The organism is Enterobacter sp. Ag1, from assembly GCA_000277545.1.
Classification (GTDB): Bacteria; Pseudomonadota; Gammaproteobacteria; order Enterobacterales; family Enterobacteriaceae; genus Cedecea.
In genome coordinates, this window is sequence record AKXM01000022.1 from 1 (window position 1) to 40439 (window position 40439).

Annotated in this window: 37 protein-coding genes, 3 tRNA genes and 2 rRNA genes; 26 read left to right on the plus strand and 16 right to left on the minus strand. The window is 55.3% G+C overall.

Annotated elements, in window-relative coordinates; all coding sequences use genetic code 11:
- The 4 genes from A936_RS09940 to dkgB all read left to right on the plus strand — a co-directional run.
- A 23S ribosomal RNA gene (locus tag A936_RS09940) occupies positions 1 to 267 on the plus strand; the annotation flags it as partial.
- A gap of 98 nt (positions 268 to 365) precedes the next feature.
- A 5S ribosomal RNA gene (rrf, locus tag A936_RS09945) occupies positions 366 to 481 on the plus strand.
- Positions 482 to 536: 55 nt separating this feature from the next.
- Positions 537 to 613: transfer RNA gene (locus A936_RS09950), tRNA-Asp, on the plus strand.
- Positions 614 to 788: 175 nt separating this feature from the next.
- Complete coding sequence (dkgB, locus tag A936_RS09955) at positions 789 to 1595, plus strand: 2,5-didehydrogluconate reductase DkgB (RefSeq protein ID WP_008457256.1); 807 nt, start codon at positions 789 to 791, stop codon at positions 1593 to 1595.
- A gap of 6 nt (positions 1596 to 1601) precedes the next feature.
- Here the strand turns inward: dkgB and yafC are convergent, their stop codons facing one another.
- Complete coding sequence (yafC, locus tag A936_RS09960; RefSeq protein ID WP_008457259.1) at positions 1602 to 2504, minus strand: DNA-binding transcriptional regulator YafC; 903 nt, start codon at positions 2502 to 2504, stop codon at positions 1602 to 1604.
- Between the two features lie 104 nt (positions 2505 to 2608).
- On the opposite strand from yafC, the gene A936_RS09965 reads away from it, so the two are divergent.
- From A936_RS09965 to A936_RS09975, 3 genes are all read left to right on the plus strand, one after another.
- Positions 2609 to 3784 (plus strand): MFS transporter, encoded by a 1176-nt coding sequence (locus A936_RS09965; RefSeq protein WP_008457261.1) that lies wholly within the window; start codon positions 2609 to 2611, stop codon positions 3782 to 3784.
- Positions 3785 to 3930: 146 nt separating this feature from the next.
- Positions 3931 to 4734 carry an endonuclease/exonuclease/phosphatase family protein gene (locus A936_RS09970; protein ID WP_008457262.1) on the plus strand — a complete coding sequence of 268 codons (804 nt, stop codon included), beginning with the start codon at positions 3931 to 3933 and terminating at the stop codon, positions 4732 to 4734.
- A gap of 71 nt (positions 4735 to 4805) precedes the next feature.
- Positions 4806 to 5573: a class I SAM-dependent methyltransferase gene (locus A936_RS09975; protein WP_008457263.1), complete on the plus strand. Its 768-nt coding sequence runs from the start codon at positions 4806 to 4808 to the stop codon at positions 5571 to 5573.
- 46 nt (positions 5574 to 5619) lie between these two features.
- Here the strand turns inward: A936_RS09975 and mltD are convergent, their stop codons facing one another.
- Positions 5620 to 6990 carry a murein transglycosylase D gene (gene mltD, locus A936_RS09980; RefSeq protein ID WP_034808691.1) on the minus strand — a complete coding sequence of 457 codons (1371 nt, stop codon included), beginning with the start codon at positions 6988 to 6990 and terminating at the stop codon, positions 5620 to 5622.
- 70 nt (positions 6991 to 7060) lie between these two features.
- Complete coding sequence (gene gloB / locus A936_RS09985) at positions 7061 to 7816, minus strand: hydroxyacylglutathione hydrolase (protein ID WP_008457266.1); 756 nt, start codon at positions 7814 to 7816, stop codon at positions 7061 to 7063.
- A 35-nt stretch (positions 7817 to 7851) separates the two neighbouring features.
- Here gloB and A936_RS09990 point away from each other — a divergent pair, with 35 nt between their 5' ends.
- Positions 7852 to 8616, plus strand: a complete 765-nt coding sequence (locus tag A936_RS09990) for a class I SAM-dependent methyltransferase (RefSeq protein WP_008457268.1) — start codon at positions 7852 to 7854, stop codon at positions 8614 to 8616.
- Here the strand turns inward: A936_RS09990 and rnhA are convergent.
- Positions 8570 to 9046 carry a ribonuclease HI gene (gene rnhA, locus A936_RS09995; RefSeq protein ID WP_008457270.1) on the minus strand — a complete coding sequence of 159 codons (477 nt, stop codon included), beginning with the start codon at positions 9044 to 9046 and terminating at the stop codon, positions 8570 to 8572. The two genes, A936_RS09990 and rnhA, sit on opposite strands and share 47 nt — an antisense overlap.
- A gap of 66 nt (positions 9047 to 9112) precedes the next feature.
- Between rnhA and dnaQ the strand changes: the two genes are divergently transcribed.
- Positions 9113 to 9844: a DNA polymerase III subunit epsilon gene (gene dnaQ, locus A936_RS10000; RefSeq protein WP_008457272.1), complete on the plus strand. Its 732-nt coding sequence runs from the start codon at positions 9113 to 9115 to the stop codon at positions 9842 to 9844.
- Between the two features lie 134 nt (positions 9845 to 9978).
- Positions 9979 to 10055 (plus strand) — tRNA-Asp (locus tag A936_RS10005).
- A gap of 112 nt (positions 10056 to 10167) precedes the next feature.
- Here the strand turns inward: A936_RS10005 and A936_RS10010 are convergent.
- Both A936_RS10010 and A936_RS10015 read right to left on the minus strand, forming a co-directional pair.
- Positions 10168 to 11091 (minus strand): DMT family transporter, encoded by a 924-nt coding sequence (locus A936_RS10010; RefSeq protein ID WP_008457273.1) that lies wholly within the window; start codon positions 11089 to 11091, stop codon positions 10168 to 10170.
- Positions 11092 to 11237: 146 nt separating this feature from the next.
- The gene (locus A936_RS10015; RefSeq protein WP_008457274.1) at positions 11238 to 12731 is read right to left on the minus strand and encodes an NCS1 family nucleobase:cation symporter-1; all 1494 of its coding nucleotides are present in this window, start codon (positions 12729 to 12731) and stop codon (positions 11238 to 11240) included.
- 143 nt (positions 12732 to 12874) lie between these two features.
- Between A936_RS10015 and A936_RS10020 the strand changes: the two genes are divergently transcribed.
- The 3 genes from A936_RS10020 to puuE are packed head-to-tail and all read left to right on the plus strand — an operon-like array spanning position 12875 to position 15303.
- Positions 12875 to 13588 carry a GntR family transcriptional regulator gene (locus A936_RS10020; protein WP_008457275.1) on the plus strand — a complete coding sequence of 238 codons (714 nt, stop codon included), beginning with the start codon at positions 12875 to 12877 and terminating at the stop codon, positions 13586 to 13588.
- A 2-nt stretch (positions 13589 to 13590) separates the two neighbouring features.
- A complete protein-coding gene (gene hpxA, locus A936_RS10025) occupies positions 13591 to 14328 on the plus strand; it encodes an allantoin racemase (protein ID WP_008457276.1) in 738 nt (245 codons plus the stop codon).
- Positions 14329 to 14346: 18 nt separating this feature from the next.
- Positions 14347 to 15303, plus strand: a complete 957-nt coding sequence (gene puuE / locus A936_RS10030; protein ID WP_008457283.1) for an allantoinase PuuE — start codon at positions 14347 to 14349, stop codon at positions 15301 to 15303.
- 607 nt (positions 15304 to 15910) lie between these two features.
- On the opposite strand, the gene hpxZ is transcribed toward puuE, so the two are convergent.
- Genes hpxZ through A936_RS10050 form a run of 4 tightly spaced genes read right to left on the minus strand, consistent with a single transcriptional unit; the run spans position 15911 to position 19451 of the window.
- Positions 15911 to 16294: an oxalurate catabolism protein HpxZ gene (gene hpxZ, locus A936_RS10035; protein WP_008457285.1), complete on the minus strand. Its 384-nt coding sequence runs from the start codon at positions 16292 to 16294 to the stop codon at positions 15911 to 15913.
- On the minus strand, positions 16295 to 17671 hold the full coding sequence (locus A936_RS10040; RefSeq protein ID WP_008457286.1) for an AtzE family amidohydrolase: 1377 nt from the start codon (positions 17669 to 17671) through the stop codon (positions 16295 to 16297).
- Positions 17668 to 17856: an oxalurate catabolism protein HpxX gene (gene hpxX, locus A936_RS10045; RefSeq protein WP_008457287.1), complete on the minus strand. Its 189-nt coding sequence runs from the start codon at positions 17854 to 17856 to the stop codon at positions 17668 to 17670. Before hpxX ends, A936_RS10040 begins: the two co-directional genes overlap by 4 nt.
- Before the next feature lie 11 nt (positions 17857 to 17867).
- Positions 17868 to 19451, minus strand: coding sequence for a gamma-glutamyltransferase family protein (locus A936_RS10050; protein WP_008457288.1), 1584 nt, complete (start codon positions 19449 to 19451; stop codon positions 17868 to 17870).
- 122 nt (positions 19452 to 19573) lie between these two features.
- On the opposite strand from A936_RS10050, the gene A936_RS10055 reads away from it, so the two are divergent.
- From A936_RS10055 to hpxK, 3 genes are all read left to right on the plus strand, one after another.
- Positions 19574 to 20413: a MurR/RpiR family transcriptional regulator gene (locus A936_RS10055; protein ID WP_008457289.1), complete on the plus strand. Its 840-nt coding sequence runs from the start codon at positions 19574 to 19576 to the stop codon at positions 20411 to 20413.
- 186 nt (positions 20414 to 20599) lie between these two features.
- Positions 20600 to 21841, plus strand: coding sequence for a pyridoxal-phosphate-dependent aminotransferase family protein (locus A936_RS10060; protein WP_008457299.1), 1242 nt, complete (start codon positions 20600 to 20602; stop codon positions 21839 to 21841).
- A complete protein-coding gene (gene hpxK, locus A936_RS10065; protein ID WP_008457301.1) occupies positions 21841 to 23100 on the plus strand; it encodes an allantoate amidohydrolase in 1260 nt (419 codons plus the stop codon). Before A936_RS10060 ends, hpxK begins: the two co-directional genes overlap by 1 nt.
- A gap of 42 nt (positions 23101 to 23142) precedes the next feature.
- Here hpxK and A936_RS10070 read toward each other — a convergent pair whose 3' ends face one another.
- On the minus strand, positions 23143 to 23910 hold the full coding sequence (locus A936_RS10070) for an amidohydrolase (RefSeq protein ID WP_008457303.1): 768 nt from the start codon (positions 23908 to 23910) through the stop codon (positions 23143 to 23145).
- A 96-nt stretch (positions 23911 to 24006) separates the two neighbouring features.
- Positions 24007 to 26451 (minus strand): acyl-CoA dehydrogenase FadE, encoded by a 2445-nt coding sequence (gene fadE / locus A936_RS10075; protein WP_008457305.1) that lies wholly within the window; start codon positions 26449 to 26451, stop codon positions 24007 to 24009.
- Positions 26452 to 26680: 229 nt separating this feature from the next.
- Between fadE and lpcA the strand changes: the two genes are divergently transcribed.
- Complete coding sequence (gene lpcA / locus A936_RS10080) at positions 26681 to 27262, plus strand: D-sedoheptulose 7-phosphate isomerase (protein ID WP_008457307.1); 582 nt, start codon at positions 26681 to 26683, stop codon at positions 27260 to 27262.
- Between the two features lie 55 nt (positions 27263 to 27317).
- On the plus strand, positions 27318 to 28085 hold the full coding sequence (locus tag A936_RS10085) for a class II glutamine amidotransferase (RefSeq protein WP_008457309.1): 768 nt from the start codon (positions 27318 to 27320) through the stop codon (positions 28083 to 28085).
- Here the strand turns inward: A936_RS10085 and dpaA are convergent.
- Positions 28056 to 28796, minus strand: a complete 741-nt coding sequence (dpaA, locus tag A936_RS10090) for a peptidoglycan meso-diaminopimelic acid protein amidase (protein WP_008457310.1) — start codon at positions 28794 to 28796, stop codon at positions 28056 to 28058. The genes A936_RS10085 and dpaA overlap by 30 nt on opposite strands.
- 292 nt (positions 28797 to 29088) lie before the next feature.
- Between dpaA and dinB the strand changes: the two genes are divergently transcribed.
- Positions 29089 to 30144 carry a DNA polymerase IV gene (gene dinB, locus A936_RS10095; RefSeq protein WP_008457347.1) on the plus strand — a complete coding sequence of 352 codons (1056 nt, stop codon included), beginning with the start codon at positions 29089 to 29091 and terminating at the stop codon, positions 30142 to 30144.
- A gap of 126 nt (positions 30145 to 30270) precedes the next feature.
- Here the strand turns inward: dinB and pepD are convergent, their stop codons facing one another.
- The gene (pepD, locus tag A936_RS10100) at positions 30271 to 31728 is read right to left on the minus strand and encodes a beta-Ala-His dipeptidase (RefSeq protein ID WP_008457348.1); all 1458 of its coding nucleotides are present in this window, start codon (positions 31726 to 31728) and stop codon (positions 30271 to 30273) included.
- Positions 31729 to 31983: 255 nt separating this feature from the next.
- Between pepD and gpt the strand changes: the two genes are divergently transcribed.
- The 3 genes from gpt (at position 31984) to crl (ending at position 34270) form a co-directional block, all read left to right on the plus strand.
- A complete protein-coding gene (gene gpt / locus A936_RS10105; protein WP_008457349.1) occupies positions 31984 to 32442 on the plus strand; it encodes a xanthine phosphoribosyltransferase in 459 nt (152 codons plus the stop codon).
- Positions 32443 to 32563: 121 nt separating this feature from the next.
- Positions 32564 to 33811 carry an esterase FrsA gene (gene frsA / locus A936_RS10110; protein WP_008457350.1) on the plus strand — a complete coding sequence of 416 codons (1248 nt, stop codon included), beginning with the start codon at positions 32564 to 32566 and terminating at the stop codon, positions 33809 to 33811.
- Positions 33812 to 33868: 57 nt separating this feature from the next.
- Positions 33869 to 34270 (plus strand): sigma factor-binding protein Crl, encoded by a 402-nt coding sequence (crl, locus tag A936_RS10115; protein ID WP_008457351.1) that lies wholly within the window; start codon positions 33869 to 33871, stop codon positions 34268 to 34270.
- A 55-nt stretch (positions 34271 to 34325) separates the two neighbouring features.
- Here crl and ompC read toward each other — a convergent pair whose 3' ends face one another.
- Complete coding sequence (gene ompC / locus A936_RS10120; RefSeq protein ID WP_008457352.1) at positions 34326 to 35435, minus strand: porin OmpC; 1110 nt, start codon at positions 35433 to 35435, stop codon at positions 34326 to 34328.
- A 298-nt stretch (positions 35436 to 35733) separates the two neighbouring features.
- Between ompC and proB the strand changes: the two genes are divergently transcribed.
- The 3 genes from proB (at position 35734) to A936_RS10135 (ending at position 38289) form a co-directional block, all read left to right on the plus strand.
- On the plus strand, positions 35734 to 36837 hold the full coding sequence (gene proB / locus A936_RS10125; protein ID WP_008457354.1) for a glutamate 5-kinase: 1104 nt from the start codon (positions 35734 to 35736) through the stop codon (positions 36835 to 36837).
- An 11-nt stretch (positions 36838 to 36848) separates the two neighbouring features.
- Entirely contained in the window at positions 36849 to 38102 is a 1254-nt protein-coding gene (gene proA, locus A936_RS10130; RefSeq protein WP_008457356.1) for a glutamate-5-semialdehyde dehydrogenase, read from the plus strand.
- Between the two features lie 111 nt (positions 38103 to 38213).
- Positions 38214 to 38289 (plus strand) — tRNA-Thr (locus tag A936_RS10135).
- Positions 38290 to 38703: 414 nt separating this feature from the next.
- Here the strand turns inward: A936_RS10135 and A936_RS22780 are convergent.
- Positions 38704 to 39051, minus strand: coding sequence for a winged helix-turn-helix transcriptional regulator (locus A936_RS22780; RefSeq protein ID WP_008457358.1), 348 nt, complete (start codon positions 39049 to 39051; stop codon positions 38704 to 38706).
- 115 nt (positions 39052 to 39166) lie between these two features.
- On the opposite strand from A936_RS22780, the gene A936_RS10140 reads away from it, so the two are divergent.
- Positions 39167 to 40114: an NADP-dependent oxidoreductase gene (locus A936_RS10140; protein WP_008457361.1), complete on the plus strand. Its 948-nt coding sequence runs from the start codon at positions 39167 to 39169 to the stop codon at positions 40112 to 40114.
- Positions 40115 to 40439: the final 325 nt, after the last annotated feature.

Below are 40439 nucleotides of genomic sequence, written 5' to 3' on the forward strand. Positions count from 1 at the left end.
GAGGGGGGCTGCTCCTAGTACGAGAGGACCGGAGTGGACGCATCACTGGTGTTCGGGTTGTCATGCCAATGGCATTGCCCGGTAGCTAAATGCGGAAAAGATAAGCGCTGAAAGCATCTAAGCGCGAAACTTGCCCCGAGATGAGTTCTCCCTGACCCTTTAAGGGTCCTGAAGGAACGTTGAAGACTACGACGTTGATAGGCTGGGTGTGTAAGCGTAGCGATACGTTGAGCTAACCAGTACTAATGATCCGTGAGGCTTAACCTTACAACACCGAAGGTGTTTTGAGAGACGAAAGATTTTCAGCTTAGTTCAGGATTAGATTGATGGTTATATGGAAATATAACGGTCAATAACAGAATTTGCCTGGCGGCCGTAGCGCGGTGGTCCCACCTGACCCCATGCCGAACTCAGAAGTGAAACGCCGTAGCGCCGATGGTAGTGTGGGGTCTCCCCATGCGAGAGTAGGGAACTGCCAGGCATCAAATTAAGCAGTAAACCGGGGCAATAAACCGGTGGTTGTAGAAAAATTCGGTGGAGCGGTAGTTCAGTCGGTTAGAATACCTGCCTGTCACGCAGGGGGTCGCGGGTTCGAGTCCCGTCCGTTCCGCCACTTATTTAAGCCCTGAGTCTTAGACTCAGGGCTTTTTTGTTTTTAAATTTCATCACACACGGCGGCATTGTTGCTGATTTAGCAAAAATCTTCTGCATTTATCTGCCTTTTTCATCAAAGTTCTCCCCTGCATACTCTGCCTCATACAAACGCACACCCTATAATGAGGTTAATAATGGCAATTCCTGCATTCGGTCTGGGCACTTTCCGCCTGAAAGACGACGTCGTCATCGCATCGGTTAAAACTGCGCTGGAACTGGGCTATCGCGCAGTAGACACTGCTCAAATCTATGATAATGAAGCGGCTGTTGGTCAGGCCCTGGAAGAAAGCGGTATTCCGCGTGATGAACTGTTTATCACCACCAAGATCTGGATCGAAAATCTGAGTAAGGACAAGCTGATCCCGAGCCTGAAGGATAGCCTGGCGAAACTGAATACTGATTATGTCGATCTGACCCTGATCCACTGGCCATCACCAAACGACGCCGTACCGGTTGCTGAATTTATGCAGGCGCTGTTGTCGGCGAAAGAAGCGGGTCTGACTCGCCAGATTGGGATTTCGAACTTTACGGTTGAGCTGATGCAGCAGGCCATTGACGCCATTGGCGCTGAAAACATTGCGACTAACCAGATCGAACTGTCGCCATACCTGCAAAACCGTACCGTTGTTGAGTGGGCAAAACAGCATAACATCCACATCACGTCTTACATGACGCTGGCGTATGGCAAGGCACTGGCAGACGAAACGATTGGCCGCATTGCACAGAAGCATCAGGCGACCCCTGCTCAGGTGATTCTGGCGTGGGCGATGGCTCTGGGTTACGCAGTCATTCCTTCATCTACCAAACGTGTGAATCTCGAAAGCAACCTGCAGGCGCTGAACTTGAAGCTGGATGCAGAAGACATGGCGGCTATTGCTGCTCTGGAATGCAATGACCGCCTGGTGAGCCCGGAAGGTCTGGCACCAAAGTGGGATAACTGATCCTGATTAAGGCCCTGCATGGGGCCGTTTTACTGCGTCACTCAGAAAATCAATAAATGCACGAATACGTGTACTGACCGCCCGGTCGCTATAGTACACCGCACTGAAAGGCATATTGACCGGCAAAATTTTATCGGCAAGCACCTCAACGAACTCTCCGCTCTCAATCTCTTTATCAATCATAAAATCCGACAGGCAGGCAATGCCGTTTCCCGTCAGGCAGAGCTGCTTAAGTGTCTCGCCACTATTCGAAGATAACCCAGGCTTAATCTCAAAAAGCTGCCCATCCGTTTGTGAAACAGGCCAGCGGTTAAGAGATGACGGCTCGGTAAAGCCCAGGCAGACATGATTCATCAAATCGTCGGCATTCTCTGGCGTACCGTGTACTGCCAGATACTCAGGCGAAGCAATAATCTTGCGATAACTGCTAAAGAGTGGACGGGCACGTAAGCTTGAGTCGGTTAAATTGCCCACGCGAATAGCCACATCGACTTTGCGTTCGATGAGGTTAATGAAGGTTTCTGAAGAGACTAGCGAGAGCGTCATTTCCGGGTAGCGTTCGCGGAACGGTTTTATCAGCGGCATCAGTAAATGCAACATTACCGGCGTTGCGGCATCAATGCGCAATAATCCCCGCGGCGTTTGCTTACTTTCCATCACTTCATTTTCGGCTGCGGCCATCGCCTGCAGAATTTGCTGCACGTTACGGAAGTAGCGTTCACCTTCCTCCGTCAGGCTCAACTGCCGGGTTGTGCGGTTGAGCAGGCTTACTCCCAGCTTCATCTCCAGCTTTTTAACCGTTCTGCTTACCGCAGAGTTAGCCTGTCCCAGCTGTTCTGCTGCGCGGCTAAAACTCCCGCTTTCTACTACGGCAACGAAAATCGCAAGTTCTTCCGATGTAGCCTTCATTGTTGCTCCACAAGCAAAATTCTATTGAGATTTTACATATTTTTGTTATTTAAGCATCCCGCCATACTGCGTGTCATCAAAAGACACCTGTTATGGAGTAAATTATGCCTCTGGCGCTTCTGGCACTGACAATCAGTGCTTTCGCAATCGGTACTACCGAATTTGTGATTGTCGGGCTTGTGCCGACCATCGCTGAACAACTCGCGATCTCCGTGCCGTCGGCAGGATTGCTGGTTTCTATCTATGCCCTGGGCGTAGCCATTGGCGCGCCTGTCCTGACCGCTTTAACGGGTAAATTGCCGCGTAAGCAGCTGCTGATCGGGCTTATGGCTCTCTTTACAGTGGGTAACGTTATTGCCTGGCTGTCGCCTAATTACGAGACCCTGGTTGTGGCACGTCTACTAACTGGCCTGGCGCACGGCGTATTTTTCTCTATTGGCTCGACGATTGCGACAAGCCTTGTGCCTAAAGAGAAAGCAGCTTCGGCGATTGCCATTATGTTTGGTGGCCTGACGGTAGCGCTGGTGACCGGCGTGCCATTAGGCACTTTCATCGGGCAGCATTTTGGCTGGCGTGAAACCTTCCTCGCGGTCTCGGCTATTGGCGTGATCGCGTTAATCAGCAGCATGATCCTTATCCCGAAAGATATTCCTAACCGTGCGATAGCGGGAATAAAAGAGCAATTACAGGTCCTGACGCATCCGCGTCTGGTACTTATATATCTGGTTACTGCTCTGGGCTATGGTGGCGTGTTCACCGCCTTCACCTTCCTTGCTCCAATGATGCAGGATCTGGCCGGCTTCTCACCTTCTGCGGTTAGCTGGATCCTGCTCGGTTATGGCGTATCGGTGGCTATCGGTAACATCTGGGGTGGGAAACTGGCGGATCGTCACGGTGCGGTGCCGGCCCTGAAGTTTATCTTTGCTGCTCTGGCTGCGTTACTTCTGGTCTTCCAGTTCACAGCGCATTCACATGTTGCTGCCTTGCTGACGATTTTGGTGATGGGTGTTTTTGCTTTCGGCAATGTGCCGGGATTACAAGTTTATGTTGTCCAAAAGGCTGAGCAATACACGCCCAACGCGGTAGATGTTGCCTCTGGGCTCAACATCGCGGCATTTAACGTAGGGATTGCCCTGGGCTCCATCATTGGCGGTCAGACTGTACAGAACTTCGGCCTGGCGCAAACGCCTTGGATTGGCGCCGTGATTGTTGTTGTGGCACTGCTGTTAATAGGCTTAAGTGGCCGACTCGATAAGCAATCACGGGTTGCCATCGGTTAAGTTTTATCTTTCCGGAGCGTGATTGTTTACGTTCCGGAAAGGCAATGGTTTGTAATGGTCGTTGAAAGTCTGCGCTAAAGTCCCTATAACTGAAAGATAGCCTGCGAGCTGCGGGCAAGTTGAGTTACTGAGGTCGTTAGCCAAACGTGCACAAGAATACCTATGCCATGAGATATGTAGCCGGACAGCCAGCAGAGCGCATTCTGCCTCCTGGCTCGTTCGCGACTATCGGCCAGGCATTACCCCCCGGTGAACCTTTACCCGGTCAGGACACAATTCGCGTTCTGGTGTGGAACATCTTTAAGCAGCAGCGGGCCGACTGGCTTTCAGTGCTGCAAACCTTCGGCAAAGACGCACATCTGATGTTGCTCCAGGAAGCGCAAACGACGCCTGAGCTGGTCAGGTTTGCGACTTCTAACTATCTGGCTGCCGACCAGGTTCCTGCCTTCGTTTTACCCCAGCATCCTTCTGGCGTGATGACGTTGTCTGCAGCCCATCCGGTATATTGCTGCCCGCTGCGTGAACGCGAGCCGATCCTGCGCTTGTCTAAATCAGCTTTGGTCACGGTTTATCCGCTGCCAGACGGACGCATGTTGATGGTGATTAATATCCACGCCGTCAATTTTAGCCTCGGTGTCGATGTCTACAGCAAGCAGTTGGGGCCTATTGGAGACCAGATAGGGCATCACAACGGGCCGGTGATCATGGCCGGTGATTTCAATGCCTGGAGCCGTCCACGCATGAACGCGCTCTTCCGCTTTGCCCGCGAGATGACGCTCAGAGAAGTCCGCTTTACTGACGATCATCGCCGCCGGGCGTTTGGTCGCCCTCTTGATTTTGTGTTCTATCGTGGCCTGAACGTCACCGAAGCTTCGGTGCTGGTGACTCGTGCATCAGACCATAATCCGCTACTAGTTGAATTCCGTCCCGGCAAGCCTGAGCTGAAATAAGGTTCGTCAGGTCTGCCGTTGGGCAGACCTGTGCGCTGCCCTTTTTCTCACTTAACCGCAAGGACATAACGATGACAACGCAATCCCATCACGACAAAGTTGGCCAGCAGTTTGGATCTCAGGCCAGCGCCTATTTGACCAGTACGGTTCATGCTTCCGGGCGCGATCTGGAGCGGCTTAGCGCAAGGCTGAATGACTTCCCTCATGCCACGCTCCTGGACATGGGATGCGGGGCAGGGCACGCCAGCTTTATTGCCGCGGCTAAAGTGAAATCGGTGGTGGCTTATGATCTGTCCGAGCAGATGCTGGCGGTCGTTGCTGAAGCGGCAACAACGCGCGGAATAGCGAATATCGCGACGCGTCAGGGATACGCGGAATCATTGCCGTTTGACGACGGTATTTTTGACGTGGTGATCAGTCGCTACTCAGCGCATCACTGGCACGATGTTGGTCAGGCGCTGCGCGAAGTAAAGCGCGTGCTTAAGCCCGGTGGTATTGCCATCTTTATGGATGTGACCTCGCCGGGCCATCCGGTTAAGGATATCTGGCTGCAAACGGTCGAGGCGCTGCGAGATACCTCGCATGTGCGTAATTATTCCAGCGGAGAGTGGCTTAGCCTGTTCAATGAGGCGGGCCTGGTTACGCACAGCGTGTTGTGTGACAGGTTGAATCTGGAATTTACCAGCTGGATCGCCAGAATGCGCACGCCGATAGTGTTATCGGACGCAATCCGCGCCTATCAAAAAAGCGCCTCGGACGAGGTGAAACAATACTTTGAATTGCAGCGGGACGGCTCATTCACCAGCGATATCATCATGCTGGAAGCGCGAAAGGCGTGAGGTAAAAAAGAAAAGGCACCGTAAGGTGCCTTTTTTGTTCTGGCTATCAGGTATCCGGCGAGCTGTTGCCGCTGACAAACAGCGTCAAACGGTCACCCGGTCTCAGGTCATCGGTACCGCTGTTCCAGCGCATCACATCTTTGATGTTCACGCCGTGACGTTTAGCAATACTCGACAACGAGTCGCCTTTGCGCACCTGATAAGTGATGCTGCTGTTATCAGCCAGCTGCGTGGCGCCACCTTTCACGCTGAGCGTCTGCCCAACTTTGAGGTGCGAACCGCGCAGGTTATTCCAACTCTGCAAATCCTTAGCATTCACACCGAGGCGTGAAGCAATGCTGGACAGAGTATCCCCTGAACGCACTTTATAGGATTTGTTGCCACCCGCGTTGAGACGGTTATCCGCCACCAACGTTGGCTGTAAAGCATCGATCTCCCCAGAAGCCAGAGAGGCTTTCAGCTGCTCGGCATGCTTTTTCGGCACCATCACATAGCGCTGATTTTTTCCAACGGTGGTGCTTTTCACGCCGGCGTTGAAGGTCTTCAGGTTGGTGAGCGACATGCCTGCCATTTCGGCGACCTGCGTTAACTCAACCGGACTGCTTACTTCAACACGCGCCAGCGCGCGGCTTTCATCCGTTGTCGGCAGACGTACGCCGTACTTCTGACTGTTTTTGAGTATGTCACTCAACGCCAGCATTTTCGGTACGTAGATCTTTGTTTCACGTGGCAAAGCCAGCGACCAGAAATCGGTAGGTTTACCCCGCGATTTGTTCGCTTTAATAGCATTCAGCACGCGGCCTTCACCGCTGTTGTACGCCGCCACGGTCAACAACCAGTCGCCGTCAAACATCTTGTTCAAACGCTGCATCATATCCAGTGCGGCAGTGGTGGAAGCCACTACATCACGGCGTGCATCGTACGCTTTGGTCTGCTTCAGACCGTAATTGCGCCCCGTACTTGGGATAATCTGCCAAATGCCTGCGGCATTTGCACCAGACGTCGCGTGGGGGTCAAAAGCGCTCTCCACTATGGGTAGTAGTACTAGTTCCATTGGCATGTTGCGTTTCTTAACTTGCCCGGCAATCCAGTACATATACGGCTCTGCCCGTAATGTTACATCGTGGAGATAGCTCTTATTACTCAGGTACTTCTGTTTCTGTTCGCGGATACGGATGTTTTCCGGTATCCCCATCTTTAGCTCGTTGCCGATGAAGTTCCACAGGTTTTGATCTTGCGCGAGGAAGGTTCCATCATCCATCCATCGCGCGGAGGTCGCTCGACCCGTGTACTTTCCTGCTTCACCTTGACCAGCTGCAGACAGACTCTGTGCGTGCTGTTGAATGTTGGCATCATGCTTTGACGCCTGGCACCCGACAAGCAAGACAGAGGCGAGTAGTATCGCTTTTGCCTTCATGTGTGTGTCAATGGTTGCTTAAAAGACGAGCGATGATACCGTCGCCTTTTCGACAACACAACCAGAATATTCAGAAGCTGTCCTTCTTTGTCCTTAACCAGGCGAATATCTCATGGGGTTGTTGCAAGTTTGTTTCTTTTTTTATTTCTTCTTTTAAAACAGTGTCTTCAGTGCGTAAAAAAATATTTATTTCACGTTCAGTTTGCAGGGAAGACGGCAATGTTGAATGATTTTTTGCGCGTAACTCCTTAACTTTTCGATAGTATCCCGTTAAATGCTCATCATGGGGTAGAATACTTAAGGCAAACTTTATGTTCGATTCCGTATACTCATGTGCGCAACAAATCAGTGTATCGGCGGGGAGTTCATTAAGCTTTTGAAATGAATTAAACATTTGATCTGCTGTGCCTTCAAAAAGCCTTCCACAGCCGCCTGAAAACATTGTGTCGCCGCAAAATAGATAAGGAAAAATAAAAAAGGAGATATGTCCTAAAGTGTGACCAGGTGTTGCTATCACGCGAAATTCACGCCCAAGCAGACTAAACTTATCCCCTTCGCCCACGATCTGAGTGGCGCCTTTCTGCCGGGTTTCCTCCGGGCCGTAGACCTTAATCTTCGGAAACTTGTCCTTTAATTGCTGAACGCCACCCACATGATCGGCATGATGATGGGTCAGCAGAATGGCCTCTGGCTGCCAGCCGTTTTCCTCTATTCCCCTCAATACCGGTGCGGCGTCGCCAGGGTCAACGATCACACATTTTCCCTGCTCGTTATTAAGCACCCAGATGTAGTTATCCTGGAAGGCACGAATACTGTTAAGATTCATAGTTCAACCTCTCTATGGCCATTAAGAAGGTAGTGATGAAACCGGCAAGGATACCTGAGATTATCACTTCCCCCCATCATTGGGCGCAGCTGCGGTGGGGAGAACACTATCGGAATGCGCTCGAAGAGCAGCTCCGCCCGTGGCTGGCGAAAATGTTCGGCTTTCACTTATTGAAAATTGGCAACCTGAGTGCGGAAGTGAACACTGAAGCTTGTGCGATTTCGCATCAGGTTAATGTGGCCCTGCAGGGTGAGCATCTACAGGTTAATGCCGATCCTCTGCACTTGCCTTTTGCGGCGAAGTCGGTGGATGCTTGCCTGTTGGCCCACACGTTACCCTGGTGCCCTGATCCCCACCGCCTGCTGCGGGAAGTGGATCGTGTCCTGATCGACGACGGTTGGATCGTGCTCAGCAGTTTTAATCCCATTAGCTTGCTGGGGCTGGGGAAAATGGTCCCGTTCCTGCGTAAGCGTGTGCCTTATAATAGCCGAATGTTTACCCCCATGAGGCAACAAGACTGGCTGTCGTTACTGAATTTTGAAGTGATGTACCGGCGCAGTTTTCAGGTCCTGCCCTGGCATAAGCAAGGTGGGCGTTTGCTGAGTACGCATCTGCCGGCGCTGGGCTGTATGCACGTTATCGTGGCGCGAAAACGCACGCTGCCGCTGACGCTGAACCCAATGAAAAGCCGCAAAGCGAAAAATCAGATTCGCTCGGCGGTAGGGGCCACGCGGCAGTACCGCGAAGCCGTTGCTAAGGTGCCGCCGCGTCCGGCTGATAACCCACATCCTCATGAGTAGGGCGGGAGGCTGCGTTGCGCGCCAGTTCGTCGCAGCGTTCGTTCTCCGGGTGGCCCGCATGCCCTTTGACCCATTCCCACTTAATCTGGTGATGGATCAGGGCGGCGTCCAGGCGCTTCCATAAATCGACGTTTTTCACCGGCTTTTTATCTGCCGTCTTCCAGCCGCGTTTTTTCCAGTTGTGGATCCACTGGGTAATGCCCTGGCGGACGTACTGGCTGTCGGTGCTGAGGACCACATCGCAGGGTTCGATCAGCGCCTCAAGCGCGACGATAGCGGCCATCATTTCCATGCGGTTATTGGTGGTGAGACGAAACCCTTCGCTGAAGATTTTCTCGTGCTGCTTGTACCGCAAAATTGCCCCGAAGCCGCCCGGTCCTGGATTCCCCAGGCAGGAGCCATCGGTGAAAACTTCTACCTGTTTACGCATCTCTGGTAGACTTCCTGTGATGAAAACGTCAAGTCTGACACAAACGAGCGCGATGAGCACAGCTATATGATTTCTACCCCCACCAGACAAATAGTCCTCGATACCGAAACCACCGGTATGAACCAGATCGGTGCTCATTACGAAGGGCATCGCATTATCGAGATCGGTGCGGTTGAAGTGATCAACCGTCGCCTGACGGGCAACAACTTCCACGTCTACCTCAAGCCCGACCGGCTGGTGGATCCGGAAGCCTTTGGCGTTCACGGTATTGCGGACGAGTTCCTGGCGGATAAGCCGACCTTCGATCAGGTTGCAGACTCGTTCCTCGACTATATTCGCGGCGCCGAGCTGGTCATTCATAACGCCTCGTTTGATATCGGCTTTATGGACTACGAGTTCAGCAAGCTGCGGCGCGACATTCCTAAAACGGATACCTTCTGTAAGGTAACCGACAGCCTGGCAATGGCCCGTAAGATGTTCCCGGGCAAGCGGAACAGCCTCGATGCGCTCTGCTCTCGCTATGAAATAGACAACAGCAAACGTACGCTGCACGGCGCATTGCTCGATGCCCAAATCCTGGCCGACGTTTATCTGATGATGACCGGCGGGCAAACGTCACTCAAATTTTCTATGGAAGGTGATGTGCAACAGCAGCAGGGCAGCGGCGGCATTCAGCGCGTGGTGCGTCGTGCAACAGGTATGCGGGTGATCCACGCCAGTGATGAAGAGCTGGTGGCCCATGAATCACGCCTTGATTTGGTGCAGAAGAAGGGCGGCAGCTGCCTCTGGCGCAGCTAAAAATAGCCAAAGCGAGTTAAAAATCACCACTCAGGTGATTTTTGCGGCAAACGGTTAATTTTATGATAAAAAGCGTTGACGGTTATCGGGGCAATCCGTAATATCCGCTTCGTTCCCGACGGGGAACAAAACGCGGAGCGGTAGTTCAGTCGGTTAGAATACCTGCCTGTCACGCAGGGGGTCGCGGGTTCGAGTCCCGTCCGTTCCGCCACAATTCAGAAGGCCTGAGTCAGCAATGACTCAGGCCTTCGTCGTTTCTGCCTTTCTTAAATATTCACCTAACCCCCGCGCCGCAATCGCGCGAGGGCTGGCTGAAACCACCTCTAGTGCCTGCTGGCCAACGCCACGCCTACCAAAATAGTCGCAATCCCGATGATATGGAAAAGATGCAGCGTTTCGCCGAGAAATACCAGCGACAGCACTACGCCAAAGACTGGGATCAGGTGAATGCTAAGCCCGGCACGTGCGGCGCCGACGGCCTCCACACAACGTCCGTACAGCAGATAGGAAACAAAAGAGGGGAATGCACCGAGGAACACGACCGCTGAAATCGTCATGGTATTCCAGTGTGGCACAGCCCCGGTGCTCATTTCATGCAGCCACAGCGGCAGCGTCACCACCAGCGCGATAGCCACCTGAACGCCCAGCAGCCCCATGCGGCTAATATCGGAAGGGATTTTTCGGATCCACAGCGTATACAGCGCAAAACAAGCCATGGCCGCCAGCAGCATCAGGTCACCCGATGAAAACGCCATTTGCAGCAGCCCGTGGATATCGCCTTTAAAGATAATAAACAGCACGCCGCAGCAGGAAATTGCCAGGCCGACCACCTGCTTAACGCTGAGCTTGTGCCCAAAGAATAGCGCACCAAACAGCATAATCAGCACCGGTATACAGGAGTTAAGCAACAGCGCGTTGGTGCTCGAAGTGTGGTGCAGGCCGATATAGACCAGCAGGCTAAAGCAGACGATCCCCGTCACCGACACGGCGACAATCCAGCCCAGATACTCCCGGTAGCGACGAAAGTCTCTTTTTATATAAGGCAGCGCAAACGGCAGAATCACTATGAGCGCCACCAGCCAGCGCATAAAGGTGAGCCCCACCGGGGGAATATCATTGCGAACGGCTTTGCCGACGATGTAATTGCACGCCCAAAGCAGCGGCGGAATGGTGAACAGGAGCAAAACATACCAGGCCGACGGCTTATGGGGGGCAGCCTCAGTGGCCGACTTCTTACTGCTGAGCAAGGGACTCTCCTTTGACACGGAATTTTGCTGGAAAGGGCGAAGGGAGAATATATCACTCGCGCTGGGCCAGCCGTCGTCTCAGAGAAGAAAAAGAGTATGTCTGGAAATGAAAAAGCCTGAACCCCTTCGGGCCCAGGCCTCAATGTTTACTCTTTGGAGGTGGCGACGCGGCCAGCAAAACCGGCAGCAACGCTGACTTTTTCGCTACGAGCCAGCCAGCGGTAGCAGCTCAGGCCGAGGAACACGCCGATAAACCAGCTGAAGTTGGCGACTTCATGCAGCGAAGGAATAAAGCTGATGGTCAGGCAAACGGCAACCGAAGGCACCAGGGCGATGATCGCTTTCGGGTTAAAGCCGTGGCTGTACCAGTAGCGGCCTTTCGGCGTGTCGTTAAACAGATCGTCGACGTGAATTTTACCGCCTTTCACCAGGTAGAAGTCTGCCAGCAGGATGCCGAACAGCGGCCCAATGAACGAGCCCAGCACATCCAGCGTGTAGTGGATAAGTTCCGGGGACTGGAACAGGTTCCACGGCGTCAGCAGCACAGAACCCACCGCGGCGATCATCCCACCCGCACGGAAGCTGATCTTCTGCGGAGAGCAGTTAGAGAAGTCGAACGCCGGAGAAACAAAGTTCGCCACGATATTGATCCCGATAGTCGCGGTGATCATCGTCAGCAGGCCAATCGCCATCGCGAGGCTGTTGCCGATATGGCTCACGGTTTCGATCGGGTCAGTGATCATTTTGCCGAACAGCGACTGAGTACCGGACACAATCACCACGGTGACAATAGAGAACAGCAGGAAGTTAAACGGCAGGCCCCAGCGGTTGCCGCGGCGGATCTCATTCATGCTTTTACCGTAGCGAGAGAAGTCGCCGAAGTTCAGCAGCGGGCCGGAGAAGTACGACACCACCAGCGCGGTGGCGGTGATCATCTGCCACACCTGCTCGCCGGAGCTAAGCTGTTTGCTGGCTAAGGTAAAGGAGATGCCATCGAAGCCGGTCTGATACAGGATCCAGCCTGCCAGCGCCATCATCACGATGTATACCGCAGGGCCCGCGATATCAATAAAGCGCTTAATCGCATTCATCCCGTGCCAGAACACCATCGCCTGCAGCACCCACATAATGCCGAAACAGATCCAGCCGAGCTGAGACAGGCCGAGGAAGCTCACGCCCGTCATTGGGGCAAGCGTTGGCCAGAACTTCAACAGCACCAGCATTAAGGCGTTAGCGGCCAGGTAAGTTTGTATCCCGTACCAGGCGAAGGCGATAAGCCCGCGGATCACCGCCGGAATATTCGCGCCGAAGACGCCGAAAGCCTGGCGGCAAATCACCGCGTAAGGCACGCCCGCCATCTGGCTGGGTTTGGCGACCAGGTTGGCACAAAACTGCACGATGCAAATCCCTGCCAGCAGGCAAATCAGTACCTGCCAGCTGGCAAGTCCGAGCGTAAAGAAGCTGGCTGCCACCACGTAGCCGCCCATGCTGTGTACATCTGACATCCAAAACGAAAAAATATTATACCAGGACCAAGTCTGGTGGCGGGTTGGGGCCAGGTCATCGTTGCACAGGCGCGGGCTGTAGCCGGCGTTGGCACTCTCTTTCATGGCTGGGGCGTTGTTCTCTATACCTGGCATGGGATCTGCTCCTATAAAAACAGAAGATGGATTACGTCTGCCATAGGTATTGCAGGAACCAGGCCAGGTTTACATTTCTTGTATTCAATTATCAATGATATTGTATACAAATAAAGGGTGCCTGGTGCTAACAGGAGAGGTGAATGAAACGTGATTTCGGGGTGACAGCCCCAGCAGAACTGCATGATAAAGAAGCCGTTATCTGGCAATCGCTGATGACGGCGATGGTCGAACACCAGCTGCCGCCGGGCAGCAAACTGCCGGAAGAAGCGCTGGCGGACGTTTTTGGCATTAGCCGAACCGGGATCCGTAAAGTCTTAACGCGCCTCGCAACGGTGCAAATGATCACCCTGCTGCCCGGGCGTGGTGCATTTGTGGCGATGCCGGACGTCGAAGAATCAAAAGCGATCTTCCAGACGCGCTCCGTCCTCGAATGCGCCAACCTGCCTCATGTCCTCGAGCATCTTCAGGCACCGCACCTGGCCGCGCTGCGTAAAATCATCCAGCAGGAAGAAAAAGCGCACCGCGACGGAGACGGGCCGGCGGCCATCCGCCTTTCAGCGGCGTTTCATATTCAGCTGCAGGCTATCTCCGGCAATGCCGTGCTGACGGAAATGGTCACCAGTTTGACGCACCGCTCCTCGCTGGTGATCGCTGCCTGGGGCGCGCCGTGGCAGCGGGGCTGCCGCTGTGACGATCATGAACACCTTATCGATCTGCTGCGCAAAAAAGACATTGAGCCGCTGACCCTGGCGATGAAGCACCACTTCGATCACATTGTTTCCAGCCTGCATTTTGAGCGCAGCGGTGAAACCACCCCAGACTTCGCCCGCCTCTTTGGCACCCGACAGGAATAACCATGCCACAGCCTATTATTCAAGTGATCAACCCCAACACCAGCCAGGCGATGACGCACACCATTGCAGAAGCCGCGCGTAGCGTTGCCGCCCCCGGTACACAAATCCTCGCGACATGCCCGGAGCAGGGCGTGGAGTCAATAGAAGGGCACTTTGACGAAGCCATTGCGGCCATCGGTGTGCTGGAACAAATTCAGCAGGGCAAAGCGCAGGGCGCGAGCGGGCACGTCATCGCCTGCTTTGGCGACCCTGGGCTGCTGGCGGCGCGTGAGATAGCCAGCGGGCCGGTGATTGGCATTGCCGAAGCGGCCATGCATATGGCCACGATGGTCGCCACCCGCTTCTCTATTGTCACCACGCTGCCACGCACGGTGATCATCGCCCGCCATTTGCTGCAGCAATACGGCTTCGAGCATCACTGCGCGGCGCTGCATGCCATCGATCTGCCCGTGCTGGCGCTGGAAGACGGCACCGGGCTGGCCCAGCGCATGGTGCGTGAGCGCTGCATTCAGGCCAAAAAAGAAGACAACAGTGGGGCGATCGTGCTGGGCTGTGGCGGCATGGCAAACCTGGCGAAAGAGCTGACCGAAGAGATCGGTATCCCGGTTATCGACGGCGTCACCGCGGCGGTGAAGCTGGTGGAGTCGCTGGTTGCGCTGGGGATCGGCACCAGCAAATTTGGCGATCTCGCTTATCCGAATAAAAAGCCGCTTTCCGGCTCTTTTGCTCGTCTGGGTTAAGGTTAAAAGAGGCCAACTATGACGGAAGAACAAAAGCGTAATCGCTACCCTTTTACCGAAAACTACCCGCGCGATCTCGCTGGTTATGCCGGCAATCCTCCCCATGCGCAGTGGCCGAACGGCGCGCGTATTGCGGTTCAGTTTGTCCTGAACTTTGAAGAAGGGGCGGAAAACAACGTGCTGCACGGCGACAGCGGCTCGGAACAATTTCTCTCTGACATCATCGGGGCGGCCAGCTTCCCGGACCGCCACATGTCGATGGACTCCCTGTACGAATACGGCTCCCGGGCAGGGTTCTGGCGTATCCACAATGAATTCCAGAAGCGCGGTCTGCCTCTGACGGTGTTTGGCGTCGCCATGGCGCTGGCCCGCAACCCGGAGATTGTGGCCGCGATCAAAGCCGCTGACTACGACGTGGTCAGCCACGGCTGGCGCTGGATCCATTATCAGAGTATGGACGCTGCCACCGAGCGCCAGCACCTGCATCAGGCGATGGAAATCCTGGAAGATCTGTTCGGCTCCCGCCCGCTAGGTTGGTACACCGGGCGCGACAGCCCTAATACCCGCAGGCTGGTGGTTGAGCACGGCGGTATCCTGTACGACAGCGATTACTACGGCGACGATCTGCCTTTCTGGAGCAAAGTGGCCTGCGAAGACGGCAGCACCAAACCTCACCTGATCGTGCCGTACACGCTGGATACCAATGATATGCGCTTCGCCACCGCGCAGGGGTTCAATACCGCCGAGCAGTTTTACACTTACCTGAAAGACAGTTTTGACGTGCTGTATGAAGAAGGGGACACGGTACCGAAGATGATGTCTATCGGCATGCATTGCCGCCTGTTAGGGCGACCGGGCCGCTTCCGGGCGCTGCAGCGTTTTCTGGATTACGTGCAGCAACATGAAGGGGTGTGGATTTGCAGAAGGCAGGACATTGCTGAGCATTGGGTGAAGACGCACCCGTTTGTTGAATGATGTTATTGGCCTTCCCATTCTTCTGTGGATGCCATTTTTATACAGATATGTCTTTGAGGCTCGTTTCTGAGATATTTGTTACTTTGTTGCTGTTCCGTTCACCCGTATCTCTGCTTCCGCTGCACGTTCAGAGCACGGTGAACGTGTCGGGGAGATAACGCCATCTCCCTGACAACCCTGGCGCCCGACAGCTCAACCCCGCCTGAGTTGGGTCATCACCGGGGGCGATGAGAGCCGGGGACAAATCTCCCCTCACCCCAGCCCTCTCCCCAAAGGGGCGAGGGAGAAAACAAAATCCACGGGAAACATTGTTTATTCCCTCTCCCTTCCAGGAAGAGGGTTAGGGTGAGGGTAAAAGAAGCCGAGACGTTGTGGCTGAGAGCGTCGGGAACGCATCTCAGGCGACCCAGGACTGGGAGATAAAACGGAGGTCTGCCGCTTCAGCGGTCGATTTATTTGGCCGGGAGTCCGGGTTCTTAGGGGAGTGACGGTGACTCCCCTAAGACGTTCACCTGTATGGTGGCAACATATGAAGCGGTATTTGAGGTGAACGGAACACGACATGGGCTTTCATAAACAGAAGATTTTATGGTGAAGAAACAGACTATCACCCCATTAAACTCACATGCGCGGCCACAATCTTCCAGCCTGAGGCAAACCGGACCCAGGTCTGCATCTGGCGGCCAATCTTATCGCTGCCTTCTCGGGTAAATTCTGTGCTCGCTACCGCGAGGTCGTCGCTGAAGGTGGTGATAACGGTATTTCTCAGCTGGCGATCCAGCCCCTTCGGCGAACGCCCGTTGCGGAAAGCGCGGATCTGCTCAATGCCATAAAGGTTTTCCGTTGCGCCAAAACGCACGGTGCGAGCATCCTCCCAAAACAGCTCATCCAGAACGGCGACATCATTGGTAATCAGCGCCTGCTCGTAGCGATAAAATGCCGCAGTGACTTCATTTAAAACGGCCGGGCGGTCAATATTATCTCGCATCATTTAACTTACCTTCGTCTGTAAAATACCCTGAGATTCCAGGCGGCGAGCGGCCTGCAAACACACGTCTTCCCGCCAGGGTGCGGCAATTAATTGCACGCCAATCGGTAAACCGCTGGCCGCGACCAGCGGGGTGCTGACAACCGGTAATCCCAGGAAAGAGATTGGCTGCGTCAGGATGCCCATGCTGGCTTTGACCGGGATATCTTGCCCGTTGATATGCATGGTTTGCTGCCCGATAAGCGTGGCGCAGCATGGCGTGGCGGGGGCAACAAGCAGATCAAAATGGTCAAACAGCGGCAGCGTGCGATCGCGGAACCAGGCCCGGAAGCGCTGAGCCTGGGTGTACCAGGCCGACGGCGTCATGGCCCCCGCCAGCAGGCGTTCGCGCGAGTTAGGTTCGAAGCGCTCAGGGCTGGTTCGCAGTGCGGGCAGGTACTGATTTCCCCCTTCGGCGGCGGTCAGCAAAAAAGCCGCCGAACGGGCGAGTTCGGCTTCCGGCATAGAAACTTTTTCCGTAGCCTGGAGCGCTTTGGCTACCCGGCTAACGGCTTCTTTGGCATCCGCGTCACACCAGCTTTCAAAGAAACCCTCTAGCACCGCCACGCGAAGCGGCGTATCACGCTCAAGCGCTGCGCAAACCGGCTCAATGGCGCGCGAAGTCTGAAAAGGATCGCTACTGTCGTACCCTTGCAGCACATCGTAAACCGCCGCGACATCCTCCACGCTCCGAGCCAGCGGGCCGATATGGTCGAGGCTGGCGACAAAAGGATGGCTGCCGCCGCGCGACAGGCGGCCAAAAGTCGGCTTCAGGCCCACGAGCCCGCAAAGTGAAGACGGGACGCGAATGGAGCCGTTGGTGTCGGTGCCAAGGGTGAAGTTCACCATGCCCGCAGCTACAGCTGCCGCTGAGCCGCCGGACGAGCCGCCCGCAATACGCGACATATCGTGCGGGTTTTTGGTGGCTCCGTAATAACTGTTTTCCGTGGTGAAGCCGTAGGCATAGGCATCCATATTCAACGCCCCGCTTAGCATTCCCCCCGCTTTTTGCAGCCGTGTAATAGCGAAGGCATCTTCAGAGGCCGCGGGTTGCCCGGCAAATAACTCCGCACCTGCAAGGGTTGTTACCCCTTTAATGTCGAAAAGATTTTTTACCGCGTAAGGCACGCCCGCGAGCGCTGGCAAAGGGCTGCCGCGACCGATCAGTTGGTCTACCGAGGTCGCCTCCTTCAGAAGACGATCCTGGGTGATTTCCGTAAAGGCATTAAGCTGCGGGTTTCGCTGCTCAATCTTTGCCAGCGTTTGCCGGGCCAGTTCGGTAGCTGAAAAATCTTTGTCCCGCAGTCCCTGCTGGATCTGTCGGATAGAAAGGGCGGTCATAGCGTATAAACTCCGGCGGTTTCCTGGCGATCGGCAAGCGGGAAGGCCATCAGCGGTCCAGCCATGGCCGCAATACGTGTCAGCTGCAACTCCAGCTCTTTGCGGCGCTCGTCGGTCAGCGGCACGGCGAGTAGTTGCTCCATCAGGACAATGTAGTGCTGCCAGTCAAAAGAAGATTGGTTCATTGGTATTTTCCTCAAAAGCCTGCGGCGCTGCCGTTGCTGCGCGGATCCCACGCACCTTCGAGCATGCCATTGGTATGTCTGACGATGGCGCCGGCGTGGCCGACGATCTCGCTGAAGGCGGGGACTGTTTCTACCTCGTGTCCGAGGGCTTCAAGCGCGTTGACGGTGTCCTGGCTAAAGCGGCTCTCAAGCTTGAGGCTGTCGGAAACTTGCCCCCAGGTGCGGCCCAGCAGCCAGCGCGGCGCGCAAATGGCCTCCTGTAAACCGATGCCCTGAAGTACATAGCGGGTAAAGATTGTCGCCTGCGTCTGCGGCTGGCCGTCGCCGCCCATCGAGCCGTAAACCAGCGTTCTGCCGTCGGCGAGCCTGGCTGCTGCCGGGTTCAGGGTGTGGAACGGTTTTTTGCCCGGCGCCAGCGCCAGCAGATGCTCTGCATCGAGGCTGAAAGATGCCCCGCGGTTTTGCCACAGCACGCCGCTTTGGGGTAGCACAACCCCGCTGCCGAATTCGTGATAAATACTTTGAATAAACGACACGGCCAGGCCATTCCCGTCAATGACGCCCATCCAGACCGTGTCGCCGGGGCCTTTACCTTTGCCCCACGGGGCGGCGCTTTGGTCATCAATTTTTGCGGCCAGCAGATCCAGCGCCTCGGGATCTAACAGGTTTTGTATTGAGGTCGCGATCAGGCGCGGGTCGGTGATGTGCTTGTCGCGCAGCGCAAAGGCTTTTTTAGTGGCTTCCACGATGCGGTGTACGGTCTGAACTTCACTGGCGTTTGCCATCGACAGGCGGTCGGTAATGCCGAGGATCGCCAGCGAGACCAGCCCTTGCGTAGGCGGGGCGAGGTTAAAAACTTCCCCGGCCTGGTGCTCAAGGCGAAGCGGTTTGCTGCGGGTTGCCCGATGTGCGGCGAGGTCAGCCGCGGTGATTGGCAATCCCAGTTCGGCCAGCTCTTCGGCAATGATTGAAGCCAGCGGGCCGCGATAGAAACTGTCCAGGCCTTCTACGGTCATTCGCGTCAGGGTCCTGGCCAGCCGGGGCTGCGTGAAACGACTCCCGGTCGCGGGCACTTCACCGCGCTGCAGGAAAGTGTCGGCAAAACCTGGAATATCAACCAGCTCGACGTATTTGCTTTGTGTCGCGTTCGCCTGAGAGGCGGTGACCGGGATCCCGTCCGCCGCATAGCGAATAGCATCGGCCATCAGGCGGGAAAGCGGCATCTGCCCGCCGCCAAGCTCCGATGACACTTTCAGTGCTTCTGCCCAGCCGCTCAGCGTGCCGGGCACGGTCAACGCAGCACGGGTGCCGCGATGGGGAATAGCGCGCGCTCCCCGGTAGAAATCCAGTGACGCCAGCGATCCGGCGGCCCCGCTGGCGTCGATGGCCACAGGTTCCCCTTCAGGCGGAACAATCAGCCAGAATCCATCCCCGCCTATACCGTTCATATGGGGATAAACCACCGCGATAGTGGCGGCTGCGGCGACCATCGCTTCAACGGCATCACCGCCCTGGCGCAGCACAGACAGCGCACTTTCAGAAGCCAGATGATGGGGCGTCACCGCCATGCCTCCGGGGGCCATATTGCTTTGCATATTTTTCTTCTCTTGCAGGAAATCCGCTCGGGTAGGGGAGTCAGAAGCAAGAGATGTTCCAGGTTGACGAAGATCGTTTCACTGTGTCAGGCTTTGATGAAACAAAAGTTGCAGGAGTCGGCATGAAACAGTTAGACGAGCGGTTGCGGGCGTCATGGGCGCTCTTTTCCCCGCAGGAGCAGCGCGTGGCCTCGTTCATCGTTGACCACTTTGATGACTTGATCAGCTACAACAGCGCCGAGTTGGCGCGGCTTTCAGGCGTGTCCAAGGCCACCGTGAGCCGCCTGTTTAAGCGCTTAGGTTACGAGCGCTACAAAGATATGCGCGAAGAGCTGCGGACCCTGCGCCAGAGCGGGATGCCGCTGACGGAAAACCGCGATGCCGTGCAGGGCAACACGCTGCTGGCGCGTCATTACAAGCAGGAAATGGCGAACCTTACTCAACTGGTGAATCAGCTGGAAGCGGGCCCGTTTGCCGAAGTGGTCAAGGCCCTTGTGACCGGAAAACGGCTGTTTATCATTGGGATGCGAAACTCCTGGCCGGTGGCGATGCACTTGCGCCAGCAGCTTTTGCAGGTGCGCAGCGGCGTACATCTGCTCCCGCAGCCGGGGCAGACGCTGGCGGAAGAGCTGGTGGATATCGGTCCGGAAGATTGCGTCGTCACCGTGGCGTTTCGCCGCAGGCCGCGCATTATCAAGCCACTGCTCACCAGTTTACAGCAGCGCGGTATACCGCTGGTGATGCTGAGCGAACCGGGTTCGGCGGTGCTGGCAAGTTATCCTGGTTGGCATTTGAGCGCGCCGCTCGACAGCGTATCGGCGTTTGACAGCTACAGCAGCGCCATGAGCCTGGTGAATTTACTGGCTAACGCGGTGCTGCATGAATCATTGACCAGTGGGCGTCAGCGTATCCATAATATCGCTGAATTGTATACAGAGCTGGACGAGCTCGAACAGCGTTAATGCTCCTCGACGGTGCAACTGCACAGTTCGGGTGAGCCAAAAGAGTTCATCGTTTTTACCCAAACCTGTTTTTCCGCGCTGGCTTAAGCCTGTCAGCCGGAAAAAATTTTGCCTGCGGCTGGCACATTAGTTGCAAAAGATGATTATAAGAATCTTTTGTTTCAATCTCAGACTCAAGGAATCGCCATGTTTGATATTCAGCAGTTTTCCCAGATCAACCCGCCGCACCGTTTGCTGATGGGGCCAGGCCCGATCAATGCCGATCCGCGCGTGCTGCGTGCCATGGCGAGCCAGCTTATCGGCCAGTATGACCCGGTGATGACGGGATATATGAATGAGGTGATGGTGCTGTACCGCGAGCTCTTCCGCACCGAAAACAAATGGACGATGCTGGTGGACGGCACTTCCCGCGCCGGGATCGAGGCCATTTTGCTGTCGGCTATTCGCCCTGGCGATAAAGTGCTTGTGCCAGTGTTTGGCCGTTTTGGTCACCTGCTGTGTGAGATTGCCCGCCGCTGCCGCGCCGAAGTGCACACCATTGAAGTGCCGTGGGGCGAAGTATTCAGCCCGCAGCAAATCGAAGACGCCATCAAAGTGGTAAAACCTCGCCTGCTACTGACCGTGCAGGGCGATACTTCCACCACGATGCTGCAGCCGCTGGCTGAACTGGGGGAGATCTGCCGCCGCCACGGCGTGCTGTTCTACACCGATGCTACAGCATCGTTTGGCGGGAACGAACTGCTCACCGATGCCTGGGGACTGGATGCCGTTTCCGCCGGATTGCAGAAGTGCCTGGGCGGCCCGTCAGGCAGCTCACCGGTCACCCTTAGTCCGAAAATGGAAGAGGCCATTCGCCGCCGTAAATGCGTGGAAGAAGGCATTCGCACTGCCGCCCATCAGGACGGGGACGAAGAGATGATCTACTCCAACTACTTCGATCTGGGCATGATCATGGACTACTGGGGGCCGGAACGTCTGAATCACCACACCGAAGCGACGAGCATGCTGTTTGCTGCCCGTGAGTGCGCCCGCGTGATCCTTGAAGAAGGTCTGGACGTCGGTATTGCCCGCCATGAGCTGCACGGCAGGGCGATGGTGGCGGGGATCCAGGGCATGGGGCTGGAAACTTTCGGCGATCTTGACCACAAGATGAACAACGTCCTCGGCGTGGCTATCCCGGCGCAGGTTCACGGCGAAGAGGTTCGTAAGCTGCTGCTGGAAGATTTCCATATCGAGATCGGCACCTCCTTCGGCCCGCTGCAGGGCAAAATCTGGCGCATCGGCACCATGGGCTACAACGCACGCAAAGACTGCGTGCTGCAAACGCTCACCGCGCTGGAAGCGGTGCTTAACCGTCTCGGCTTTAAAAGCGTGCAGGGTGAAGCGATGCAGGCAGCGTGGAACGTTTACGCGCAGGGGGCCCGCTAATGGGCGCGCCGCTTATGGATGCTAACTATGCCGCGGTAGCCGCCCAGCGCGTCATGGACAGGGCTGACCAGCTAGCTGCTATCAGCGAAAGCGCGGGCCAACTGACCCGGGTTTACCTTTCGGTGCAACATTTGCGGGCGAATCAGCTGGTCGCTGGCTGGATGGAACAGCTCGGCATGACGACCTGGCAGGACGCTGTCGGCAATATTTGTGGGCGTTACGAAGGCAGGCAAGAAGGCGCGCAGGCGATTTTGCTGGGGTCCCATCTTGATACGGTGCGCAATGCGGGCCGCTACGATGGGATGCTCGGCGTGCTGTGTGCCCTGGAAGTGGTCGCGTGCCTTTATCAAAACAATATCCAGCTCGAGCAGGCCATCGAAATTGTCGGTTTTGGCGATGAAGAAGGCACCCGCTTTGGGGTTACCCTGCTGGGGAGCCGAGGCATCACCGGCAGTTGGCCGGCGCATTGGCTGAGCTGTGAAGATGCCAGCGGCGTCAGCGTGGCGCAGGCCATGACGATTGCCGGTCTGGATCCGACGCGTATTGCCAGCGCGGAGCGGCCAAAAAGCGATTTCAGCGCTTACCTTGAGCTGCATATCGAGCAGGGACCGGTGCTGGAAGAGCAGGGCCTTGCGCTGGGCGTGGTCACGGCCATTAACGGTGCCCGTCGCCTGAACTGCAGCTTTACCGGCCATGCGGGCCATGCGGGGACGGTGCCAATGGCGCTGCGCAAAGATGCGCTGGCCGCCGCTGCCGAATGGATGACCTTTATTGAATCCGCCACGCGCCGCCACGGCCCCGACGAAGTTGCCACGGTGGGAACGTTAAGCTGCGCGCCAGGCGCGGTGAACGTCATCCCTGGCGACGTTCAGCTTACGCTGGACATTCGCAGCCCGCGTGACGAAAGCCTGGCGAGTTTGTTAGGCCAGCTTCTTGCCGAAGGGGAAGCGATTGCCGCCCGTCGCGGTATGCAGTTTACCGCAGAAGCCTACTACGCTATTCCGGCCACGCCGTGTGATGCGGCGTTGCAGGCAACGCTAACGCAGGCGGTGAGCGAAGTTCAGGGGCGGAGCCTGTCGTTGTCAAGCGGCGCAGGGCACGACGCCATTGCCATCGCCGAGCGTTGGCCGAGCGCTATGCTGTTTGTTCGCTGCGAGAAGGGTATCAGCCATCATCCGGCGGAATCCGTCATGGAAAGCGACGTGGCCCTTGCCGTTCAGGCTTTGACTGGCGCCGTGACTGTGCTGGCGGAACAATAAAAAAACCGGCCTGAACAGGCCGGTTTCTGCGTACTTTCATTCTTAAAGGCTGAAAGGATCGGCATCCTGCCAGGCCGGGAATTTCTCCCGGTACTCCCGCAGCGCAATCAGCGAAAGATCGGCATCAAGTCGTGCCGCCTGGTGAGGTTCAACGCTCGCCAGGATCTCGCCCTGCGGGCTGATGATCCGGCTGTCGCCCCGGTAATGGTGGCCGTTGCCGTCGGTGCCCACGCGATTGCAGCCTGCCACATAAGCCTGGTTCTCAATGGCGCGCGCCTGCAGCAGGCTTTGCCAGTGCAGAGAGCGCGGCGCGGGCCAGTTGGCGACGTACAGCGCCAGATCGTAGTCATTGCGATTGCGGGACCACACCGGGAAGCGCAGGTCGTAGCAAACCAGCGGTAAAATACGCCAGCCTTTCCACTCAATAATCACGCGTTCTTCCCCGGCCTGATAATGATGATGCTCATCGGCCATGCGGAACAGGTGGCGCTTATCGTAGAAATGCACTTTGCCGTCCGGCTGAACCAGCAGGAAGCGGTTCACCGGCCCACGTTCGGTTTGCAGAGCGGCGCTGCCGGCGATCATCGCCTGCGTTTGCTGGGCTTTGAACTGCATCCAGTCAATCACTTCCTGTTCCGGCATTGACTGCACGGCGGCTTCCATCGCAAAGCCGGTGGTGAACATTTCCGGCAGAATAATCAGGTCACGCCCGCGCACGCCCTCCAGCAGCACATCAAAATGACGCAGGTTCGCGGCACCATCCATCCAGACGAGCGGTTGTTGCAGAACGGAAACTTTCAGACCAGACACCATCGGCAGCCTCTTAGCAGAATATTTCATCCACTGTAGCACGAGAAAACGTGCTTTTGTTGGCAATAAAAAACCCCTCATAAGAGGGGTTAATGGTCAGGCGGCTTCAACCTTTCTGTGCTTTTCCGGCACCTTCACCGGCTGTGTCGCCAGCGCCTCCGGATCAAACTCATCCACGTTGATGCTGCGCAGGCGGCTGGCTTCCGCTTTAGTCAGAATCGCCGCTTCATCGGCGGTGATCTTGCCTTCACCCAGCAGCTGCTTCGCCAGCTCATCCAGGCGAGTGAACGGCAGATTGCGCTTCAGCTCTTTGCACACGCGCTGGTGGATTGGCTCGGCGGCCATAATATCCAGCAGAGCGGCTTCCAGCAGGCCAGCAGGGTTATGCTCGCTTGGCGTCAGGTACTGACCGCGGCCAATACGCGACCGGGTTGCGGACGGCACCTGCAGGATTTTCGCCAGCTTGTGGTCCAGCACATCGGACGGCGCATCGTAGCGGCGACCCAGCGGGAAGATAACCAGCCGCAGCGTACCGGCCACAAAGCGGTTCGGGAAGTTGCGCAGCAGGTCATCAATCGCCTGTTCGGCCTGGAACAGCGCATCCTGCACGCCCCAGTGAACCAGCGGCAGATCGGCTTCGTTACGCCCTTCATCTTCGTAGCGTTTCAGCACCGCCGTCGCCAGATAAAGCTGGCTCAGCACATCACCCAGGCGGGCAGAGATACGCTCTCTGCGCTTCAGGCTACCGCCCAGCACGGCCATGGAGACATCCGACAGCAGCGCCAGGTTGGCGCTCAGGCGGTTGATGTACTGGTAGTAGCGTTTAGTTGCATCGCGGGTCGGCGTGCTGCTGCCGAGGCCGTTGGTCAGGCCCAGCCACAGGCTGCGCATTTTGTTGCTGCCCACGTGGCCGATGTGCTTGAACAGCAGCTTATCGAAGGCATTCACGTCGTTATTCTGCGCCGCGGCCATCTCTTCCAGCACGTACGGATGGCAGCGAATTGCGCCCTGGCCGAAGATGATCATGCTGCGGGTCAGAATGTTAGCGCCTTCAACGGTGATGGCGATCGGCGCGCCCTGGTAAGCACGGGCCACGAAGTTAGCGTCGCCGAGCATGATGCCTTTCCCGCCGACGATATCCATCGCATCAAGAATGGCGCGCTGGCCACGGTGGGTACAGTGGTACTTAACAATCGCAGACAGTACGGCGGGTTTCTCACCGAGCACGATGCCGTAGGTAATTAAAGAAGCTGCGGCATCCATGACATACGCGTTACCGGCGATGCGTGCCAGCGGCTCTTCAATCCCTTCCATTTTGCCGATAGAAATTTTGAACTGACGGCGGATATGCGCGTAAGCACCCGTTGCCATCGCCACGGATTTCAGGCCGCCGGTAGCGTTAGACGGCAGGGTAATGCCGCGACCTACGGACAGGCACTCAACCAGCATACGCCAGCCCTGACCGGCCATTTTTGGACCACCGATAATAAAGTCGATAGGCACAAAGATGTCGTTCCCACGGGTTGGGCCGTTCTGGAACGGTACGTTCAGCGGGAAGTGACGTTTGCCGATTTCCACGCCAGGCGTGTGGGTTGGGATCAGCGCACAGGTAATGCCGAGGTCTTCTTCGCCGCCGAGCAGGCGTTTCGGGTCAGACAATTTGAACGCCAGGCCCAGTACGGTGGCGATAGGGGCGAGCGTGATATAGCGTTTGTTCCAGGTCAGGCGCATACCGAGCACCTGTTCACCCTGCCATTCCCCCATGCAAACCACGCCGCTGTCCGGGATTGCGCCGGCATCGGAACCGGCTTCCGGGCTGGTCAGCGCGAAGCAAGGGATTTCCAGGCCGCGTGCCAGGCGAGGCAGGTAGTGATCTTTTTGCTCTTCGGTGCCGTAGTGCTGCAGCAGTTCGCCCGGGCCTAAGGAGTTAGGCACGCCGACGGTAATCGCCAGGATCCCGGAAACGCCGGACAGTTTTTGCAGCACGCGAGCCTGAGCATAGGCTGAGAACTCGAGGCCGCCGTACTCTTTCTTGATGATCATCGCGAAGAAGCGATGCTCTTTCAGGTAAGCCCACAGCTCAGGGGGCAGGTCGGCCAGCTCATGGGTGATCTGGAAATCGTTCGCCATGCGGCAGGCTTCTTCCACCGGGCCATCAAGGAACGCCTGTTCCTCTTCGGTCAGCTTTGGCTGAGGGTAGTTATGCAGTTTTTGCCAGTCCGGCTTGCCGCGGAACAGATCGCCTTCCCACCAGGTCGTCCCGGCGTCGATGGCTTCTTTTTCGGTGCGGGACATCGGCGGCATGACTTTGCGGAAGCCACGGAAAATCGGTGCGGAGATCAGCGATTTACGCAGCGGCGTGACCAGCAGCGGCACCAGAATTACCGCCAGCGGAACCAGCACCCAGAAAGACCAGATGCCAGCGAAGCCCAGCGCGGCGGTCCACGCGAGCAGAAGCACGCTGCTAAGCAGCAGATTTGCCTGGTGATAGAACAACACACCCAGCAGAACAACGGTAAGGACAATGCTTAAAATCAACATAAAGAAAGCTCCCTTGCTTGTAGGAGGTCTGACCACTTGTGATGTATTGGTTGTAGTGGATGTTGCTTTCTTTAGCAATGTGTTTACAAAATAATTACAACCTCGCTCACATTGTTGCCGCCCTTCCAGGGAAAACCCCGGCTTTACACGCGGGGTTACGCTTCTCGCTTTCGGCGCTATCCGGTACACTGCGGGATGTGAAATTCACTCAAACCTCAAGGACCTCCTCATGTACCAGGATCTTATTCGTAGTGAGCTAAATGAAGCGGCGGAAACGCTGACTAACTTCCTTAAGGATGAAGCCAACATTCATGCTATCCAGCGCGCAGCGGTGCTGCTGGCAGACAGTTTCAAAGCGGGCGGCAAAGTACTGTCCTGCGGGAACGGTGGCTCACACTGCGATGCTATGCACTTTGCGGAAGAGTTAACGGGCCGCTATCGTGAGAACCGCCCGGGCTATCCGGCGATCGCGATTTCTGACGTGAGCCACATCTCCTGCGTCAGCAACGATTTTGGCTACGACTATGTCTTCTCTCGCTACGTTGAAGCCGTTGGCCGCGAAGGCGACGTGCTGCTGGGGATCTCCACGTCCGGCAACTCCGGCAACGTCATCAAAGCGATTGAAGCTGCCCGCGCGAAAGGCATGAAAGTCATTACCCTGACCGGCAAAGACGGCGGCAAAATGGCCGGTACGGCTGACATCGAAATCCGTGTGCCGCACTTCGGCTATGCGGACCGCATTCAGGAAATTCACATCAAAGTGATCCACATCCTGATTCAGTTAATCGAAAAAGAAATGGTTAAAGCTTAGCCCGTAATGCCCCTGCTCCTCCCGGAGCAGGGGTATTCGTTGTGGGAGAGAAGAGATGTGCGAATTGCTCGGGATGAGTGCCAACGTACCGACGGATATCTGTTTTAGTTTTACCGGACTGGTGCAGCGCGGAGGCGGAACAGGCCCCCATAAAGACGGCTGGGGTATAACCTTCTACGAAGGGAAAGGCTGCCGCACGTTTAAAGATCCGCAGCCGAGCTTTAACTCGCCCATCGCCCGCCTCGTCCAGGATTACCCAATTAAATCCTGCTCGGTTATTGCGCATATTCGCCAGGCAAACCGCGGCAAGGTTGCGCTGGAAAACACCCATCCGTTCACCCGCGAACTGTGGGGCCGCAACTGGACCTATGCCCATAACGGGCAACTCAAGGGCTATCGCACGCTGGAGACGGGGACGTTCCGCCCGATTGGCGAAACGGACAGCGAGCAGGCGTTCTGCTGGCTGCTGCACAAACTCACGCAGCGTTACCCGCGCACGCCGGGCAATATGGAAGCGGTATTCCGCTATATCACTGAACTGGGCGCAGAGCTTAGAGAAAAGGGCGTGTTTAACATGCTGCTGTCGGACGGGCGCTACGTGATGGCGTTTTGCTCGACGAACCTGTTCTGGATCACCCGCAGAGCGCCATTCGGTGTCGCTAAGCTGCTGGATCAGGACGTGGAAATTGATTTTCAGGAAGAGACCACACCGAACGATGTGGTCACGGTCATCGCAACTCAGCCGCTGACCGCCAACGAAACCTGGCACAAAATTGAGCCAGGCAAGTCGGCGTTATTTTGCCTCGGTGAGCTTATAGTTTGAAGCCAGCTGCGGTTGAACTGGCGTCATCACGGCAGGTTTGCTGATGACGTAGTTCCCGCTGACCACGGCCACGCCCGGTGGTTGATGGTTAGCTGCGAAGTAGTCATAGCCCGGTTTCAGCTCTTTCCAGAAGTTGATGTAGGTGGAGTACTTGTGGCGTTCCATATTGGCGTCGGTCATACGGAACGGGAAGATACTCACCTGCACGCGTGGCTGGCCAAACACCAAAGCCCCGGTCACAAACTGGAAGATTTCGTCGATGCCGGAGTCGGTCATGGCATAGCAGCCAATCGACACGCAGGCGCCGTGAATCATCAGGTATTTCCCTTCATAGCCGTGAGCGCGGTCAAATTCATTCGGGAAGCCAATATTAATGGCTTTATAGAAGCGGCTGTCCGGTTTTAACTGACTGCGATCAACGCTATAAAACCCTTCCGGGCTTTTAAAATCGCCCTGACGCTGTTTTGGCCCCAGGCCGCCGGAATAGTTACAGATGCGGTAACTGTTGAGGAGCTGGTACTGCTCGCCCATTTTCACCCACAGTTCCAGGGTGCGCTCTTCTTTAAAGATTTGAATATAAACCGGGGAGCCCATTAGCTGCTGTCTGCTATCTTTGCCGACAGGGGCGGCGACACCGCTGCTGTTAAGCAGGCTGGCGAAAGAGAAAAACGGCATAGAGAGCATCGCAATAATCAGTGCGATATTACGCATACTGCTTGATTCCTTGATAAACCTGAAACTAACAGCCAGGACGGCTAAAGGGACCCGAAATCAGAAAATTCTGTACAGGATTGCGCTCACATTAGCATCGTGGCTAATTTTCGCAAGCGCCAGACGCGGGCGTTTACACATTTTATTGGAATCAATTGGAGTTTTTGCGGTGTGTCACTTTATGCCCAAGGTGATGCCACTCGCAGGGAAAGATTTGTTGGCCTGCGACAATTTCCTCATTTTGAAAATTAGCTGTATACTTATCCAGTGTTATTTTTCTGGTTGAGTGGATATGCGCAAAATCATTCATGTCGATATGGACTGCTTTTTTGCCGCCGTTGAGATGCGTGATAACCCGGCCCTGCGCGATATTCCCCTCGCTATTGGCGGCAGCGCCCAACGGCGAGGCGTGATCAGCACGGCGAACTATCCCGCCAGAAAATACGGCGTGCGCAGCGCGATGTCGACCGCGATGGCGTTAAAACTCTGTCCACATCTCACGCTATTGCCGGGCCGGTTCGACGCCTATAAAGAAGCCTCCAACCATATTCGTGAAATCTTCTCCCGCTATACCCCGCTGATCGAACCCTTGTCGCTGGATGAAGCTTATCTGGACGTTACGGACAGCGAACACTGCCAGGGTTCAGCCACGTTGATCGCCCGCGAAATTCGTCAGGCCATTGCCGACGAACTGAACCTGACCGCCTCAGCTGGCATTGCGCCGATAAAGTTTCTGGCAAAGATTGCCTCCGACCTCAATAAACCCAACGGCCAGTATGTCATTACGCCCGAACAGGTACCGGACTTTTTAGCGACGCTACCGCTCGGGAAAATTCCCGGCGTGGGCAAAGTCACGGTGGCAAAGCTGGAAACGCTCGGTCTGCGAACCTGCGCTGACGTGCAAAATGCTGACCTGGCCATGTTGTTAAAACGCTTTGGGAAATTTGGCCGGGTGCTGTGGGAGCGCAGCCAGGGCATTGATGAGCGCGAGATCAGTAACGATCGTCAGAGAAAGTCGGTGGGGGTAGAGCGGACGCTCGCGGAAGACATTCATGAATGGCCAGAATGCGAAGAGATTATTGAACGCCTGTACCCGGAGCTTGAGAGGAGACTTGCCAAAGAGCGGGCCGATCTGCGTATCGCCCGGCAAGGCATCAAGCTGAAGTTTAATGACTTTCAGCTGACGACCCAGGAGCACGTCTGGCCGAAGCTGAACAAAGAAGACCTGATTGCCACCGCCCGTAAAACATGGGAAGAACGGCGGGGAGGGCGCGGCGTCCGGCTGGTGGGGCTGCATGTGACGCTGCTCGACCCGCAACTGGAGAGGCAACTGCTGCTGGGGTTGTGAATAAGACCCTCATCCCGGCCTTCTCCCTGGAAGGGAGAAGGGGAAAAACACGTTTTCGCTGAAAGTAAGGTAGACAAAGAAAATCCCCTCTCCCTTATAGGGAGAGGGTTAGGGTGAGGGTAAAACTTATTTCGCCGGAATCGCCTTCAGCAGCTCGGTCAGCAGCGTCCAGTACTGGCCAACGCTCTCAATATGTACCTGCTCGTCCGGGGAATGTGGGCCGGTAATGGTTGGCCCGATGGAAACCATATCCATCTCCGGATACGGCTTTTTGAACAGACCACATTCCAGGCCCGCGTGGATAACCATGATGTTCGGCGTCTGGTTGAACAGCTTCTGGTAAGTCTCGCGTACCAGGGCCATCACCGGAGACTTAGCGTCCGGCTGCCAGCCAGGATAGCTGCCTTTCGCCACGGTTTTCGCCCCGGCCAGTTCACCCAGGGACTCCAGCACGCTAACCACGTAGTCTTTACCGGAATCGATCAGGGAACGAATCAGGCAGATAATTTCTGCACTGTCGTCGCTCATGGTCACGACGCCCGCGTTCAGGGAAGTCTCAACCACGCCTTTCACTTCGTCTGAGTTACGAATCACGCCGTTTGGTGTTGCGTTCAGCAGATGCAGGAAGGTATCGCGAGTTTTAGCGGTCAGCGCCTGTTTGTCAGACGTTGTGGCTTCCACCAGAACGGTAATGTTCTTCTCGACCGCAGACAGTTCATTTTTCAGAACGGCCAGGTAAGCGTTAGCCGCAGACTTCAGCTCGGCCGCTTTCGCCGCAGGCACGGCCAGCGTGGCGAAGGCTTCGCGCGGAATGGCGTTACGCAGGGTGCCGCCGTTCAGGTCGAGCAGACGTGCGTCCAGTTCCGCGGCATGGGCCAGCAGGAAGCGAGCCAGCAGCTTGTTGGCGTTCCCCAGGCCCAGATGAATATCTGCGCCGGAGTGGCCGCCTTTCAGCCCTTTGATGGTCAGCTTGAAGGTGTCAAACCCAGCCGGAACGGCTTCACGCTGCAGCGGCAGCGTAGTGATAAAGTCGATCCCGCCCGCGCAGCCCATGTAGATCTCACCTTCCGTTTCGGAGTCGGTGTTGATCAGGATATCTGCCTGCATCCAGCCCGCCTGCAGGCCAAATGCGCCGTCCATCCCGGCTTCTTCGGTCATGGTCAGCAGCACTTCCAGCGGGCCGTGCGCCACGCTGTCGTCAGCCAGCACCGCCAGCGCGGACGCCATACCGATGCCGTTGTCTGCGCCCAGCGTGGTGCCGCGCGCTTTTACCCACTCGCCGTCGATGTACGGCTGGATAGGATCTTTAGCGAAATCGTGAACGGTGTCGTTGTTTTTTTGCGGCACCATGTCGAGGTGCGCCTGAAGCGCCACAGGTTTGCGGTTTTCCATGCCCGGCGTAGCAGGCTTGCGAATCAGGATATTCCCCACCTGGTCACGTTCGACGTGCAGGCCTTTTTCTTTTGCCCAGGACAGGATGTGTTCCGCCAGCGCTTCTTCATGATAGGACGGATGCGGAATAGAACAGATTTTGGCAAAAATATCCCACAGCGGCTGTGGCGATAATTGAGACAATTCAGACACGTTGAGTCTCCCTGGAGTCGTTTTTTTGGCTGACCGGTTACGTTTTTAGCCGGGTTCAGATACACCACAAGCACGGCTTGCGCGATGTTCTGAGAATACCACTTTCTTTTGTTGCGTGAAGGCTGAATACGAGCAAAATCCGCTGCCAGTGGCCTGCGGCACTGGTTTTTAGTGCGCCAGATCTCTATAATCTCGCGCAACCAAAACTCCTTCGAATACTTTTTAAGCCGTTATTTACAGGCCGGGACACTTCACATGAGCGAAAAATACGTCGTCACCTGGGACATGTTGCAGATTCACGCCCGCAAACTGGCTCAGCGTCTGCTGCCAGCCGAACAGTGGAAAGGCATTATTGCCGTTAGCCGTGGTGGCCTGGTGCCGGGCGCGCTGCTGGCTCGTGAACTGGGTATTCGCCATGTTGATACCGTTTGTATCTCCAGCTACGACCACGACAACCAGCGTGAGCTGACCGTGCTGAAGCGTGCGGAAGGCGACGGCGAAGGTTTTATCGTGATCGATGACCTGGTAGACACCGGCGGTACCGCGGTAGCCATTCGCGAAATGTATCCGAAAGCTCACTTCGTCACTATCTTCGCTAAACCAGCCGGTCAGCCGCTGGTGGACGATTACGTGATTGATATCCCGCAGGACACCTGGATTGAGCAGCCGTGGGATATGGGCGTGGTGTTTGTGCCGCCGTTGGCTGGCCGTTAATCCCTCTATGATTTGAGCTTTGTCATTTATTTGGCGCCCGGCATAGCCGGGCGTTTGTGTTATTTGGACCGTATCAGGCTACAATAGCGACGTTTCTCGTATTCATGGAGGCAGTGAAACGATGTCGCAGGCCAACCTCAGCGAAACCCTCTTTAAGCCAAGATTCAAACACCCGGAAACGTCCACGCTTGTTCGTCGCGCACGGCATACCGCCACGCCCGCGATCCAGTCCGCGCTGGACGGCAAAAACGTGCCCCACTGGTACCGCATGATCAACCGCCTGATGTGGATCTGGCGCGGGGTCGATCCGCGTGAAATCCTCGAAGTCCAGGCCCGGATTGCCTGCACCGAGGCTGAACGTACCAACGACGACCTGTTTGATACCGTGATGGGCTATCGCGGGGGGAACTGGATCTACGAATGGTCGAAGCAGGCGATGCTCTGGCAGCAGCGTGCCGGCCAGGAAACGGACGAAGAGAAAATCGGCAAATGCTGGCTGCAGGCGGCTAACCTCTACAGCATTGCGGCGTACCCGCACCTGAAAGGGGACGCGTTGGCGGAGCAGGCCCAGGTGTTGGCTAATCGGGCTTACGAAGAGGCGGCTCCCCGGTTGTCCGGCGGGCTGCGCGAGCTTGAATTCCCGATGACCGGTGGTGGCACCATCAGCGGCTTCCTGCACATGCCTAAAGGGGCAGAAGGGCCATTCCCGACCGTGCTGATGTGCGGCGGCCTCGATGCCCTACAGAGCGATTATTACAGCCTGTTTGAGAAATATTTTGCCCCACAGGGCATCGCGATGTTGACCATCGACATGCCGTCAGTCGGTTTTTCCTCTAAGTGGAAACTGACTCAGGATTCCAGCGTGCTGCACCAGCACGTGCTCAAAGCATTGCCCAACATTCCTTGGGTTGACCACACGCGCGTCGCAGCATTTGGCTTCCGCTTTGGCGCCAACGTTGCCGTGCGCCTGGCCTACCTCGAAGCGCCGCGCCTGAAAGCCGTTGCCTGCCTTGGGCCGGTGGTTCACGCTCTGCTGAGCGACCCGCAGCGCCAGGCCAACGTGCCGGAAATGTACATTGACGTGCTGGCGAGCCGTCTGGGCATGACCAGCATCTCCGACAGCGCGCTGAGCGTGGAGCTGAACCGCTACTCCCTGAAAACGCAGGGGCTGCTGGGTCGCCGCTGCCCAACGCCGATGCTGTCCGGCTTTTGGGAGAACGATCCGTTCAGTCCGGAAGAAGAATCCCGTTTAATCACTTCGTCATCTGCCGACGGCAAATTACTCCAGATCCCGTTTAAGCCGGTGTATCAAAATTTTGACAAAGCGCTGCAGGAAGTTACCGGCTGGATGAAACAAAGATTACGTTAAATATTTGCTAAATTACGGCGGTTTGCTAAAACAGTTGCTTCACAACAGGAGATCGTAATGACGTTACCGAGTGGACACCCGAAAAGTAGACTGATCAGAAAGTTCGCCTCGCTTGGCCCGTATATCCGGGAAGAGCAGTGTGAAGACAACCGTTTCTTCTTCGATTGCCTGGCGGTGTGCGTTAACGTAAAGCCCGCGCCGGAGAAACGCGAATTTTGGGGATGGTGGATGGTGCTGGAAGCCCAGGAAAAGCAGTTTACCTACACATGGCAGTTCGGCCTGTTTGATAAAGACGGAAAATGGACGGCGACCCCGGCAAAAGATAAAGAAGTGGATGAAAAACTGGAGCAGACGCTGCGCGGTTTCCACGGACGCCTGAAAGATTTACTCGCCACCCTTGAGCTTGGGCTGGTGCCTGCCGAGAACTTTGCGGAAAAGTCGCTTAAACTCTCCGCCTGAAAATAAAAAATCCCCGTCAAGCTGACGGGGATTTTTTTATCCGCAGTATCGCGAATTAGAACTGGTACACCATACCTACCGCAACAACGTCGTCGTTGTTCAGCTTCAGCTTGTTGTTGTCGCTCAGCTGGTTGATTTTGTAATCAACAAACGCAGACATGTTTTTGTTGAAGTAATAGGTGGCGGCCACGTCGATGTATTTCACCAGATCCGCATCACCAATGCCTTCGATGTCTTTCGCTTTAGACTGCACGTAGCCCAGGGATGGACGCAGACCGAAGTCGAACTGGTACTGAGCGATGGCTTCGAACGCCTGGTTTTTGTTAGCAAAACCAGACACGCTGCTGCTGGTGCCCGCCAGGGAACCCGGAACGCTGATTGGGTTCATGTTACGGGTTTCAGCGTAGATAGTTGCCAGGTACACGTTGTTTTTGTCGTACTTGATGCCGGTGGTCCAGGCTTCAGCTTTATCGCCTTTACCGTAAACGGAGGCTTTCTGCGCGTTGGTACGGTTAGAGTTGGCGTATGCTGCGCCCACGCTCAGGCCGGTGTCAGCGATGTCGTAGGACAGGCTGGTACCGAAGCCGTCGCCGTTCTGGCGAGAAGTATCGGAACGGGTGTTCGCGCTGTCAGCCCCGTTTTTGCCCTGGTATTGCAGAGCCAGCTTCAGGCCGTCAACCAGACCGAAGAAGTTGTTGTTGCGGTAAGTCGCCACGCCGGTCGCACGGCCGGTCATGAAGGTGTCGGTTCTGACGAAAGAGTCATCGCCGAACTCTGGCATCATATCGGTGTAAGAGGCGATGTTGTACAGCACGCCGTAGTTACGACCGTAATCAAATGAGCCGTAGTCACCGGCTTTCAGGCCCGCGAACGCCAGGCGAGTTTTGGTGCCGGTAGAGTCGTTCTCTGCTTTGTTACCCGCAATCTGGTATTCCCACTGGCCGTAACCGGTCAGCTGGCTGTTAATCTGAGTTTCACCTTTAAAGCCCAGGCGAGCGTAAGTCTGGTCGCCATCGGAACCGGTGTTGTCGCTGAAGTAGTGTTCAGCTTTAACGCGGCCATAGATGTCAACCTTGTTGCCGTTTTTGTTATAAACTTCGGCTGCCTGAGAAGCAGAAGCAGCCACGATACCCATTACCACTAATGCCAGTGTGCTCTTTTTCATTTGTTATCCCAAGAATGATGAACGCTTGCAAAATTGATCCAGGAGTCGGGCTCCTGCTAAAAACAGGAAGGGTTTTATCGTTCTCAGATTAAAGATTTATGACAATTTAGGAGAAAGATTAAATAAACGTAATAAAGTTTATATGTCATAAAAATGTAAAATATATCCGCTATCCTCAGCGATCCTTTCTGGCTTATTAGCCCTTTTCCCACGCCGCCTGTTGGCAAGCCGCGCGACTCCTGTTACAACGTCATCTGGCTTTTTAATTTCCCCTTATTTGTAGAAACGGCAGAGAATCATGAGTGACAGCCAGACGCTGGTCGTAAAACTAGGCACCAGCGTATTAACCGGTGGCTCCCGCCGCCTGAACCGAGCCCATATTGTTGAACTGGTTCGCCAGTGTGCCCAGCTGCACGCGGCGGGGCATCGTATTGTGATTGTGACTTCCGGGGCGATTGCCGCCGGGCGTGAACACCTCGGCTACCCCGAACTCCCCGCCACCATCGCGTCCAAGCAGCTGCTGGCCGCGGTAGGGCAAAGTCGCCTGATTCAGCTCTGGGAACAGCTGTTCTCTATTTACGGCATTCACGTCGGGCAGATGCTGCTGACCCGCGCCGATATGGAAGATCGCGAACGCTTCCTTAATGCCCGCGACACGCTCAGAGCGCTGTTAGATAACAACATCGTGCCGGTCATTAATGAAAACGACGCCGTGGCGACGGCTGAGATCAAAGTCGGCGACAACGACAATCTTTCCGCGCTGGCCGCGATTCTTGCCGGGGCCGACAAACTGCTGCTGCTCACCGACCAGCAGGGCCTCTACACCGCCGACCCGCGTAACAATCCGGCAGCGGAACTGATTAAAGAAGTGCACGGCATCGACGATGCGCTGCGCGCCATTGCGGGCGACAGCGTTTCCGGCCTCGGCACGGGCGGCATGGGCACCAAGCTCCAGGCGGCCGACGTCGCCTGCCGCGCGGGTATCGACGTCATCATCGCCGCAGGCAGCAAGCCGGGCGTTATCGGCGACGTCATGGCCGGCAACCCTGTGGGAACACGCTTCCACGCGCAGCAGTCGCCGCTGGAGAACCGCAAACGCTGGATCTTTGGCGCTCCGCCTGCCGGCGAAATCACCGTGGATGACGGCGCGCTGTCCGCTATTCTGGAGCGTGGTAGTTCATTGCTGCCTAAAGGCATCAAAAGCGTGAGCGGCAACTTCTCCCGCGGCGAGGTGATCCGCATTCGCAGCCTGGAAGGGCGCGACATCGCCCACGGTGTTTGCCGCTACAACAGCGACGCGCTGCGCCGCATTGCCGGGCATCACTCCCAGCAAATCGACGACATCCTCGGCTATGAATACGGCCCGGTGGCCGTGCATCGCGACGACATGATTGTTAATTAAGGAGCAGACTAATGCTTGAACAAATGGGCAAAGCGGCAAAAGAGGCCTCTTACCAGCTGGCACTGCTCTCCGGCCGCGAAAAGAACCGCGTGCTGGAAAAAATTGCCGACTACCTTGAAGCGCGTTCGGAGCAGATCCTGACCGCCAACCAGCAGGATGTAGACGAGGCGCGTAAAAACGGCCTCAGCGAAGCCATGCTCGACCGCCTGCAGCTCACCCCGGCTCGCCTGAAAGGCATCGCCGACGATGTGCGCCAGGTATGCAGCCTCGCTGACCCGGTAGGGCAGGTGATCGACGGCGGGCTGCTGGACAGCGGGCTGCGCATCGAGCGCCGCCGCGTGCCGCTCGGCGTGGTGGGCGTGATCTATGAAGCTCGCCCGAACGTGACCGTGGACGTCGCCTCCCTGTGCCTGAAAACCGGCAACGCCGCCATTCTGCGCGGCGGGAAAGAAACCTGGCGCACCAACAACGCCACGGTGGCGGTGATCCAGCAGGCGCTGGAAGAGTGCGGTCTGCCGAAAGCGGCGGTTCAGGCGATTGAAAACCCGGACCGCGCGTTGGTCACCGAAATGCTGCGCCTCGACCGCTACATCGACATGCTGATCCCTCGCGGTGGCGCGGGCCTGCATAAACTCTGCCGTGAACAGTCGACGATCCCAGTGATTACCGGCGGCATCGGCGTGTGCCACATCGTAGTGGACGACACCGCCGAGATTGAACCGGCGCTGAAAATCATCGTGAACGCCAAAACCCAGCGCCCGAGCACCTGCAACACGGTGGAAACGCTGCTGGTGCACCAGGCAATTGCCGACCGCTTCCTGCCTGCGCTGAGCAAGCAGATGGCGGAGTCCGGCGTAACGCTGCATGCTGACGAGAAATCGCTGCCTGTGCTGCAAACCGGCCCGGCGGCGGTGGAAGCGGTGAAAGAGGCGGATTACAACGACGAATGGCTATCGCTGCACCTGAATGTGAAAGTGGTGGCGGATCTCGATGATGCCATCGCCCATATTCGCGAGCACGGTACCCAGCATTCGGACGCTATCCTGACCCGCACGCTGCGCAACGCGAATCGCTTTATTAACGAAGTGGATTCCTCTGCCGTGTACGTCAACGCCTCAACCCGCTTCACCGACGGCGGCCAGTTCGGCCTGGGCGCGGAAGTGGCGGTCAGTACCCAGAAGCTGCACGCCCGCGGCCCGATGGGGCTTGAAGCCTTAACTACCTACAAGTGGATCGGTTTCGGCGACGACACTATTCGTGCGTAATTGAAGAAATGGTGATGCAAAAACCAGCAGTCAGTTTGATAAGTGGTTGACGCATCACCCAATCTTCCTTAACCTTTTACACCGCAGCCACGCTCGTGGCGCGTCCGGAAAGCCGATATAGCTCAGTTGGTAGAGCAGCGCATTCGTAATGCGAAGGTCGTAGGTTCGACTCCTATTATCGGCACCATTTCAAATTCTTCTCAAGCCTATATGTAAGTACTCCCCTTTTTGCACCACACATTTTTGAAACTTTCGGGTTTTGAGCTATCAGCCGGTACTCTTCCTGTGTAAGGGGCAGCAAACCATTTTCACTGACCGCTATACAAGCGTTTTAAATATTATTGATGAAATAAAAGCGATAATCTGAGCGTATTACGATTTATCATGTAAAAATGATGCAGCTCAGCTATTTTTCGAAAAGTCATTGCATTTATATAATAAGTGAAAATAGTTCAGGGCTAAATATAATTTCTGGGGCTGTAAGATAGATATTCTGCTGCAATGTCAATTTAAATGGCCAGACAGTAATTTTTATAATATCAAAACTCACTGCGAACATTGATGCTGTAATTAAACACATTCTTATGAATGTGTTTTCATTTTAAAGACCAGATGAATGATGGTTATTAAGTATTTCAGCATGTTGTGCGCCCCAGTCGCGCATTTCTTTTAAAATATTCTCCAAAGTACTGCCATATTTTGTTAATGAATACTCAACGTGAGGTGGTGAACTTTCTATAACAACTCTGATAATAATTCCATCTTCGACAAGTTCCTTCAACTGTGAAGTTAACATTCTCTGTGTGATACCATCAATCATTCTTCTCAGTTCATTAAAACGACATACTCCGTTTTCCATTAAATGGAACAGGATCACGGGCTTCCAACGGCCGCCGATAACTTTCAAAGTCGTTGTCACTGAACATCCATACGGTGCATTGTAGTCCACTATTTATTCCTCAAGGTATACTTTATAATACTTGGTATCATAAAACTGCGTTCTTACAAACTTAAAATCTGTTATGTATGATGCACCTTTTCGCGTTAATAAAAAAGGGGAAAAGATGCAAGCAATTATCATTAGAGAATTTGGCCCGGCAAAAAATATGGAGTATGTAACACTACCGACACCAGAAGTTAGTGCTGACGAACTTCTGATAAAAGTAGTCGCTACGTCCGTTAATCCTGTAGATATTCAAACAAGGCGCGGTGATTATTCTGCTGATATTAACCTTCCAGCTTGTTTAGGTGTGGATATATCTGGTGTCGTAGAGAAGGTCGGTTCAGATGTGACCAATTTTAAAATTGGTGATGAAGTTTATTATGTACCAAGGCTTCTTGCCAACGAGGGAAGCTACGCTACACACCATGTTGAAAAATCATCTATTGTTGCACTTAAACCTAAAAACTTATCTCACCAGGATGCCGCTGCACTGCCGTTAGCCGCAGGAACTGCCTGGGAATGTTTGGTGGAACGAGGACGGTTAGTAAAAGGAAATAAGGTGTTGATTCATGGAGGTTCTGGAGGTGTTGGCGTCTATGCCCTTCAAATCGCAAAACTTTTTGGAGCTCATGTCGTGACAACTTGTTCTCCTGGTAATTTCGAGTTTGTCCGTTCCCTGGGAGCACAGAGTTGCTACAATTACAAAGATTGTGACTTGTATTGTAAAATAGCTGAAGATCATCTTGATGGATTCGATATTATACTCGACACGGTAGGCGGGAATACAATTCAAAATAGCTTAGGGTTGCTTTCGAATAAAGGAAGAATCGTCTCTATTGTTGATCAATCTATTCCTCAGAATTTATTAGGAGGTTGGGCTGTAAATGGAGAGGTTCACTTTGTCTTCAATACTCAGTCGGCAGAAAGATTAAAAGAAATTGCAAGTGCAGTTGAAAAAAAATTAATTGTTCCTGTTGTTGAGAAAGTCATGCATATTGATGAAATTATTAAGGCCCATACTATTATGGAGTCCGGTGGTAGAAAAGGGAAAATCGTAATATTAACCTGATTTATTGGGTGGCAATAATTAACAATTTAATAATTAAATGGTTTCGTTGATAAAAGGTATAAGGCAGGAAGTGTTAAGGTCCCGCCTCATTATCATGGCCCATGAAAAGCGTTTTACTGACAGCCAGCGCCATGCGGAAGCAAACCTCGGCCGGAACGCCGGCGGCATTGTAAATAGACCCGTTCCGGGGCTATGGGACTGTATGAACTGGCACATAGGTAACACTTTAAACCGGGCACATGGGTAACAGGTTATAACTGGTACGGTAAACTGAGTGAGGAGGTTTATCGTGCCCTGGCTTGAGACTGTTACCATGCAACGAATG

Excerpts from the sequence above, each read along its gene's own strand:
- dinB (WP_008457347.1), top strand. The coding sequence starts at position 29,089 with ATGCGCAAAATCATTCATGTCGATATGGACTGCTTTTTTGCCGCCGTT.
- A936_RS09975 (WP_008457263.1), top strand. The coding sequence starts at position 4,806 with ATGACAACGCAATCCCATCACGACAAAGTTGGCCAGCAGTTTGGATCT.
- ompC (WP_008457352.1), bottom strand. The coding sequence starts at position 35,435 with ATGAAAAAGAGCACACTGGCATTAGTGGTAATGGGTATCGTGGCTGCT.
- fadE (WP_008457305.1), bottom strand. The coding sequence starts at position 26,451 with ATGTTGATTTTAAGCATTGTCCTTACCGTTGTTCTGCTGGGTGTGTTG.
- hpxX (WP_008457287.1), bottom strand. The coding sequence starts at position 17,856 with ATGAACCAATCTTCTTTTGACTGGCAGCACTACATTGTCCTGATGGAG.
- A936_RS10040 (WP_008457286.1), bottom strand. The coding sequence starts at position 17,671 with ATGACCGCCCTTTCTATCCGACAGATCCAGCAGGGACTGCGGGACAAA.
- gloB (WP_008457266.1), bottom strand. The coding sequence starts at position 7,816 with ATGAATCTTAACAGTATTCGTGCCTTCCAGGATAACTACATCTGGGTG.
- A936_RS10085 (WP_008457309.1), top strand. The coding sequence starts at position 27,318 with ATGTGCGAATTGCTCGGGATGAGTGCCAACGTACCGACGGATATCTGT.
- proA (WP_008457356.1), top strand. The coding sequence starts at position 36,849 with ATGCTTGAACAAATGGGCAAAGCGGCAAAAGAGGCCTCTTACCAGCTG.
- dpaA (WP_008457310.1), bottom strand. The coding sequence starts at position 28,796 with ATGCGTAATATCGCACTGATTATTGCGATGCTCTCTATGCCGTTTTTC.
- dkgB (WP_008457256.1), top strand. The coding sequence starts at position 789 with ATGGCAATTCCTGCATTCGGTCTGGGCACTTTCCGCCTGAAAGACGAC.
- proB (WP_008457354.1), top strand. The coding sequence starts at position 35,734 with ATGAGTGACAGCCAGACGCTGGTCGTAAAACTAGGCACCAGCGTATTA.
- crl (WP_008457351.1), top strand. The coding sequence starts at position 33,869 with ATGACGTTACCGAGTGGACACCCGAAAAGTAGACTGATCAGAAAGTTC.
- A936_RS10020 (WP_008457275.1), top strand. The coding sequence starts at position 12,875 with ATGAAACGTGATTTCGGGGTGACAGCCCCAGCAGAACTGCATGATAAA.
- frsA (WP_008457350.1), top strand. The coding sequence starts at position 32,564 with ATGTCGCAGGCCAACCTCAGCGAAACCCTCTTTAAGCCAAGATTCAAA.
- A936_RS10055 (WP_008457289.1), top strand. The coding sequence starts at position 19,574 with ATGAAACAGTTAGACGAGCGGTTGCGGGCGTCATGGGCGCTCTTTTCC.
- lpcA (WP_008457307.1), top strand. The coding sequence starts at position 26,681 with ATGTACCAGGATCTTATTCGTAGTGAGCTAAATGAAGCGGCGGAAACG.
- puuE (WP_008457283.1), top strand. The coding sequence starts at position 14,347 with ATGACGGAAGAACAAAAGCGTAATCGCTACCCTTTTACCGAAAACTAC.
- A936_RS10140 (WP_008457361.1), top strand. The coding sequence starts at position 39,167 with ATGCAAGCAATTATCATTAGAGAATTTGGCCCGGCAAAAAATATGGAG.
- rnhA (WP_008457270.1), bottom strand. The coding sequence starts at position 9,046 with ATGCGTAAACAGGTAGAAGTTTTCACCGATGGCTCCTGCCTGGGGAAT.
- A936_RS10050 (WP_008457288.1), bottom strand. The coding sequence starts at position 19,451 with ATGCAAAGCAATATGGCCCCCGGAGGCATGGCGGTGACGCCCCATCAT.
- hpxZ (WP_008457285.1), bottom strand. The coding sequence starts at position 16,294 with ATGATGCGAGATAATATTGACCGCCCGGCCGTTTTAAATGAAGTCACT.
- A936_RS10015 (WP_008457274.1), bottom strand. The coding sequence starts at position 12,731 with ATGCCAGGTATAGAGAACAACGCCCCAGCCATGAAAGAGAGTGCCAAC.
- A936_RS10060 (WP_008457299.1), top strand. The coding sequence starts at position 20,600 with ATGTTTGATATTCAGCAGTTTTCCCAGATCAACCCGCCGCACCGTTTG.
- mltD (WP_034808691.1), bottom strand. The coding sequence starts at position 6,990 with ATGAAGGCAAAAGCGATACTACTCGCCTCTGTCTTGCTTGTCGGGTGC.
- hpxA (WP_008457276.1), top strand. The coding sequence starts at position 13,591 with ATGCCACAGCCTATTATTCAAGTGATCAACCCCAACACCAGCCAGGCG.
- gpt (WP_008457349.1), top strand. The coding sequence starts at position 31,984 with ATGAGCGAAAAATACGTCGTCACCTGGGACATGTTGCAGATTCACGCC.
- dnaQ (WP_008457272.1), top strand. The coding sequence starts at position 9,113 with ATGATTTCTACCCCCACCAGACAAATAGTCCTCGATACCGAAACCACC.
- yafC (WP_008457259.1), bottom strand. The coding sequence starts at position 2,504 with ATGAAGGCTACATCGGAAGAACTTGCGATTTTCGTTGCCGTAGTAGAA.
- A936_RS09965 (WP_008457261.1), top strand. The coding sequence starts at position 2,609 with ATGCCTCTGGCGCTTCTGGCACTGACAATCAGTGCTTTCGCAATCGGT.
- A936_RS09990 (WP_008457268.1), top strand. The coding sequence starts at position 7,852 with ATGAAACCGGCAAGGATACCTGAGATTATCACTTCCCCCCATCATTGG.
- hpxK (WP_008457301.1), top strand. The coding sequence starts at position 21,841 with ATGGGCGCGCCGCTTATGGATGCTAACTATGCCGCGGTAGCCGCCCAG.